The following is a 54317-nucleotide window of genomic DNA, read 5'->3' as shown; positions in this document are numbered from 1 at the left end:
GAAGGATACGGAGCCTCATCGCGAAGCGATTAGGCGGAGTTGGATGAGGGTGAAGGCGCGTCCATTCGCCCCCTGTTTCAGGACGCGAGAGCACCCCCACCGCTGCGACTAGCCAGCAAGCTGGCAAGTCTCGCTGCCTCCCCCATCAAGGGGGAGGATTTGTTAGGTGTGACGCGCCTCACTTGGCGGGCCGCTTTTGCGCGCCTATAGTCCCTTCAAACAGAAAAGAAATCGGGCCGCATTGTCCGCCGGGTCTTCCCCGGCAACAGGGAGGATATTCATGCGTTCGAGTCTGCGTTTCGTTTCCGTCGCCGCCATTGCCGCGATGCTCGCCGCCGTGCCGGGTTCGGCGCAAAAGACCACCGGCCCCGTCGAGCGCTATGAAATGGACGTCGCAACCGCGTCGGGCTTTGCCGCGATGGCGGCGGGCGGACGCGGGGTCGGCAACATGATGGGGATGATGTTCGGCGGCGGCCCCGACGGCAAGGTCGCGCACACGCTGGAGCTGCGGCTGGGGTCGAACCAGACGCCGACCGCGCCGCCGGTCAAGGCCGATCATTTCTTCCTGCCGCAGGCCAAGCTCGGCAAGTCGGTGCCGCTGCTCGGCCCCGAACCCGGCAAGCCGCGCGAGCGCGAGGATGGCAATGAAATGCCGAAGGATTTTGAGCGTCCCAAGGGCCGCCTGCTGCTGTTCTGGGGCTGCGGCGCCAAAGCCGGGCCGGGGCAGCCGGTGATCATCGATTTCGCCAAGGTCGCCGCAGGGCAGATGCCGCCCAATCTGTTCACCACCACCGTTCCGCGCATCCGCGAGGTGATGGCGTCGAACAGCAAATCCTACGCCAGCTGGCCGAACAGCAAATCGTCGAAACAACCATCGTCGGGATCCTCGCTGCTCGGCGCGCACCGGATCGCGGGCAATGTCGGGCCAGAAATCAACTTCACCTTGGCGCAGGATTATATGCCCGGGCTGAATGCTTCGACGACGATGCAGGGCGACGGATCGGTGATGATCCGGTGGAACCAGCTGGTTCCCGCCACCGGCTATGTCGCCTGGGCGTTCGGCGGCATGGACCGCGGCAGCGCGGGGGGCGACATGGTGTGGTGGACGAGCAGCAACGCGCGTGAATTCGGCGGCGGACTGTGGGATTGGCTGCCGCCCGCGACGGTCGCGGGGCTGGTGGCGAAGAAGGTCGTGATGCCGCCCGCACAGACGAGCTGCGCGATCCCCGCCGAGGTCAAGAAGGCTTCGGGGGAGATGATGATCGGCAACCTCAATGCCTTTGGCCCCGAGGCCAATTTCTCCTATCCGCCCAAGCCCGCGGGCAATGCGGTATGGAACATCGACTGGACCGCGAAAGTGCGCTTTCGGTCGCATACCATGTTGATGATCGGTGCCGATTTCGGCGGCATGGGCGGGTCGGGCAGCAGCAGCACCCCTGCCGAGCCCGCGAAGAAGAAGAAATGCAAAGGTCCGCTCGGCATCCCGTTGCCCGACGGGGCGTGCTGATCCGCGCCGGTCAGCCCCTGTTCACGCGCGTTGGCGTAGGGCGGCGGCGGGTAGGATATGTTGAAGGCAGGAGTCGAACCATGCGTCTGCACATTCCGATGATTTTGGCCGCTGCCGCGCTCGCCGCAATCCCCGCGACAGCCAGCGCGCGCGAGCGGCTCGCGCCCGAAGATCAGCTGGCCAAGCTGCTCGAAGGCCGCGTCGCGGGCGAACCGCGAAATTGCATCCCGCTGTCGATGGCGCGGAGCAGCCAGGTGATCGACAAGACCGCGATCGTCTATCGCGTCGGCGGCACCCTGTGGGTCAACCGGCCCGAAGGCGGGGCGTCGTCACTCGATGACGACGACATGCTGGTCACCAAATTGTCGGGCAGCCAGCTGTGCAGCATCGACGCAGTGCAATTGCACGATCGCAGCAGCCATATGTACAGCGGCTTTGTCTCGCTCGGGAAATTCGTGCCGTATCGGCGCGTGAAGGGCGAGTAGCCGCTCCACCTGTCATCGTCATCCCGGCGCAGGGTGTTGGGAGGCACGTGACTCCCAACACCCTGCGCCGGGATGGCGAATGTCTCTAGCTGAGGATTTGACGGCGCGTGACGCAAAGTAATTCCACCCCGCCCGCCGACTGGCCGCAACAACTCCTCGCCTTCTGGTTCAACGCGCATGGGATGGACGACTGGTACGGCGGCGGCCCCGATTTTGACGCCGAAGTGCGCAACCTGGCCGAGGATTGGCACACGGCGCTCCGTTCGCAGCCCGCCGAAACCTTCCTTGCCGATCCCGACACCGCGCTCGCCGCCGCGATCCTGTTCGACCAGGTGCCGCGCAACATCTATCGTGGCCATGCCGACGCCTTTGCCACCGACAGCTTGGCCCGCGCGATTGCGCGCGGCATCGTCGCCAAGGGGTGGGACCAGGCGTGGCCCGACGAGCGGCGCCAGTTCGCTTATCTGCCCTTCGAGCATAGCGAGGATATCGCCGACCAGCGCGAATCGCTCCGGCTGATGACCCAGCTCGCCGATCCGGTCTTTCACGATTACGCCCAAAAGCATTTCGACATCATCGACCGCTTCGGCCGCTTTCCGCACCGCAACGAAGCGCTCGGCCGTGCGACGCGGCCCGAGGAGGTTGAGGCGATAGAAGAGGGCAAGAATTGGTGATAGGACGGCGCCGACACGGAGACGAGCCATGGCCGAATTCACCGATACGCTGACCGACAAACATATCGCTTTCATCGAAAAACAGCCGGTCTATTTCACCGCGACCGCCGCTGCCGACGCGCGGATCAACCTGTCGCCCAAGGGCTATGCCGACAGCTTCCGCGTCCTGTCCGACAGCCAGGTCGCCTATCTCGACCTTGCCGGATCGGGAAACGAAACCCACGCGCACCTCGCCGCCGATGGCCGCATCACGATCATGTTCTGCGCCTTTGATCGCAGCGCGCTGATCCTGCGCATCTATGGCCGCGGCCGTCCGGTGTTGCCGCAGGACGATGAATGGGACGCGCTTGCGGCACATTTCACCCTGCTGCCCGGCACCCGCCAGATTTTCGTGATCGATGTGGAAAGCGTCCAGACCAGCTGTGGCTGGGGGGTGCCGATGATGGAGCTGCAACAGGAGCGCGACACGCTGCAAAAATACCATCGCCAGGCCGATCGCGCGCTGTGGGTCGAAAAGACGCTCGGCCGCACCAAAAGCATCGACGGCCTGCCGACGCGGCCGACCGACCGCTTCATCGAGGGAGAGACCGCCTGATGCCACTCGTCGAACTGGTCCGCATTCCCAACGGCGCCGAGGCCGAGCTGCTGCGCGGGCGGATCGAAAGCGCCGGGCTGCATGCGGTGTGTTTCGACGCCGGGATGAACATCGCCGAAAGCGTCGGGCTGATGATCCCGGTGCGGATCATGGTGCTCGACGAGGATCTGGACGAAGCGCGAGCCTTGCTGGCGGAATTTGAGAATCCGGGGAACGGCTTGGCGGCTGGAGCGCTAGACCGCTGAGACCATGATCAAAGTTGCCAGTTACAATATGCGCAAGGGCATCGGGCTCGACCGCCGCCGCGATCCCGGGCGGGTGCTGGCGGTGCTCGGCGAGCTCGACGCCGACATCGTCGCGCTGCAGGAGGCCGACCGGCGCTTCGGCACCCGCGCCAGCGCGATCCCGCCGCATATGCTGGACGAGCACAGCGATTATGTCGCGGTCGCGCTCGACAATCGCCCGCACAGCATCGGCTGGCACGGCAATGCGCTGCTCGTCCGCAAGGGCGCCGAGGTCGAGGAAAGCCATGCGCTCCACCTGCCGACCCTCGAACCGCGCGGCGCTGTCGCGGCGACGATCCGCATCGGCGACACGCGGCTCCGCGTCGTTGGCATGCACCTCGACATTTCCGGGCTGCGTCGCCGCCATCAGGCGCGCGCGATCCTGAACCATGTCGCCGAAGGCGAGGACTTGCCGACGATCCTGATGGGCGACTGCAACGAATGGCGGAACCAGGGCGGCTGCCTCCACGATTTCGGCGAGCGCCACCGGCTGATCGACACCGGCCACAGCTTCCACAGCCGCCGCCCGGTCGCAAAACTCGACCGCATTTTCGCCTCGCCCGACTTGGAGGCGGTGGACGCGGGGGTGCATCGCAGCGCGCTCGCCGCGCGCGCATCGGACCATCTGCCGATCTGGGCGCAGTTCCGGGCGGCGGGGTAAAGCCGACAGTCTTGGATTGCTGCTTTGGGGTGGGAGCGGACGGTCAATTTTTTGTCGTCACCCCGGCGAAGGCCGAGGTCTCACCCTCTCGGTTTACCGCACCGGCGAGATCGTGTTTCAGAGTCACGTGCCTCTGAACACCCTTCGCCGGGATGGCGATGCTATGGATCCTCCCTGTGGCGAAGCCATGGGGAGGGGGACCGTCGCCGTAGGCGATGGTGGAGGGGCGGCGACGTTGCGCGAGAGCCCCTCCGTCAGCGCTTCGCGCTGCCACCTCCCCATCGCTGCGCGACAGGGAGGATCGATGTCCGCAACCGGTCGCTACCCGACCCTCGTCATCCCGGACTTGATCCGGGATCCATCGCAGCGCCGAAGTCATGGATCCCGGATCAAGCCTGTCCTGAGCTTGTCGAAGGGCCCGGGATGACGATGTTTGAGGGGCTATCTTCGGTCTGGGGCTGTCATTGCCAAGACGTGAACTATCGTCGCACAATGCCTAAATTTTAGGCAAACCCCTGCCTCACCTGCCCAGTAAACGACCGATTATTCGCCTGATCGCAGAAAACCCGTCACAAAATGTTAACTTTTCCGCGCCGTGCGTAATCTGGCACGGCTGTTGCACCGCAACATGATGCTATTGGGCAAAAGGGGGCATCATGAAGCTGATCCTGGCAATCATTAAACCATTCAAGCTCGACGAGGTGCGCGAAGCGCTCACCGGCTTGGGTATCGCCGGCATGACCGTGACCGAGGTCAAGGGGTTCGGTCGGCAAAAGGGGCAGACCGAAATCTATCGCGGCGCCGAATATGCGACCAACATGGTGCCGAAGGTGAAGATCGAGCTCGTCTGCGATGACGCGCTTGCGCCGCGGGTGGTCGAAACGCTCCAGCAAAGCGCCGGCACCGGGTCGATCGGCGACGGCAAGATTTTCGTTCTCGACGTGGGTCAGGCGGTGCGCATCCGCACCGGCGAGACCGGCGAGGCGGCACTGTGATGACAAAGGGGGAAAGTATGACGTTCGCAAATAAACTTGCGGCGGGCGCCGGGGCCATGGGCCTCTCGCTGTTCGCCGCGCTGCCCGCCTGGGCGCAGGAAGCCGCGCCTGCGGTCGCCGAAGCCGCCGCGCCGACGCCCGACAAGGGCGACACCGCATGGATGATCACCGCGACCGTGCTGGTCATGGCGATGATCGTCCCCGGCCTCGCGCTCTTCTATGGCGGCCTCGTCCGTACCAAGAATATGCTGTCGGTGCTGACCCAGATCATCGCGGTCGCCAGCTTGGCGATGATCATGTGGGTGATGTTCGGCTACAGCCTGGCCTTTGGCGGCGACGCCAACCAGTTCATCTCGTCGGGCAAGCTGTTCCTCGCCGGGGTGACCGCCGATTCGACCGTCGCGACCTTTACCGACGGCGTCGTCATCCCCGAATTCGTCTTCATCGCGTTCCAGATGACCTTTTCGGCGATCACCGTCGCGCTGGTGCTCGGCGGACTCGTCGAACGCATGAAATTTTCGGCGGTGATGGTCTTTGCGATCGTCTGGCTGTCGATCGTCTATTACCCGATCGCGCACATGGTCTGGTATCTGGGCGGCACCGACGAAGCCACCGGCCTGATCTTTGGCTGGGGCGCGCTCGACTTTGCCGGCGGCACCGTCGTCCACATCAACGCGGGCGTCGCGGCGCTGGTCGGATGCCTGATCATCGGCAAGCGCAATGGCTATCAGAAAGACATCATGGCACCGCACTCGCTGACCATGACGCTGATCGGTACCGGCCTGCTGTGGGTGGGCTGGTTCGGCTTCAACGCCGGCTCGGCGCTCGAAGCCAATGGGTCGGCGGGTCTCGCGCTGATCAACACCTTTACCGCCACCGCCGCCGGCGTGCTGTTCTGGATGCTCACCGAACGCGCCCTCGGCCACAAGGGGTCGCTGCTCGGTGCCTGTTCGGGGGCGATCGCCGGTCTGGTCGCGGTTACCCCGGCAGCGGGCAATTCGGGCCCGTTCGGCGCGATCCTGCTCGGCGCCGTCGCGGGTGTCGTCTGCTGCATCGTCGTGATGAAGCTGAAGGCCAAGCTCGGCTTTGACGATTCGCTCGACGTGTTCGGCATCCACGGCGTCGGCGGCCTGATCGGGTCGGTGCTGACCGCGGTCACGATGCTGCCTGCGCTCGGCGGTCCGGCCGGCGACGATTATGTCCTTGGCAGCCAGCTGTGGATCCAGATCAAGTCGGTCGGCGTCGCCGTCCTCTGGTCCGCGGTCGGTTCGGCCATCGCCTTCTACATTGCCAAGGCCGTCACCGGCGGCCGCGTCGCGGCAGAGGTCGAACGCGAAGGCCTCGACCTCGGCGAGCATGGCGAGCGCGCCTATAATTATTGACGAGACAGGATACCCGTCGCCGCACGTCTCTCTCTCCTTTCAAACGGCGGCGGCGGGATCCTTACCAGGTTCCTCCTGCGAACCACTGGCCGGGACACATGTCCCGGCCATTTTTTTGGGCGTGGACGCCCCAAGCTTGCATTCTGCTACTGTGGCCGCCGCGCAACAGCCCTCGGTAATTTTGTTGCGCGGGGGTTCGCGGGCCATTGCGAATTTGCGGCAAGAGGCGCACCTCTTGCCCGCGACGCGGCAACATAGCCGCGCGCGTTACAGAGAGGATATCACCATGCATGCTCGCACTATGCTGCTGGCCGGGCTTTCGACGCTCGCGCTGGTGCCCATTGCCACGCCCGCGCTCGCGCAGGAGGCCGGCGCTGCCGAAGACGACAGCAACATCATCATCGTCACCGCGACCAAGCGCGACGCCAATCTTCAGGACATTCCCTTTTCGATCAACGCCCAGACGGCTGAAGACATCCAGAAATCGGGCGCGGTGACGCTGGAAGACCTGTCGCGCAACGTCGCCGGCCTGTCGGTGCAGAACCTCGGCCCCGGCCAGAGCCAGGTGTCGGTGCGCGGCGTCTCGGCGGGGCAGGTCGTGCGCGACCAGCCGGGGGTCAAGGAACAGGTCGGCGTCTATCTCGACGAAAGCGTGATCTCGCTGTCGCTATTCACCCCCGACATCGACCTGTACGATCTGAACCGCGTCGAGACGCTCCGCGGGCCGCAGGGCACCCTGTTCGGATCGGGTTCGGTCGGCGGCACCATCCGCTACATCACCAATCAACCCAAGATCGGGGTGATGGAGGGCAGCGTCGAGGCGAACCTCAACCTTGTCGACGGCGACGACTTCGGCGGCCATTTGAAGGGCGCGGTCAATGTGCCGATGGGCGACACCGCGGCGCTGCGCGCGGTCGGCTATTACACGCGCTACGGCGGCTTCATCAACGCGATCGGCCCGGCGGGCGGCGATGACGTCAACAGCGGCGAACGCTATGGCGGCCGGCTCGCGCTGACGTTCGAGCCCAGCGACAATTTTTCGATCACCCCGCGCGTGGTGTATCAAAAGGTCACCGCCGACGGCTTCAATCGCCAGGACATCTATAATCTGTACGGCAATCGCTTCACGACGACGCGGCCGCAGGTGACCTTCGACGAGCGCGAGCAATATCTGTTGCTGCGCGAAGGGTTCGAGGACGAGACGCTGATCGCCGACCTCAACCTCAACGTCGGGCTGGGCGGCGCCAAGCTGACCTCGGTCACTAGCTATATCAACCGCGACATATTGGTCAGCCGCGACGCAAGCGCGCTCACCGGGTCGGTGTCGGTCGATCTCGGCTTCCCGGCCGCCGGTGTCCTGCTGCCGTCGAACCTGGTCGACACCACCGACCTTGAAACCTGGTCGCAGGAAGTGCGCATCGCGTCGGACAATGACAGCCCGTTCCAGTGGGTGCTCGGCGCTTTCTATTCAAAGGTCGACCGCGTCTATAGCCAGACGCTGCCCACCCCCGGTTATGATGCGGTGACCGACGCGGTACTCGGTGCCGGAACGTCGGCGGCGGTCGCCAACGGCTTTGCCGCAAACTCGCCGTACAACGCCTTGCTGCCCTATGACATCAAGCAGTTCGCGCTGTTCGGCGAGGTCAGCTTTGACCTCAGCGATGCGTTCACCGCGACCGCGGGCGGGCGCTATTACGACTTCAAGGAAACGCGCAGCTTCAAATCGGGCGGGCTGTTCGCCAATGGCGACAACCGCACCGACAGCACCAAGTCGAGCGGTTTCACCCCTCGCTTCCTCTTGTCCTACGACCTCAGCGACAGCGTGACGGTCAACGCGCAGGCGTCGAAGGGCTTCCGCCTTGGCGGGGTCAATGATCCGCTCAACCTGCCGCTCTGCACCCCCGCCGACGCGGCGCTGTTCGGCGGGTTCCAGGACTATGACGACGAAACGCTGTGGAACTACGAGCTGGGGATCAAGTCGCAGGGTCGCGGCTTCACCTTCAACGCCGCGGGCTTCTACAACGACATCAAGAATCTGCAGGTCACGCTCGATGCCGGCAGCTGTTCGTCGCGCATCGTGTTTAACGTCGACAAGGCGCATTCGATGGGGGTCGAATTCGAACTCGGCCTGTCGCCCGCCGACGGGCTCGATTTCAACCTGTCGGGCAGCCTGATCGAGGCCGAATTCGACACCACCCTGCCCGGCGTCCTCGCCACTGCGACGGGGATTCGCGAAGGCAATCGCCTGCCGTCGGTGCCGAAATTCCAGCTGTCGGCGTCGGGCAGCTATGAATGGCCGATCGGCGATGCCGCGAACATGTATGTTGCGGCATCCTTCCAACATGTTGGCACCCGCTACACCCAGCCCGCCGATCAGGAAAACAAACCGCGGACCTTCGTCCACGGCTTGCCGTTCGGCGGTGCACCGGCGGGGTCGTCGACGACGGTCGACCTGCAATTGCCCGATTATCAACTGGTCAATCTGAGCGCCGGGGTCGACTTCGAGGGCGGCCTGTCGCTGATCGCGTACGTCAACAATCTGTTCGACGAAAACGCGCTGCTGTCGTTCGATCGCGAACGCGGCGGACGGGCCCGGCTAGGCTATACGGTCGGTCAGCCGCGCACATTTGGCATCACTGCGCGCAAGACGTTCTGAGCGCTATCGGACGAAAAAGGGGGCTCGGTTCGGCAACGAACCGAGCCCTTTTTGCTGCACGCTGCGCTGCACAATAATTGGGCAGGCCTGCCGCAAATTTAGGCCTTCCCAACATGACATTAATGTGGCATTCATTGCGTCAACAGTTTCAGGAGGGGAGAGCCTGAAAGGCTGGGCCGGGACGCAAGTCCCGGCCCTCTTTTTTTGCCCGCAGCATTGAATTCGCGAGAAAGTCGCGGTTTTCAGGGGGTTCGCTGAAAGCGAAGCGTCGCGAACACGCGCCAGCTGCCGTCATCTTTTAGAACCGAATCGGTGACAATCATCTGATCGGGTGTTTCCAGCACAAAGGTCGAGCGGCCAATCTCGACGTCGGCGCTGCCCCAATGATTGTGCCATTCGGACCCGGCAACCCGTCCCCCGATCGGCCGCGTCCGACCCATGTTGTCGGTCCAGCTGCCCCGCACCCGGGCCTTGGCATCGACGCGGTAAATCGCTTCCGCCGCATAGTCGATCGGCGGCGTTCCGGGCACCGCCAGTCGATAGGCGAGCGCCGTCGCGTCGCCGTCGGGCGCTCCCTTGATCACCAGCGCCGCGGTCGCCGCTTTTCCGAATGCGGCCCCTTCACCGGACCAGCTGCCATGCCATGCCGCGAGCGACGGGGCGGGCTCCTGCGCCGCTGCCGGGGCGGCGATCGCGAGCAGCGCTGCCATCCCCCAACGCGCCGTCATGCCGCCGCTTCCGAGCGCGAGAACATGAAGGCATTGCCGTCGGGATCATAGAAGGTGATCAACTTCACCAGCCCCGGGATATGCTGGATGTCGCCGTCCTGCCGCACCCTCTCGGCATCGAGATGCGCCTTGGCCGCATCGATGTCGGCGACCTCGAACACATTGGTCGCGCCGCCGCCCTGCACCACGCTCTCGACCTGGCTGAGACCGATATTGACCCCCGCCATCGGCGTCGCGAGTTCGCACCAGCCGATCTCGTCGGCGCGGTAGAGCAGCCTGCAGTGCATTACGCGCTCGTACCAGGCGATCGCCGCGGTCATGTCGGTCACCCCCATCGAACAGGTGAGTTCGGATCCGAATTCGAGTGTCATGTCGTTCCTCCCACAGCCAAGGCGCTTGCGCCTATAGTCTGGTTTGTATAGTTACTGGCAAATGCCGTCAAGCGCGCCCGATCCGCTCCTGCTCCAGCTCGGCAGCCACCGCTGGCTGGTGCCATTGCTCGCCGATCTGGCGGCGCATCGCGGCGCGCGCTTTGTCGAGCTGCTGCACCGGTTGGAACTATCCCGCGACAGCCTGACACGGACGCTCGCCGCCGCCGCCGCGCAGGGCTGGGTCCAGCGCAACCCCGGCCACGGCCACCCGCTGCGACCCGAATATATCCTGACCGAAGCCGGCAAGGCCGCCGCGGCGCGCGCGGCGACGATCGCTGCGGCGCAAGGCGCGATCGGCCTGCCGCCCGGCGCCACGACGCGATGGAGCCTGCCGCTGGTCGCCGGGATCGGTGCGGGTCACGATCGTTTCAACGCGCTGTCGCGCCTGCTCGTCCCTGCCACGCCGCGCGCGCTGTCGCAGGGGCTGGCGGCGCTGGGGGGGCAGGGGTTGGTGCGGCGCGAGGTGATCGATATGCGGCCCCCGACGAGTCTGTACGGGCTCACGGGGAAGGGACGGGTGCTGGCAGAGGCGTGCTTGATTTAAGCTCCCCTCCCTGAAAGGGAGGGGCTGGGGGTGGGTTGCGAGACTGCTCCCTTCAAGCATGAGAGTGCGCCTCGGCGACCCACCCCTAACCCCTCCCTTTCAGGGAGGGGAATCAGCTCAACGCCGCCTTCACAAAATCCGCCGCGCGCTCGCCGATCATGATGCTCGGCGCGTTGGTGTTGCCGCTGACCAGCCTCGGCATGATGCTCGCATCGGCGACCCACAATCCGTCGATGCCGTTGAGTTTCAACGTCGGATCGACCACCGCATCGCCGTCGCTGCCCATCCGGCACGTCCCCACCGGGTGATAGACGGTGTCGGCGCGGCTGCGGATCAGCGCGTCGAGCGCGGCATCGTCGTCGAGGTTCACGGGATGCCGGTCGGTCCCCGCATAGTCGCCGAGCGGCGGCGCCGCGACGATGCGGTGCATCATCCGCACCCCGGCCCTGAGGGTCGCCATGTCGCGCTCGTCGGTCAGGAACCCCGGATCGATCGCGGGCGCCGCCGCGGCATCACCCGACGCCAGCCGCACCGTGCCGCGGCTTTCGGGGCGCAGCACACAGGCGTGGCACGAAAAGCCGTGACCCTTGACCTTGGTCCGCCCATGATCCTCGAGCATCGCAGGAACGAAATGATATTGGATGTCGGGTGCGGGCAGGTCGGGGTGCGATTTCCAGAAGCCCCCCGCCTCGGCAAAACAGGTCGTCATGATGCCGGTACGCCGGGTGCGGTGCTCGAAAACCGCCTTCACCATCCGCCACGTGCCGCCTAGGCTGTTGCCGAGCGGATCGGTCGAGCGGGTTTCCCAGCTCGACACATAATCGATATGGTCCTGCAGATTGTCGCCGACCGCGGCGCGGTCGAGCGTCACTGCGATCCCCTTCTCCGTAAGATGCGCGGCAGGGCCGATCCCCGACAGCATCAAGATCTGCGGGCTGCCGAACGCCCCCGCCGACAGGATTACGCCGCCCCGCGCGCGCAGCGTTTCGCGCTGCGATCCGCGCCGGATCACGACGCCGGTCGCGCGCCCGTCCTCGACCAGAATCTTCTCGACCAGCGCGCCGGTGCGGATGGCGAAATTGGCGCGCCCGCGCAGCGGCTCGACATAGGCGCGCGCCGCCGACCAGCGTTCGCCCGCTTTCTGCGTCACCTGATACAGGCCAAAGCCTTCATTGTTCGGCCCATTGAAATCGCCGGTGCGCGGCAGTTGCAGCGCCGCGGCGCTCTCGATGAAACGGCGGCTCGTCACATTGGGCCAGCGCTGGTCCATCACATTCAGCGGTCCGTCGCCGCCATGATGCTCGTCGCCGCCGCGCTCATTGCCCTCGCTGCGCTTGAAATAGGGCAGCACGTCGGCATAGCTCCACCCCGTCGCGCCGAGCGCTGCCCACTGGTCATAGTCGAATTGGTGGCCGCGGATATAGACCATCGCGTTGATCGCGCTCGACCCCCCCAGCCCGCGCCCGCGCGGCTGGTATCCGGTGCGCCCGTTCAGCCCCTTTTGCGGCAGCGTTTCATAGCGATAGTTCGACTTTTCGGGGATGAAGGGCATGAACCCCGGCGTCTTGACCCGCACATCATCATTGGTCCCGCCCGCCTCGACCAGGCACACGGTGCGCGTCCAATCCTCGGCGAGCCGCCCCGCCGCCGCGCTCCCCGCGCTGCCGCCGCCGATGACGATGATGTCGAACTGATCCATATCCGCCGCTCCCGCCGCCACCGGTTCGGTGGTCAATCGCGACTTACATGAATGTCATTAAGCGGCGTGGCAAGCCCATACGTCGCCCCCGCGAAGGCGGGGGCCGCGATCGGCTTTGGTCGGCGAGGAAGGCGTAAACCTCCAGCGGCCCCCGCCTTCCCGGGGGCGACAACATTACTCTGCAGGTTCCTCAGGCCGCCCCGCCGCCCAGCGTTCCTTGATCATCGCGCTCGTCGCGCGGCTGCCGTCGTGGCTCCAGCCGGGCTCGCGCCACAGATAGCTGAGCTTGTGCTTCCACGGCGCGTGCCAGACGTCCATCGCGATCCCGACCCACTCATGCACCGCGGCCCACAATATGTTGAAGCTGCCGAGCTGCTTGACGATCCCGTATCGCACCGGTTCGTCATCGCGCTCGGCAACGAAACTGCCGAACATCTTGTCCCAGATGATGAACACGCCGGCATAATTGGCGTCGAGATAGCGCGGGTTCACGCCGTGATGGACGCGGTGGTGCGACGGGGTGTTCATCACCGCCTCGAACCATTTGGGCAGCCGCTTGATCGCCTCGGTATGGATCCAGAACTGATAGATCAGGTTGAGCCCCGCGCAGAAGAACACCATCGCCGGCGGAAAGCCGATCAGGAACAAGGGCAGGCGGAAAATGAACGCAATGCTGATGAAACCCGTCCAGGTCTGCCTGAGCGCCGTCGACAGATTATAATGCTGCGAGCTGTGGTGGATGACATGGCTCGCCCAGAACCAGCGCACCCGGTGCGCGCTGCGGTGAAAGACATAATAGGCGAGGTCATCGAGGACGAAGCAGAGGATCCACGCCCACCACCAGCCCTTGAAGTCGATGCCGATGTCGAACAGGCGGAACTGGTGCAGCCACACCGCCAGCGCGACCACGATCCCGCCGACGAGCGCGCTCGCGACCTGGCTCCCCGTGCCCAGCATCAGAGAGTTCAGCGTATCGCGTGCCTCGTACCGGCTTTTGTCGGCGCGGCGCGCTACGATCATTTCGGCAATCAGCAGCAGGATGAAGGCCGGAATCGCATAGGTGACCGGATCGGGCAGCTTATCCACAGCGCAGATCCCGCATCCGCGCCGCCCACATCCCGGCATCCTTGCCGAGGTGCAAAGTCACCGCGCCGAACGTCCGTTCGGGCATCGTCAGGGTCAGGAAATCCTTGTCGAGCCGTCCGATCACCTGTCCGTCGATCGGCCGCGCGGCAAAATGATTGCCATGCGCGCGCACCAGCATCTGCCGCCCCTCGGCATTGCGGACGATCGCGGCAAAACCCGCCCGGTCGCGCGCGACCTCGATCCCGCCAAATCCTGCCTCGGCCTCTTCGGCGAGGCGAATGGCATGCGCATCATCCTCGATCCGCGGATCGGCGCCGAGCCCCATCTTGCCCACCAGCCACACGACAAACAGCACCGCGACCACCGAGCCGCCAAGCTGGATCAGCTCGGCCAGCGTCACCGCTCGCCCGCCAGCGCATCCAGCATCGGGCGCAGCCCCGCCAGGTCGTACCCCGCGCCCGCCGCGACCTCGCAAATCGCATCGACATCCTCGCCCGCCCGCGCGCGCGCCAGCGCCCACAAATGGGTCGATCGCGTCCCCGACCGACAATAGGCAAGCACCGGCCCGGTTGCCCCCGCCAGCACCGCATCGAGTGCATCGAGCTGCGGATGGCTGAACCCCGCATGGCCCACCGGGATCGCCGCATAGGCCAATCCCTCGGCGGCGGCGGCACCGGCAATATCGTCGCCCTGCGGCGCCGCAGGCTCCTCACCATCGGGGCGATTGTTGACGATCATCGCAAAGCCTGCGGCCTTTGCCGCGGCGACATCCTCTATGCTGATCTGCGGGGCGACGCTGAAGTCGGCGGACAGGGGTCGAAAATCGCTCATGGCCGGATGTATAAACCGCGCTCCATTGCTGACAAGCGTGAAGGTGTGGCGGTAGCCGGTGGCGGGCTGCTTTGCGGTGGTTATCTGCCACAAGCTCCTCTCCCCTTGTGGGAGAGGATAGCGCAGCTTGCTCCGTCAGGAGCTAGCGAAGCTTGGTGAGGGGACGGACGCCAGCCCGCGCAAACCCCCTCTCAACTGCGGCTAGGCAGCAAAGCTGCCAAGCCTTCGTATCTCTCCCACGAGGGGAGAGAGGAAATGACGTACCTCCGCAACCGGTGGAATGCCGACCATCAGAATTGCCGGATCACCGCCAGAAACGCATCGCCCCACGCCTCGAGCTTCTTGGCGCCGACCCCGGGAATCGTGCCCATCGCATCCAGCGTCGCGGGCCGCTCGGTCGCCATCGCGCGCAGTACCGCGTCGTGAAAAATCACATAGGGCGGCACATTGGCCTCGGCGGCCAGCTCGCGCCGCATGGCGCGCAGCGCGTCGAACAGCGGATCGCCGATCGGGTTGGCAGCCCCCGCCCCCGCCGCGCCGCGCGCCTCGCGCCGCGTGCGCTTCACCGGCGGCTCGGCGATCAGCACCGGCGCTTCGCCCTTCATCATCGCGCGCGCGGTGGGGCCGAGCATTAGCCCGCCATGCTCAGTCGTCTCGAGCGCCTCGCGCGCCACCAATGTCCGGACGAGCGGCTTGATCAACCGCGCCTCGTCGCCTTCAACGATGCCGAACACCGACAATTTGTCATGGCCACGCTGCGCGATCCGCTCGTCGCTGCGCCCGGTCAGCACCGCCTCGATATGCCCGGCGCCATAGCTTTGCCCGGTGCGATAGACCGCGCTGAGCAGTTTCTGCGCCAGCACCGTCGCATCGACTTGGCGCCCGGGGTCGAGGCAATTGTCGCAATTGCCGCAGCGCGCGGGCGGGCTTTCGCCGAAATGGCGGAGCAGCTGCGCGCGGCGGCACTCGACCGTCTCGACCAGCGCCGCGAGCGCGTTCAGCCGCACCCGCTCGCCCGGCACCCGCGCCTCGGGCAATTCGGACAGCCGCATTCTGGCCTTGGCGAAATCGTCGGCACCCCACAGCATCATCGCCTCGGCGGGGTCGCCGTCGCGGCCGGCGCGGCCGGTTTCCTGATAATAGCTTTCGATCGATTTGGGCAGCGCGGCATGCGCGACAAAGCGCACGTCGGGCTTGTCGATGCCCATGCCGAACGCGACCGTCGCGGTGACGATGCCGTCTTCCGACGCGACAAAATCATGCTGGACGCGTGCGCGCAGCTCGGCATCGAGCCCCGCATGATAGGCGGCGACCGGCCGCCCGGTCGCCTTCGCCAATTGCTCCGCCAGCCGCTCGGTGCCGCTGCGCGTCGGGCAATAGACGATCCCCGGCCCGGGGTTGGCGGCAATGAATTCGACCAGCTGGCGCGCCGGGGTGACGCGCGGGCGGATCGCATAACGAATATTCGGCCGGTCGAAGCCCGCGAGGATCAGCCCGTCGTCGGGAATCCCGAGCTGAACCAATATATCCTCGCGCGTATGCCTGTCGGCGGTCGCGGTCAGCGCCAGCCGCGGCACCGCCGGAAACGCATCGAGCAACGGGCGCAGCAGGCGGTAATCGGGGCGGAAGTCATGCCCCCATTCCGAAACGCAATGCGCCTCGTCGATCGCGAACAGTGCCGGCGTGCGTGCCTCAAGCAGCGAGCGAAACCCCTCGCCCGTCGCGCGTTCGGGCGCCACGTAAAGCAGGTCGAGTTCGCCGTTGCGGTATCGCTGCCGCGTCTCGGCACCATCGGCATCGACGCTGGTCAGGCTGGCGGCGCGAATCCCCGCCGCGCGCGCGCCGCGCAGCTGGTCGTGCATCAGCGCGATCAGCGGTGACACGACGACGACGCAGCCATCGAGCGCGACCGCGGGCAGCTGGTATGTCAGCGACTTGCCCGCTCCGGTCGGCATCACCGCCAGCGTCCGCTCGCCCGCCATCACGCGGGTGACGACGTCGGCCTGCCGGCCGCGAAAGGCGTCAAAACCGAAGGTGGATTTCAGGAGGGGGAGAAGCGCGTCGGCGGACATTGGGACGGGCGATAGGAAGTTTGACGCGGTGGGGGAAGCCCCGACCTCAACCATTCCAATCCTTTTCCCGTTCGCATCGAGCGAAGTCGAGATGCCGTTCGCCCTCGCGCGCCGCTGAGGGGTGTCTCGACTTCGCTCGACACGAACGGAATGAAGGTTGGGTTATACCAAAGTCAGCATCGCCCGTTCCGCCATCCGCGCCGCCGTCTCGCGTTCGGCCATCACGACATGGTCGGCGCCGCGGCGCACCAGATCGTCGACCTCCTCGTCCGAATGCGCGCGCGCGACGATCACCAGCTTCGGGTTGATCGCGCGCGCGCGCCGCACGATCGCCCCCGCCTCGACCCCCTCGGGGATCGCGATCAGCAGCGTCGAGGCCTCGTCGAGCCCCGCTTGCCGCAACACGCTTTCCTTGGTCGCGTCGCCGACGATCACCGTCGCCCCCGCGGCGCGCGCCGCCGCCGCCATGTCCTTCTGGTCCTCGATCACCGTCAGCCCTTCGCCGCGCCCGCAGATCAGCCCGCCGATATGGCTGCCGACGCGGCCATAGCCGATCAGCACCACCCCGGCGTTGCACGGCGCGGGCGCTTCGGCGTCGCCCGCCGCGACCGGTTCGGGCGCCGCATCGGTACGGAGCCGCTTGACCGCCAGCGTGAACAGGATCGGGTTGACCAGGATCGACAATAACGCGCCCGCCAGGATCAGATCGCGCCCGGTTTCGGGCAATACCTCCAGCCCGACCCCCAGCCCCGCCAGGATGAACGAAAATTCACCGATCTGCGCCAGGCTGACCGAAACGGTGAGCGCCGTCTGGTTCGTGTGACCGAAGGCGCGGACGAGGGCAAAGGCCGCGAGCGATTTGCCGACGACGATGATCGCGACGGTCGCCAGCACCGGCCCTGGCTGTTCGACCAGCACATTGGGATCGAACAACATGCCGACCGACACGAAGAACAGCACCGCAAAGGCATCGCGCAGCGGCAGCGTTTCCTCGGCCGCGCGGCGGCTCAATTGCGTTTCGCCGAGGATCATCCCGGCAAAGAACGCACCGAGCGCGAACGACACGTCGAAAATCACCGCCGCGCCGAACGCCACCCCCAGCGCGATTGCGAGCACCGCCAACCGAAACAGCTCGCGCGATCCGGTGTGCGCGACCCAGTGCAACACCCAGGGCAGGATGCGCCGCGCGACGACAAACATGAAGGCGACGAAGCCGACGACCTTGAGCAGCACGATCGCCGCCGATTGCAGCAGCCCAGCACCGCTGCCCTCATCTCCCCGGTCGCCGAACATCGCGGGGAGCAGCACCAGCGCGAGCACCATCACCAGATCCTCGACGATCAGCCAGCCGACCGCGATCCGTCCCTTTTCGGTCTCGACCATGTCGCGCGCTTGGAGCGCGCGCAGCAGCACGACGGTCGATGCCACCGACAGCGCCAGCCCGAACACCGCGCTGCCCGCGACCGACCAGCCGAGCCAGAGCCCGAGCATGATGCCCAATGCCCAGGCAACCGCGATCTGCGCGATTGCCCCCGGCACCGCAATCTTGCGGACCGACAGCAGGTCCTTTAGCGAAAAATGCAGGCCGACCCCGAACATCAGCAGGATGACGCCGATCTCGGCCAGCTGCATCGCCAGCCCGGTGTCGGCGACGAACCCGGGCGTGAACGGGCCGACGAGGATGCCCGCGAGCAGATAGCCCGCAATCGGCGAAATCCGCAGTCGCTGTGCCAGCGCCGCCATCAGGAATGCAACGCCAAGCCCCGCAACGATGGTTCCGATCAGGGTCGTGTCGTGCGGCATGGTTTCTGCCTAGGGGGCGGGAGCGCTTGGGGTCAACCCGCGCGCCTGTTTACGACGCCGCTAAATGCCGGTGGCCGCCTTGTTGTCCCGCTCCGCGAACAGCCAGCGCCCGCATAGCCAGGCCGCGACCGCGCCACCAAGCTGCGCTGCGACGAAGGCCGGTACGTCGGCGGGCGCAATCCCCGCGAAACTGTCCGAAAGGCTCCGTGCGACGGCGATCGCCGGATTGGCGAAACTCGTCGACGAGGTGAACCAATAGGCCGCGGTGATATAGAGCGCGACGCTCGGTGCCACCCAGTCGGGGCGATGCCGCACGGTGCCGAGGATGGTCAAGATCAGGCCAAAGGTCGCGACAAACTCGCCCGCCCATTGCCCGCCGCCGGTGCGCGCCTTCGCCGAAAATTGCAGCAGCGGCAGGTCGAACATCAGATGCGCCGCCCACACGCCGAGGATGCCGCCCGCCAGCTGTGCGGCAACATAAAGGACCGTGGTGCGCGGCGCGATGCGGCGGCCAAGCGCCATCACCAGCGTCACCGCCGGGTTGAAATGCGCGCCCGATACCGGTCCCAGCATCGCGATCAGCACGAACAATATCGCCCCGGTCGCGAGCGCGTTGGCGAGCAGCGCGACCCCGACATTGCCGCCCGACAGCGTCTCGGCCATGATCCCCGATCCGACGACGGTGGCGAACAGGAAAAAGCTGCCGATCGCCTCGGCGGCAAGCGCGCGCGTCACGCCGCGCCCTCCATCGCGCCGATGCTGTTCAGTGCCGCGCGCCGCTCGGCCGCGGACATGGTTTCGAGCGGCAGCGCCAGCATCGCGCGCAACCGCATGTCGAGCAGGCGATAGGTCTCAGCAAAGGCGGCATCGACCGCCGCCGCATCGCCCGCGACATCGGCGGGATCGGGCAAACCCCAATGCGCGCGCACGGGCGCGCCGATGAAAAGGGGGCAGGTCTCACCCGCCGCATTGCCGCACACGGTGATCGCGATGTCGATGCGCGGCGCGCCCGGAACGGCAAATTCGTCCCAGCTTTTCGAGCGGAAGGCCGCCACGTCATAGCCTTCGCGCGCCAGCAGGCGCAGCGCGCCAGGGTGCGGCACGCCCTTCGGCTGGCTGCCCGCGCTATACGCGCACACCCGGCCCGCGCCCTTGCGCGCGATCAGCGCCTCGCCCAAAATGCTGCGTGCCGAATTGCCGGTGCACAGCACCAATATGTTCAGCGCCCCGGTCGCACTCATGTCAGCAGCAGCCGACCTTGACCGGCGCCGCCTGCGGCATCGTCGGAACGCAGCACGCGCCCTCGGCGGCATTGTCCGACGCCAGCGGCGCGAAATCGGGGCTGTCGCCGTACACCGTCGATTCGCCGTTGGTCAGGAACGCTTCCCACACCACGCCGTCGGGATCGGCGATCCAGCTTTTTTCGGACTTGGCATAGCAACAGGTCGTTGCGCCTTCCTCCAGCACCGGCGCCCCGGCATCTTTCAGGCGGCCATAGACCGCCGCGAGTTCGGCTTCATCCTCGACCTGCAACCCGACATGCTCGATCCCGCGATGCGCGCCGTCGCGCACCGAGATCGCAAAATTGATCCGCGGATCGTCGAGCATCCATTTGGCATAATCGGGCTTGGTCGCCGTCGGTGCGGTACCAAACAACCCCGAGTAAAAGGCGATCGACTTGTCGAGGTCGGCAACCCCGACGTGCATATGAAAGCGGCTCATGCAGCAGTCCTTTCGGTCTTGTCCTTGGTGTCACAGGGTACAGCGGGCGCGCAGACTGCGCCGCTGCAGCAATTTTCCATCAGGAAGCCGAGCAGCGCGGTCATCGCGCCATAATCGGCAGAATAGATCAGCGACCGCCCGTCGCGGCGCTGCGCGATCAGCCCGGCGTTGGTCAGCTGCGCGAGATGAAAGCTCAGCGACGATGCCGGAACCCCGAGCGCCTCGGCGATCGCCCCGGCCGCCAGCCCCTCGGGCCCGGCCTGCACCAGCAGCCGGAACAGCGCGAGCCGATGCTCCTGCGCCAGCGCGCCCAGCGCGCGAACAACGGTTTCCGACTCCATCGCAGCCTCCATGATTCGATAATCATCGAAATATGGAAATCAGCGCCGGGCGTCAACAGATATTTCGACAAACATCGAAATGATTTTGCGCCTCGTCATTGTGAACGAAGCGAAGCAATGACGAACAATTGGGCGGGACACTAAACCGTCCCCTCTTCCTTCTCCGCCTGCTGCCGCGCCCACATATCGGCATAGAGCCCGCGCATCGCCAGCAGCTGGTCGTGCGTTCCCGTCTCGGCGACGCGGCCCTTGTCGAGTACGATGATCCGGTCGGCGCCGGTTACCGTCGACAGGCGATGCGCGATCACCAATGTCGTGCGCCGCTGCGCAATCCGTTCCAGCATGTCCTGAATTGCCGCCTCGGTGCGGCTGTCGAGCGCGCTCGTCGCTTCATCCAGGATCAGCACCGGCGGGTTTTTCAGCAACGTCCGCGCGATCGCGACCCGTTGCTTTTCGCCGCCCGACAACTTCAACCCGCGCTCGCCGACCTCGGTGTCATAGCCCTGCGGCAGGATCGCGATGAAGCCGTCGATCGCCGCGCCTTCGGCCGCCGCCGCAACCTCGGCAGCGCTGGCGCCTTCGCGGCCATAGGCGATATTGTAACCGATGCTGTCGTTGAACAGTACCGTGTCCTGCGGCACGATACCGATGCTCGCGCGCAGGCTGGCCTGCGTCACCGCGGCAATATCCTGCCCGTCGATTGTGATGCGTCCGCCCTGCGGATCATAGAATCGGAACAGCAGCCGCGCGATCGTCGACTTGCCCGCCCCCGACGGCCCGACGATCGCCAGCGTCTCGCCGGCGCCGACGGCAAAGCTCACGCCGTTCAGGATCGTGCGATCGGGTTCGTAGCCAAAGACGACATTCTCGAACGCCACCGCGCCGCCGTTGACCGCCAGCGGCGCCGCGCCCGGCGCGTCCGAAATCTCCGGCGGCGTATCGATCAGGCGGAACATCGCCTCCATGTCGATCAGCCCCTGGCGGATGACGCGGTACACCATCCCCAGCATGTCGAGCGGGCGGAACAGCTGCGCGAGCAGGGTGTTCACCAGCACCACATCGCCGACCTTATATTCGCCGACCGACCAGCCCCACACGGTGTAGGCCATCGCCCCCGCCAATGCCGCGTTGGTGATCAGGCTCTGCCCGATGTTCAGCCACGCCAGGCTGTTCTCGCTCTTGACCGCGGCACGCGCGTAGCGATCGGCAACGTCGCGGTAGCGCGCTTCCTCGCGGGCTTCGGCACCGAAATATTTGACCGTTTCGTAATTGAGCAGGCTGTCGACGCTGCGCCCGATCGTCAGCGTGTCGAGGTCGTTCATCTGGGTGCGTAGCGCGTTGCGCCAGTCGGTCACCTTGCGCGTGAAGATGATATAAACGATCACCATCAGCGCGGTCGCGCTCGCCAGCCCGAAGCTGAACTTGGTCCAGAAGATGATCAGCACCGCAGCCAGCTCGATGATCGTCGGCGCGATGTTGAACAGCAGGAAATAGAGCATCGTGTCGATACTCTTGGTCCCGCGCTCGATCACCTTGGTCACCTCGCCGGTCCGCCGCGCGAGGTGAAAGCGCAGGCTCAGCGCGTGCAAATGGCTGAAGGTCGCGATCGCCAGCTCACGCGTCGCATCCTGCCCGACGCGCTCGAACACGACGTTGCGGAGATTATCGAACAACACCCCGGCAAAGCGCGCCCCGGCATAGGCGAGCACCAGCCCGATCGCCAGCGCGACGCCCTCTTCCATCCCCGGCGCCATCCGGTCGATCGCCGCGCCATAGAGAAAGCCCATCGACAGCTGGACGCCTTTCGACGCCAGCACGATCAGCCCGGCCCCGATGATACGAACCTTGTGCCCGCGGTGCCCCGCTGGCCACAGATAGGGCAGGAAACGCTTCAGCGTATCGAGAACGGGGGGTTCCTTGGCCGCATCGGCGGAAGTGAGCGTATCGGGCGGCATGTGCGCCCCATGTAGGGGGGCGGGGGCGGAACGCCAAGCAAACTGAATGACAAAGGGAAGCAATCCCTAATATTCGTCATTCCGGTGAAGGCCGGGATGAGGACTGTGGGAGCCGCCTTGCCAGGGTATGTCCTGCTGAGGTTGAATCAAGTCACCCTAGCCCTGAGCCTGTCGAAGGGCGCTTCTCGCCGATAAACGCCCTTCGACAGGCTCAAGGCTACGGATCAATTTGAAAAGAACAGACTCTAGAGTTTCTCGCGCGGCCCCAGATGCCGCATGATCCGTTCGATCAGGCGCCGTTCCTCGCTCGTCGGGGTCGGGATGACTGCCGCGGGCGGCTCGGCGCGGCGGCCGAATGATGGACGGCGCGGGGGAACAAGCGGGGAGAAGCGCATCGGGGGCTCGCCTTCAATGTGCGGCGTCGCCCCCCGGCACCGCGATGGTTCTGGTCCCGCCGCCCATGGTGAAGGCACATGGTTGCAGAACCGTATAAGGCGCTGGTTACTGCTTTCTTTCCGGTACCGTGAAGGTGCCGGTGACGCGCCCGCCGGTGACGCCCGCGATCGGATTGCCGTCGGGACCGCGCGCCGCGCCGCGCCCGTCGACCGTCGCGCGGCCACTGTTGAGATCAATCACCAGCCGCCCGCCGCGCAGATTGTTGCCGCGCTGGCGCAGCTCGACATTGCCGACCATCGTGATCAGGCGGCGGTCGAGGTCATAGATTGCGACATTGCCCGACGCGCGCTCGTCGCCCTTGGTCACCACCACCCCGCCGGTGGCGTCGATGCGGTTGACGTCGGTACCGCCACTACGGGTGTAAGCCGCCGTCAGCCGGGCTGCCGTCAGCGTCAATCCCGCCTGATCCACCCGCACGTTGCCCGAAAAAATGGCGCGATCGGCGCGATCCTGGACCTCGAAGCGATCAGCTCCGAACGTCACCGGCGCGTTGCTGTTGTGATTGGCAAGCGCCTGCGCCTGCGCGACATCCCCGCCGCTGCCCGTCGACAACAGGGCCAGGCTGGTGAGCGAAAAGCCTGCCCCAACCAAGGCCACGCTTTTCATCAACGATAGCCGGTTCATTTGATCACTCCCTGATTGATCCGCAGCCGCGCATTGCCTTCCAGCCGCACGATCCGCTGGTCGAGGTCAGCCGAAAGGCGGTTGGCGGAAAACGTGCCGATGTTCAACGCCCCTTGGACTCCGCCCTGTCCGGTCAAGGTTCGTGTCTTGAGGTCGATCGAAACATTGCTGGCATCGATGCGATATCCGTTGGCACCCCTGACCTGCACCATGCCCGGCACCGCGACCTTTTCGGTTTCCATATTATAGGCGCTGTCGCGCGCGACGATCGTCGCCGGGCCGTCGTCGAGCCGGATCGCACCCGACAGGTCGGTCATCCGCACCACCGGTTCGGCCGAACTTTTCTGCACCGCGCTGCCCGCGAGCAGGGCAAAGGGCTGGCCCTTGGCATCCTGGCCGCGATATTCGGCGCGCGTCACCTTCATCCGCTCGCTCGCCATGTCGACCTTGTCCTTGGCGAGCAGGAAGCTGATCTCTGCACGCTGGGTAAAGGGCGAAAAGACCAGCACCGCCGCGACGACGCCGATCACCAGCGGCAGCCCGTAGCGCAGGATGCGCACCACGCGGTCATGGCTCGATCCGCTGCGCGCCCACATCTGGCGCATCGTGCGGTCAAGGTCGGCGCGTTCGGACATCGAATCGGTTTCCGTCAGCTATGCGCGAAAATGTCGGTTTCGGGCCAGCCGGCAAGGTCGAGCGCGGCGCGCGTCGGCAGGAAATCGAAACAGGCCTGCGCCAATTCGGTGCGCCCCTCGCGCGCCAGCCGCATATCCAGGACCTCTTTCATCGCGTGCAGGAAACGCACGTCGCTCGCGGCATAATCGCGCTGCGCGTCGCTGAGTTCGGCGGCGCCCCAGTCGCTCGACTGCTGCTGTTTCGACACTTCCTGACCCAGAAGTTCGCGCACCAGCTCCTTCAGCCCGTGGCGGTCGGTGTAGGTGCGGACCAGCTTCGATGCGATCTTGGTGCAATAAACGGGCGCGGTAACGACGCCGAGCGCCTGTTGCAGCGCCGCAATGTCGAAACGCGCAAAATGGAACAGTTTCAACCGGTTGGGATCGGTCAAAATAGCCTTCAGCACTGGCGCGTCATAACGGCTGCCGGGAGCGAAGCGCACCAGATGCTCGTCGCCCGACCCGTCACTGATCTGGACCAGGCACAGCCGGTCGCGCAGCGGGTTCAGCCCCATGGTTTCGGTGTCGATCGCAACGGCGCCCGGACCCAATGCGCCGGCGGGCAAATCTTCTTCGTGGAAATATACGCTCATTCGCCCGCCTTAGGCCAAGCCGCCTTGCCGCTCAATGACTGGTTTTCCCGGCGCTGGCCGATCCGCCGCCAGCCCGCGGCAAAGCGCGGTTCGTCCGGCATCGGCGGCTTGAATTTTCCGTTCGCAGATGCAGAATGTTTAAGCTATATATTGCGTCGTTAGCGGCATGGGGCGAGTCTGTGCCCGTGGTGAAGTGCGTCCCCGTCCGACGCAAGGCGCCGATCATATGGGGTATGGACGAACCGAAAGCGACTATTAGACAATGAGTTTCAACAAGGATCGCCGCGGCCAGCGGGGGCGCGGCAAGCGCGATGATTTCGGCAATTTCGACAGCTTCGAACCTGCACCTTATGGCGGCGACAGCTACGGCGGCGGTAACCGCGGTGGCGGTTATGGCGATCGTGGCGGCTTCGGCGGCGGCGATCGCGGCGGTTTTGGCGGTGGCGACCGCGGCGGCTTCGGCGGCGGCGATCGTGGCGGCTTCGGCGGCGGACGTGGCGGCGGCATGCCGGCACAGGTCGTTGGCGAAGGCCAGGGTACGGTCAAATTTTTCAACGCTTCCAAAGGTTTTGGTTTCGTTGCCCGTGACGATGGCGGGGAAGACGTGTTCGTGCACATCAGCGCGGTCGAACAGGCCGGGCTGCAAGGTCTGGCCTCGGGCCAGCCGCTCGGCTTCACGCTGGTCGAACGCAACGGCAAGGTGTCGGCCATCGATCTGAAGATCGAAGGCGAACCGATGCCGGTCGAAGAATTCGCGCCGCGCCAGCGTGACGATCGCGGCGCGCCGGGTGGCGCCCGCGGGCGTCGCCAGCTGACCGGTGAACGCACCTCGGGCACGGTCAAATTCTTCAACACGACGAAGGGCTTCGGCTTTATCGCGCGCGACGACGGACAGGCCGACGCCTTTGTCCACATCAGCGCGGTGCAGCGCGCCGGCATGGCGGGCCTCGACGAAGGCGACCGCGTCGCTTTCGACATCGAAGTCGACGATCGCGGCAAGTTCGCCGCGGTGAACATCCAGCCGCATCAGGACTGATCGGCCGATAACCGGATATGAAAAGGGCGGCTTGCGGGCCGCCCTTTTTTGTTTGGCTGCGGTTGGGTTTCCGGCCGAAACTAGCCGTCGCCCCCGCGCAGGCGGGGGCCGCTGTCGGTTTACGCCGCTATGCAGAAATAGGCCGCTAGAGTTCTGTCCAGTTCAAATTGATCCGTAGCCCTGAGCCTGTCGAAGGGCGCTTCTCGCCGATAATCGCCCTTCGACAGGCTCAGGGCTACGGTGACTTGATTCAACCTGAGCGGGTCAGACGCTAGCGGCCCCCGCCTTCGCGGGGGCGACGGTTTAGGTGCGTCCGCTCCCCACCCCCAAATCCGGCGGGTCTCAATAGCCCAGCGTCGCCTCCAGGAACCAGATCCGCTGCTGCGTCTCGTCGGCCCAGGTGTCGACCAGCCCGCTCGTCGCGATGTCGCCGTCGGCCTCCGCCGCGGCCTTGACCTCTTTCAGCTGGCCCAGCAAAATCTTGTTGTCGTCGGCCAGCGTCCGGATCATCGCCTCGGCATCGGCGCCCGCCGTATCATCGTCGCGAATCGACGCACGGCGGCCGATGTCGCCGATCGACTGGAGGGTCCGCGCGCCATTCTTGCGCACCCGTTCGGCGATCAGGTCGGTGGTCGCGAAAATCTGTGCCGCCTGTTCGTCGAACAGCAGATGCAGTTCGCGAAAGCGCGGCCCCTGCACGTGCCAGTGATAATTTTTGGTCTTGAGATAGAGAGCAAAGCTGTCGGCGAGCAGCGCGTTGAGCGCGTCGGCTACCGCCGGTTGGTTGTTCTGGGACATGGGAATATCCTTTCTGCTGCCCCTATATAGGGACTGCCGCGCCGTTTGCCATGAAAGCTGTCGGTTGCACTCATCGGCAAAAGCGATGAAGCATGGACTGCAAAACGCGTCAGCCGATCAAACCAAATGCGCCCATCGCGGTGCGCAGCCCCCAGATCGTCAGGATCACGGCGCTCGCCCAGCGCACGACATGCGCCGCACGCCGATCGGCCAGCGTCGGGCCAAAAGCAAGGAATGGCAGCATCGCCAGCGTCCAGCCGACCAGCGCGCCCGCCGCCGCCCATTGCCCCGCGCCGCTGGTCGCCGCCAGCGCGCCGATCAGGAAATGGCTGCGGTCGCCGAACTGCGCAATCAGCAGCCGCCCCGCCAGCATCGTCGGGGTCGCGGTCAAAGCCTTGTCGTCAAACAACAACCCCCGCCCGCGCCACAGCAGCGCCGCGGCGGCCGAAAGCATGGCGAAGGCCACCAGCAGCGCCGCGACGCCCTGTCCGATCATCCGGTTGGCGATCGCCCCCGCGGTTGCCGCGATGATGGCATTGAGCAGGAAGGCGCCAAAAGCGATGCCGAAGACGACACGCCGGTCCGGGCGCGCGCTGAGCAGCCGCGACAGCAAAATCCCGCTGCGCCCGTCGGCATTGGCCAGCAGCACCGCCACCAGCGCGAGCATGATTGCATCCATGAAAACCCGTCTGAATTGTCAGGTGGGAACCGTCAATGACCGAGCCGCATCGCGACCGATGCCAGCCACGCCTCTTGTGCGGCAGCAGGCAGAGGGCCGCGCGGCACCGTCGCGGCGTCGCTCATCGCGTCAAGATAGGTCAGGATCGCGGCGCGATAGCCACCACCGGCGACCGCCGATTCGAGCCGGCTCGCCAGCGTTTCGACCGCAGCAAAGCCGTTGTCGCGCGCCAGGCAGCGGATGTCATCGATGCCCTGGACGATCTGGGCCAGCGCGCAATGCGGCAGCGCTTCGGCCAGCGCGCCGATCTGCCCGGTAATCCGGTCCTGAATGTCATGATATGGGTCGGCTTGGGTACGCATCACTCACCCCCCTTTTCGGACAATGAATGTCCTGACGGGACGATGCGCTCATTTGGTTAATGGCGGGTTAGCGGTGACCGGGGGCCGAACCCTGCCCCTGCTTGTTGCGATACATATCACGGTCGGCGGCAGCCAAAATGTCCGATTCGGTCATCCCCGACTGGAGCATCGCGATCCCGAAACAGGCCGACAGCGCGATTTCATGCCCGTCATACGCCGCGGGCGCCGCCGTCAGCACATCGCCCAGCCGGGCGATCTGGGCGCGCGCGCCCTCTTCGCTCGACTGGTCGAGGATCAGCCCGAATTCGTCGCCGCCGATGCGCGCCGCGACATCGGTGGCGCGGATCGATTCGGCGAGCCGCTTGGCAATCTCCATCAGGGCGAAGTCGCCCGCGGCATGGCCAAAGCTGTCATTGATATATTTCAGCTGGTTGACGTCGACAAACACCACTGCGGCGCGCTCGGCATGGCGCTCGAATCGCGCGATGCGGTGATGGATCGCGGTCAGGAAATAGCGGCGGTTGAACAAGGGGGTCAGCGTGTCCCGTTCCGACACCCGTTCCAGTTCGGCCACGGCGATCTTCAGCACCCGGTTTTCGCGGCGCAGCGCGTCGCGTTCCCGGCGGATCTCCCGCAGCTGATCTTCGATGGAGTCGACGGCGACGGAGCCGAACTGGTCGACCGCGATCCGTGCCCCCCCTACGCTATCCATTCAACGTCCCCGCAAACCAACCCTTATTCATCGGCCCGATGCCGACGGATATTGCGCGGCAACCCTAGCTGCGACTTGATACCAATCGGTAAACGCGCGAGTCAGTATTGCATGTTCGGTGCCGTTGCCCGCGCGCGGCGCAGTCGCTAGGGGGGTGCGGCGGCGATTCATCGCGCGAATAACGGCCGCTGTGTGGAGGGTTGGGTGATGGGCGACGAAGCGCCGCAAGTCGGTGTTATCATGGGCAGCCAGTCGGACTGGCCGACGATGGCCCATGCGGTCCAGATCCTCGAACAATTCGGCATCGCGCACGACGTCCAGATCGTGTCGGCGCACCGCACCCCCGATCGCCTCGTCGACTATGCCAAAGGCGCCGCGGCGCGCGGCCTGCGAGCGATCATCGCCGGCGCGGGCGGCGCCGCGCATCTGCCCGGCATGGTCGCGGCGATGACGCGGGTGCCCGTGCTCGGCGTCCCCGTCCAGTCGGCGGCCCTGAACGGGGTCGACAGCCTCTATTCGATCGTCCAGATGCCCGGCGGTGTGCCCGTCGCGACCTTTGCAATCGGCAAGGCGGGGGCGACCAATGCCGGCCTGTTCGCCGCCGCGCTGCTCGCCAATAATGACTCCGATCTGGCGCAAAAACTCGATGCCTGGCGCGCCGAACAGACCAACAGCGTCGCCCCCCACCCAGTACGCGAGGGCTGATCGCTTGCTCGCACCCGGTTCGACGATCGGCATCCTCGGCGGCGGCCAGCTCGGCCGGATGCTCAGCGTTGCGGCGGCGCAGCTTGGCTATCAGGTGCATATCTACGCCCCCGACCATGAAAGCGTCGCAGCCGAGGTCGCGGCGCACCACACGCAGGCGGCATGGGACGACGAACCGCGCCTCGCCGCCTTTGCCGCGGGTTGCGACGCGGTGACGATCGAGTTCGAAAATGTCCCCGTCGATACGGTCCGCTTCCTGTCGGGGCATGTGGCGGTGCGCCCCGGCGCGCAGGCGCTCGAGATCGCGCAGGACCGGCTGACCGAAAAGAATTTCGTGACCGGGCTCGGCGGGCGCCCCGCCCCCTTTGCCGCCGTCCCCGACCGCGCTGCGCTGGGCGCCGCGCTCGCCGAAATCGGCGCGCCCGCGATCCTCAAGACGCTGCGCATGGGCTATGACGGCAAGGGGCAGGCGCGGCTCGCGACCCCCGCCGACGCCGACGCCGCGTGGGACGGCATCGACCGCCATGCCGCGATCCTCGAAGGCTTTGTCACCTTCGCGCATGAATTTTCGGTCATTCTGGTGCGCGGCATCGATGGCGAGACGCGCTTCTGGGACAGCAGCGTCAACGTCCACGAAGGCGGCATCCTCGCCACCTCCAGCCTGCCGCCGCCGCAAATCGTCCGCGACCAACAGGACGAAGCGCGCGCGCTGATGGCGCGCATCGCCGACGATCTCGACTATGTCGGGGTGCTGACCGGCGAGTTCTTTGCCACCGCCGATGGCCCGATCTTCAACGAGATGGCGCCGCGCGTCCACAACAGCGGCCACTGGACGATCGAAGGCGCGGTCACCAGCCAGTTCGAAAACCATATCCGCGCGGTCGCCGGGCTACCGCTCGGCAGCACCGCGACCACCGCGCTTCCCGTCACGATGCGCAACCTGATCGGCGCCGACATCGGCGCCGTCCCCGCGCTGCTCGCCGACGGCGCGTGCCACGTTCATCATTATGGCAAGACCGAGGTGCGCGCCGGCCGCAAGCTCGGCCACGCAACCTGGGTCGGAACCACGCCGGCATGAATCACCCCAAAATCACCCTGATCCTCGCGCGCGCCGCCAATGGCGTGATCGGCGCGGGCGGCAAGATGCCCTGGCACCTGCCCGCCGACCTCCGCCGCTTCAAACAGCTCACCATGGGCCGACCGATGATCATGGGGCGCAAGACCTTCGACAGCCTGCCCGCAATTCTGGAAGGGCGCCGCCACATCGTCCTCACCCGCGATCCCGACTGGCAGGACGAGGGCGCCGAGCCCGTCGCGACGATCGAGGAAGCCCTGAAGCTCGCCAACGCCCCGCACGTCATGGTGATCGGCGGCGCCGAAATCTATCGCCTGTTCCTGCCCCAGGCCGACCGCATCGAGCTGACCGAAGTCGGGCTCGAACCGAAAGGCGACGCGGTCATCGCCTATCCCGACCCCGCCGAATGGCGCGAAGTCGCGCGCGACGATCATCCCGCCGACGACGCCGGGCGCCCCGCATACAGTTTCGTCACATTGACAAGGATCTAGACCGATGCGCCGCTGGCTGACCGGAATCCTGCTCGTCATCGCTCTCGCCGCACTCGCCTTTTTCGCGCTCGCGCCGGGGATCATCGAGCGCGGCACCAACCAGATCGACGGCAAGCCGCTGCCGCAAGTCAGCGAGCGCGCCAAGGCGCTGCACAAAACGCTGACCATCGTCGACCTGCACAGCGACACCCTGCTGTGGAAACGCGACATCCTCGACCGCGCGACCCGCGGCCATATGGACCTGCCGCGGCTCGAGGACGGCAATGTCGCGCTGCAAATCCTCGCCAGCACGACCAAATCGCCCAAGGGGCAGAATTACGACGCCAACAGCGGCGACACCGACAATATCACCAGCCTGGTGATCGCGCAGCTCCAGCCGGTGCGGACGTGGAACTCGCTGCTCGAACGCTCGCTGTGGCACGCCGAAAAGCTGCACCGCGCGGTGGCGGCGTCGGACGGCAAGCTGCGCGCTGTCGCCACCGCCGCCGATCTCGACGCGCTGCTTGCGGCGCGCAGGGGCAAGCCGCTGACCACCGGCGCGCTGCTCAGTATCGAAGGGTTGCACCCGCTCGAGGGCAAGCTCGCCAATTTGGGCAAGCTCTACGCTGCGAGCTTCCGCATGGCGGGGCTCACCCATTTCTTCGACAATGATCTCGCCGGATCGATGCACGGGCTCAAGAAAGGCGGCCTCACCCCGTTCGGGCGCCAGGTCGTCACCGCGATGGAGGCGAAGGGCATGATCGTCGATATCGCGCATTGCTCGAACGCCTGCGTCGCCGACATCCTCAAAATGGCGCGCCGCCCCGTCGTCTCGAGCCACGGCGGGGTGCAGGCGACGTGCAAGGTCAATCGCAACCTCTCCGACGAACAAATCCGGGGCGTCGCCGCAACGGGTGGCCTTGTCGGCATCGGCTATTGGGACGCCGCGATCTGCGACACCTCGCCCGCCAGCATCGCCAAGGCGATGAAGCATGTCCGCGACCTCGTCGGCATCGACCATGTCGCGCTCGGCAGCGACTATGACGGCGCCACCACGGTGCGTTTCGACACGTCGAAGCTGGTGCAGGTGACGCAGGCGCTGATCGACGCCGGGTTCAGCGACGCCGAAATCCGCGCCGCGATGGGCGGCAATGCGGTGCGCGTGCTCAAGGCGGGGCTGGTTCCACTGACGCCGCCTGCGCCATGACCGTGCGGCGTATCGGTGCAGCGCTGATCAAGCCCCTCCCCTTCAGGGGAGGGGTTGGGGTGGGGGCCAGCGGTCTTGCGCAGCGTTCGCGGCCCACCCCGCTGCGACTAGCGAACAAGTTCGCAAGTCTCGCTGCCCCTCCCCTGAAGGGGAGGGGTTGGCGATGATCTGCCTCGACGGCCACGCCCGCATCGATGCTCCGCTGCGCGGCGGCGTCCTTGCGCTCGGCAACTTCGACGGCTTCCACGCCGGGCACCAAGCGGTCGTCGGCCGCGCCGTCCGCCACGCAAAGGACGAAGGCCGCCCCGCGATCGTCGCGACCTTCGACCCGCATCCGGTGCGCTTCTTCAAACCCGACGTCCCGCCCTTCCGCCTCACCACGCTCGACCAAAGGCAGGAACTTTTCGCCGCGGCGGGCGCCGACGCGATGCTTGTCCTGCCCTTCGACGCCGCGCTCGCAGGGACGACGGCGGAGGATTTCATCACCGGCCTGCTGCTCGACCGCTATGGCGCCGCGGGGGTCGTCACCGGCGCCGACTTCGTGTTCGGCAAGGGCCGCGGCGGCGATGTCGTGACGCTGGCCGACCACGCCCGCCGCCTCGGCTTCTTCACCGAGATGGTGGCGCCGGTCGAGGACGACGCGGTGATCTCGTCGAGCCGCATCCGCGAAGCGCTGCAGGCAGGTGACTGCCCGACCGCCGCGCGCCTGCTCACCCGCCCCTTCACCGTGCGCGGCCGCGTCGAGCATGGAGACAAGAACGGGCGCCTGCTCGGCTTTCCCACCGCCAATATCGACATGGGCAATTATCTGCGCCCGAAATACGGCATCTATGCCGTAACCGGGAAACTGCCGGACGGGCGGATCCTGAAAGGCGCCGCGAACCTCGGCATCCGCCCGAGCTTCGTGCCGCCGAAGGAACTGCTCGAACCGCATTTCTTCGACTTCGCCGAGGATCTGTACGGCCAGGAAATCGACGTCGCTTTTCGCGCTTTCATCCGGCCCGAGGCGAAATATGACAGCATGGACGCGCTGATGGCGCAGATCGCCAAGGATTGCGATGCGGCGAGGGATTTGTTGGCGGACCTATAATTCTTCGTCACCCCGGACTTGATCCGGGGTCCATGCGGCGCGGCGGGAATGGACCCCGGATCAAGTCCGGGGTGACGATTGGGGGGACGAAATGACGCACGACGACTGGGCCACCGCCCTCGAAGGCCCGCAGAAAAAGCCGCTGCGTCGCGGCACCAAAATCGCGCTGTGGCTTTTCGCCGCGCTCGTCGCCTGGCTCACCCTCAGCAACGCGAGCTGGCTTGCACCCGCCCCCGCCGGCAAGCCCAAACTCATCGCCCACCGCGGCGTCTATCACCTCTATGACAAGCGCGCCGCGGTCGGCCGCGACACCTGCACCGCCATCCACGCCTATCCGCCCGACCATGAGGTGTTCGAAAACACACCCGAATCGATGCGCTGGGCGGTCGGGCTCGGCGCCAACATGGTCGAGGTCGATGTCGCGCCGACGAAGGACGGGCGCATGGTGCTGTTCCACGACTGGACCGTCGATTGCCGCACCGACGGCAAGGGGGACACCCGCGACCTGACGCTGGCCGAGCTCAAGGCGCTCGACATCGGCCATGGCTATACCGCCGACGGCGGCAAGACCTTCCCGCTGCGCGGCAAGGGGGTCGGCAAGATGCCGACGGTCGAGGAGGGGCTGGCAGCGCTCCCCGTCCATCCGATCCTGTTCAACTTCAAGTCGAAAAATCCCGCCGAGGCCGACCAGCTGTTCGCGATCCTCCGGGTCTCGGGCCGCGACAGCGCCAGGCTCGGCGACGCCTTTTACGGCCACGAAGCCCCGGTCAAGCGGATGCGCGAGCTGCTCCCCGCCAACTGGTCGTTCGACCTCAAGCGCGAGGGCATGGCCTGCACCAAAGACTATGTGATGTACGGCTGGACCGGCATCGTCCCCGAAAGCTGCCGGAACGGCATTCTGGGTATCCCGATCAATTATCAATGGGCCTTCTGGGGCTGGCCCGACCGGCTGATCGCCCGCATGGACAGCGTCGGCGCCCGCGTCATCGTCTTTGGCCCCTATGAACGCGGCAAATCGAACGAAGGCCTCTCCACCCCGCAGCAACTTGCCAAAATCCCCGCCAGCTTCAACGGCTATATCTGGGTCGAAGACATCCGCGCGGTCGGCCCGGCGCTGCGCCCGCGACAGAAATGAATTCGCGCAGAGAGCGCAGAGGACGCAGAGGAATTGTGTTCACGCGGAGACGCGGAGCCGCGGAGAAGAAGGATTAGCGGCTTTGCCGCCCTTTCTCTTTTTCTGCGATCTCTACGATCTCTGCGCGAATCCCTTCACTTCTTTCCCTCCGCGTCTCCGCGTCTCCGCGTGAACCTCTGGCCAGCACCGCCCCCCCGCGCCCATAAGCTTTGCGCCCGCGCAAATCTGCGCTAAGCGCCGCGCACCATGACCGACAGCACGCCCACCGCCGAACAGCGCGACTATCGCGACACCGTCTTCCTGCCCAAGACCGACTTCCCGATGAAGGCCGGCCTGCCGCAGAAGGAGCCGCTGATTCTGGCGAAGTGGCTCGAGGGCAACCTCGAAGGGCAGATTCGCGAAAACCGCAAGGGCCGCGACCAGTTCATCCTCCACGACGGCCCGCCCTATGCCAATGGCGACATGCACATCGGCCATGCGCTCAACCATATCCTGAAGGACATGGTCGTCCGCACCCAGACGCTGAAGGGCAAGGACGCGCCTTATGTGCCCGGCTGGGATTGCCACGGCCTCCCGATCGAGTGGAAGGTCGAGGAGCAGTATCGCAAGAAGAAACTCAACAAGGACGAGGTGCCAGTCGAGGAATTCCGCGCCGAATGCCGTGCCTATGCGCAGCATTGGGTCGACACCCAGCGCGAGCAGCTGAAGCGCCTCGGCATCGGCGGCGACTGGGACCATCCGTACCTCACGATGGATTATGAGGCCGAAGCCACCATCGTGCGCGAATTGCTCAAATTCGCCGCCAACGACATGCTCTATCGCGGCGCCAAGCCGGTGATGTGGTCCCCGGTCGAAAAGACCGCCCTCGCCGAGGCCGAGATCGAATATGAGGATATCACGTCAACACAGATCGATGTGGCGTTCGAGATTGTCGAAAGCCCGATCGCGGAACTGGTCGGCGCACATGCCGTCATCTGGACGACGACGCCGTGGACGATCCCGGTCAACCAGGCTTTGGCCTATGGGCCCGAGATTGACTATGCTCTTTACTCTTGCGCCAGTTCTGACGGCGAAAACTTCGGGCGATTTTTGGTCGCCACCGAGCTTGTCGATTCATGGCAGGAACGAGCCGAGGTAAATCTCAGGGCTGGCTTACCACAGGGTGCGACACTTTTGTGGAAGCATGAAAGCTTTCACTTGGGTGAGCAGTTGGCCGGCACCATCGCCCGCCACCCGATGCACGCACTCGGCGGCTTCTTCGCGCGCCCGCGCCCCTTCCTTGCGGGCGATTTCGTCACCACCGACAGCGGCACCGGGCTCGTCCATATGTCGCCCGACCATGGCGAGGACGATTTCGACCTCTGCAAGGCGAACGGGCTCGACCCCGTCTTCGCGGTCGAGGGCGATGGCAAATATCGCGAGGACTGGGGCTGGTTCGGCGGCCAAGGCTCGGTGATCAACCCCAAGTTCAACGCCCCCGACGGCCCGATCTGCACCGACCTGCGCGAAGCCGGCGGGCTGCTGGCGGCGTCGGCCGACTATAAGCACAGCTATCCGCACAGCTGGCGCTCGAAGGCGAAGGTCATCTATCGCTGCACCCCGCAATGGTTCGTGCCGATGGACAAGGTGATGACGCATATCGAGCCCAAGGCGCCGCGCGAACAGCGCTGGGAAAGCGAAGGCGGCGCGATCAACCCGGCCGAGGAGGATCTGTGCGCCGCGCCAACGCTGCGGCAGGCCGCGATGCACGCGATCGACCGCACCCGCTTCGTCCCAGAAAAGGGGCGCAACCGCATCGGGTCGATGGTCAAGGACCGCCCCGACTGGGTGCTCAGCCGCCAGCGCGCGTGGGGCGTCCCGATCACGCTCTTCGTCGACCGCAAGACCGGCCACTATCTCAATGACCCGGTGGTCAACGACCGCATCGTCGCGGCGGTCCGCGAGGGCGGCGTCGATGCGTGGAACGACGCGCGCGCGCAGGAATATCTGGGCGACGCCTACAGCGCCGCCGATTACGAGCGCATCACCGACATTCTCGACGTCTGGTTCGATTCGGGCTGCACCCACGCCTTCGTCCTCGAAAGCGGCAAATGGCCCGCGCTCGTCCGCCACGACGGCGGCACCCACAGCGCCGACCTCTATCTGGAGGGCAGCGACCAGCATCGCGGCTGGTTCCAGTCGTCGCTGCTGGAGTCCTGCGGCACGCGCGGCCAGGCGCCGTACAAGGCGGTGCTGACCCACGGCTTCACGATGGATTCCAAGGGCTTCAAAATGTCGAAGTCGCTCGGCAACACGATCAGCCCCATCGACCTGATGCGCGACTATGGCGCCGACATCTTGCGGCTGTGGGCGCTGAGCGTCGACTTCACCGACGACCACCGCATCGGCAAGGAAATCCTCGCCGGCGTCGCCGACCAGTATCGCAAGCTCAGGAACACCTTCCGCTATCTATTGGGGGCGCTGGAAGGCTTCACCGAGGAGGAGCGCATCACCGACATAGCGGCGATGCCCGAACTCGAACGCTATATGCTCTCGCTGCTCGCCGATCTCGACGCCAAGCTGGCGCAAGCGGTCGATGATTTCGACTTCAACAGCTACACCCGCCTGCTGTCGGACTTCTGCAACGAAGACCTGTCGGCCTTCTATTTCGACATCCGCAAGGACAGCCTCTACTGCGACATCGGCCCCGCCGCGCCGCTCGGCACCGACAAGCGCCGCGCGTACCGCACGGTGCTCGACACTTTGTTCCACGCGCTGGTGCGCTACGCGGCGCCGGTGCTGGTGTTCACCAGCGAAGAGGTGTGGGGGACGCGCTATCCGGATGCGGGTTCGGTCCACCTCCTCGAATGGCCCACCCTCCCCACTCTCAATCGTCATCCCGGCGAAGGCCGGGATCTCGACGGTGGGGATCCCGGCCTTCGCCGGGATGACGAACTGGTGAGACGTTGGAAACTGATCCGCTCTGCGCGCGAGCAGGCCTTCAATGTCCTAGAGCCAATGCGCCGGTCAAAAGAGATCGGGTCAAGCCTGATCGCCGACCTGCGTATTGAACCGGCAAAAGAAGCAAATTTCGAAACGCTGAACTCGGTCGACCTCGCTGAGATTTTGATCTGCGCGTCTGTCGTTGTCAGCCGCCCCACCGGCGGATACTCGGTCATCAGCACCAATCCTGACGATCCAGATTCGCAGTATAGCTATGGCGGAGCGGAGATCGCAGGCTTTGTGTCGCCAAATCACAAATGCGGCCGCTGCTGGCGCCACCTTCCCGAAGTTACCGAGGACGGCAACTTGTGCAATCGCTGCGAAACAGTATTGAACCCGGCATGACAAATTCCCGTTCGCCGCACCTGCGCTTTGGCCTGTTGGTTGCCGCCTTCGCCTTCATCCTCGATCAGGTGACCAAATGGGTGATCATCACCCCGCTGTCGCTCGAAGCGAAGCGCGAGATCGAGCTGATGGAAATCTTCAACCTGACCTGGGCCGAAAATTGCGGCATTTCGCTGTCGATGTTCGCCAATTGCACCGACACGACGCGCTGGACGCTGGTCGCGGTCACCGCGCTGGTCGCGGGCGCCGTCGCGATCTGGATGACGCGCGAACAGGCGAAGGGCGACGTGATCGCGCTCGCGATGATCCTCGGCGGCGCGCTTGGCAATATCGTCGACCGCGTGCGCTATGGCTATGTCGTCGATTTCGCCGACCTGCATTTCGGCGATTTCCGCCCTTTCATGATCTTCAACGTCGCCGATGCCTGCATCTCGATCGGGGTGCTTTTGCTGGTTGCGCGCGCGCTGCTCTTCGGCGAAAAGGCCTCCGATGCGGACGCCAAACCGTCCGCGAAGTAAACGGGGCGCATAGGAGTTATTTGCAGTGAACCGGACCAAAGTCATCCTGGCCGCCTCGATCCTGGCCACCACCCTGTCGGCCTGCGGGTCGAACAATTTGTTCAGCCGCGACCGGCCCGATGAATTTGCCGTGTCGCGTCAGGCGCCGCTCGTCGTGCCGCCCGATTTCGCGCTGACCCCGCCCGCCCCCGGCACCGCGCGTCCCGGCGGCGAAACCACCGCGGAACAGACGCTGCGCGCGCTGTTCGGCGGCCCCTCGGCGCGCAGCCCCAACGAAGCCGCGGTGATCAGCAGCGCCGACGGCGCCCGCGCCGACCCCGGCATCCGCAGCCAGGTCGGCAGCCCCGACACGCAGGTCGTCGACAAGGGCCTGGTCGTCCGCGATATCCTCGCCGCCCCCGAAGGCGACGGCCGCGACGCGCAGGCGGCGATTCCGGGCGCATAAGCCCGTCTTGCGAGGTCAGTAGATTCCCGGCCCGGCATCGCCCGGGCCGTTTTCTTTTGGCGCGCGCGGCAGCCATGTATCGCCCCACGTCTTGATCGCGTCATAGGTCGGGCGCAGCGCCTCTCCCGCAGCGGTCAGGCGATAGGCGGCGCGCTTGCCGTCGGGCGGCACCCGCTCCATCACCCCCGCCTCGACCAGCCAGCCGAGCCGCGAGGTCAGCGCGGCGCGCGAGATGTCCAGCCGGCCCACAAAATCCTCGAAACGGTCGAAGCCCAGAAACGCTTCGCGCAGGATCAGCAGCACCCAGCGGTCGCCGAGCAGCCGCGAGGCGCGGCCGACGGCGCAGGGCGAACGCGAGGGCACATATTCCTTCATAAGTCTGGATTTAAGACTTGACGCCGCCGCGCGCAAGCGGCGATAAGGTCTGCAATCCAGACAAAAAGGCTCTCCCCATGCGCGGACACCGTTTTGCCAGCAACGACGAAGCCGTCGCCTATATGAAAAGCGTCGCGGTCGACGCATCGGGCTTTACCGCATTTCTCGGCGTCGAGCCGATCCGCTGTTTCGACGGCGAGGCCGAACTGCTGCTCGCGCTGCGCCCCGACATGACCCAGCATCACGGCTTTGCGCATGGCGCGATCGTCGGGCTGATGGCCGACAATGCGTGCGCCTGGGCGGCGTCGAGTGTGATCGGCGACGTCGTTACCGGCAGCTACACGATCAACTTCCTCGCCCCCGCAAAGGGCAGTCATCTGCGCTCGCGCGGTACGGTGATCAAGGCCGGCAAACGGCAGGCGATCGTCCGCGCCGACGTCTGGGCCGAAGGGGGCGGCGAAGAACCGCGCCGCTGCGCGATCGCGCAGGCGACGATCGTCCCGGTCGGCTAGCGGAAAAGCTGCGACACGATTGTAAACAGCAGCAGCGCCTCGACCATCGCGCGCGAGGCATGGCCCGCAGCGCGCCAATAGCCGCTGCCCAAATGATGCGCGAACCAGAAAATCTGCAAGGTGCCGAACCACAGCAGCGCAAAGACGAGCAGCGCGAATCCCGCCACTGCCCAGACGCCATCCATTCGCATCAGAATCGACGCGCCGCTGACCATCATCGCGAACGGCGCGGTGACATAGCATTGGCTGTAAAAGGGCGCCTTGAGCGGTCCGCGGTCCAGCTTCACATGCCGCGCCCGCACCAGCCGCGCCGCCATGATCAGCGGGAAAATGCTGAAAAAGGCGACGCGCACCAATATCAGGCTGCTGTCGTCGCTGACAAAGGCGCTCAGCCCGGTCTTGCCAGTGACCAGCTCGTCCTGCCCGACCAGCGACAGTTCGGCGGCGTGGGTCAGCGCGATCGTCAGCAGCAGGAACAGCGGCGGCGACAGCGTATCGGTATATTGCCGCGCCGCCGGATCGCCGAGTTCGGATTCCGAATAGGTCATCATCGTCAGCGGCTTGGTCAGCGTCCGCCACAGCGTGACCGGATAAAAGATCAGCCACGACATGATCTCATAGAGCAGCTCGTCGAGCGACTGGATGAGTTTCAGGAAATCCATTGGCGCCTGCCCCCTTGTCTTACTATTGGTCGCCCACCGGAAAATGTCCATTCCGGTTCGGTCGATCTGCGGCCAATCTTGCGGACGGGGGCACTTTGCTATACATGTATAGCAAAGGAGCTGGATCATGCTTGCCATTCGCCTCGACAAGGAATTGGAAGATCGGCTTGCAAAGGCCGCGAAGCTGTCTGGCCGTACAAAAACCGCGCTCGCTCGCAAGGCGATCGAGGAATATATCGACGAGCTTGAGGATATCGCGCTGCTTGAGGCTGCGCTGGCCGATTACGATCCCAGCAAAAATATCTCGATCGAGCAGATGAGGCGTGAACTTGGTCTGGACGCTTGAGGTCTCGGACCAAGCTCGGAAGCAGCTTCGCAAGATCGACGTCAAACAGGCTGACCGAATTACGCTGACGATGATCGAAATCTCGCAGCTGGATAATCCCCGCCAGCGAGGTCAAGCCCTGACAGGCGATTATGCCGGTCATTGGCGCTATCGCATCGGCAATTATCGCGTTGTCGCAAAAATCGAAGACGGTCGAATGGTGATCGTCGTCATCGCCGTCGGCCATCGCCGCGAGATTTATCGCTAAGCCCGCGCCCCCGCTTCCTCGACCCCCGCGCTGTTATGCCGCAGCGCTTTCAGCACGCAATCGACGATCTGCGGCGCGTTGAGCCCCGCGGCATCATATTGCAGCTCGGGCTTGTCCTGATCCTGAAACACATCGGGAAGGCGCAGCGTGCGCAGCTTGAGTCCCGCGTCGATCAGCCCCTCGTCGCTCGCCAGCGTCAGCACATGCGCGCCCAGCCCGCCGACGCTGTTTTCCTCGACGGTCACGCACACTTCATGGGCGGCGAGCGTCTTGCGGATCAATTCCTCGTCGAGCGGCTTCGCGAAGCGCAGGTCGATCACGCTCGTCGACAGCCCGCGCGCCTCCAACGTGTCGGCGGCCTTGAGCGCTTCGCCGAGCCGCGTGCCGAGCGAGAAGATCGCGACCGTCTTGCCGCTCCGCACGACGCGCCCCTTGCCGATCTCCAGCTTCTCGGGAACTGCGGGCAGCGCCACCCCGGTGCCATTGCCGCGCGGATAACGGAAGGCGATCGGGCCATCATCATATTCCGCGGCGGTGTAGGTCATATGGACCAGCTCGGCCTCGTCCGCCGCCGCCATCACCACCATATTGGGCAGCGTCGCGAGATAGGTAACGTCGAACGACCCCGCGTGGGTCGATCCGTCGGCACCGACCAGCCCGGCGCGGTCGATCGCGAAACGCACCGGCAGATTCTGGATCGCTACGTCGTGGACGACCTGATCATAGGCGCGCTGGAGGAAGGTCGAATAGATCGCGCAGAATGGGCGCATCCCCTGCGCCGCCAATCCCGCGGCAAAGGTCACCGCATGCTGTTCGGCGATGCCGACGTCGAAGCTGCGCGCCGGATGCGCCTTTGCAAATTTGTCGACCCCGGTCCCCGACGGCATCGCCGCGGTGATCGCGACGATGCGCGGATCGCTGTCGGCCAGCTTCGCCAGCGTTTCGCCGAACACATTCTGGTAAGCGGGCGGTCCCGGCGGCGCCTTCACCTGTTCGCCGGTGATCACGTCGAATTTCTGGACGCCATGATATTTGTCCGCCGCGGCCTCGGCGGGGGCATAGCCCTTGCCCTTCATCGTCACCGCATGGATCAGCACCGGGCCATGGTCACTGTCGCGCACATTTTCCAGGATCGGGATCAGATGGTCGAGGTTATGCCCGTCGATCGGCCCGACATAATAAAAGCCGAGTTCCTCGAACAAAGTGCCGCCCATCGCCATGCCGCGGGCATATTCGTCGGTCTTTTTCGCCGCCTTGTGCAGCGGTTCGGGCAATTTGCGGGCAAAGCGCCGCGCGATCTCGCGCAGCTCGATGAACGGCCGCGACGACACCAGCTTGGCGAGATAGGCCGAGAGTCCGCCAACGGGCGGCGCAATCGACATGTCATTGTCGTTCAGGACGACGATCAGCCGGTTGCCCGCCTGCTGCGCATTGTTCATCGCCTCATAGGCCATGCCCGCCGACATCGACCCGTCGCCGATCACCGCGATTGCGCGGCCCGGCTGGTCCTTCAGCTTGTTGGCGATCGCAAAGCCCAGTGCGGCGCTGATCGAGGTCGACGAATGCGCCGCGCCGAACGGGTCATATTCGCTCTCGCTGCGCTTGGTGAACCCCGACAGCCCGCCACCCTGGCGCAAGGTACGGATGCGGTCGCGGCGTCCGGTGATGATCTTGTGCGGATAGCATTGGTGCCCCACGTCCCACACGATCTTGTCGCGCGGGGTGTCGAACACATAATGGAGCGCGGTCGTCAGTTCGACGACGCCGAGCCCGCTGCCCAGATGCCCGCCGGTCGTCCCCACGGCAGAAATCATCTCGGCGCGCAGCTCGTCGGCGAACTGGCGGAGGTCTTCGGGCTTCAGCTTGCGGAGGTCGGCGGGGACATCCACCGTGTCGAGCAGCGGCGTATGCGGACGATCAGTCATCGGGCGGTCATACTGGTAACCGCCGATACTGTCGAACGAAAAGGATTTACTCGTCCCGGCCCTCGTCGCGTTTCGCCGCATCGACCTGCGCGTAAAGGCCGCGCACCATCAGGTCGGTGAACACGAGCATCACACCGATCATCCCGACCAGCAGCGCGACCGCGGCAACCGGGAATGGCCCCAAACTGTCGATCGCGCCGCGCCGCAACGCGACCGCCAGCCCCGCCGCCAGCACCATCAGCGCATAACCGATCAGCCTCGGCGTGCGGTTCATGCGCGTGCCACCGCGGGCGCGCCATATTCGCAGAGGTCGATCGCCCCAATATCCGCGAAAATGTCGCGTTTTGCGATATAGCGCGTCGCCTGCGTCAAATCATGGGCAAGGTGCGGTTTGAGATAGGGCGCTGCCGCCATCGGGTCGCGGCCTGCGAGCGTCTCGCTGATCGCGAGCGCGGTCATCAGCGCCCGCTCGCACAAATAGCCCTGCGAACCCGCGACGAACCACCCGCCGTATTGAGTGCCGAGTTCGCCCTGCGTGTGATGGCTAAAACGTGCGGCGTTGCCGAGAAAGATGCCGAAACCGAAGAACACAGCCGCCAAGTCGGTCAGCAGCTCGTGACAATCCTCGCCGCCCGGGACCGGCCGTTCGGTGCTGGAGAGCAGATAATGCACGACCTCGTGCGCCAGTGTCGCAACCAGCGCGGCCTCGTTGCCGATTTGCTGGCGACTCGCCACAATCTCGGCAAGCCAGCCGCCCGCGCCATCTTCGACCATCTGGAATGTCCCCATCGCCCAGCCGGTTTCGGGGGTCAGCGCATGCATTTGCGACACCGCGCGCAATTCGGGTTCGCCATCGTCCAGTACCAGCCGCACCGGCCAGTCGGCGATGTCCGCTATCGTCATGATCTGGGCGAGCAATTCTGCCGCGCGCGCGTCGCCGGTCTGTTTGCTGTCGGGGAAACAGGCGCCATCAGGCGTTGCGAGTATGCCCGCGCGATGCTTGTCGAGTCCCTCGAACTCCTCGAGCAGCCAGCGAAAGCCTGCCAGCTGCCATTCCCATTCTTCTACCGCCAAGGGCCGCTTCGGACCGAACAGGTTCATGCGCGCGACAGCATGGCTTGAGCAGGATCGATCGCCACGCGCGGGGAACCAATGGCGACGCGGCGCGATAGGCAAGCGGAAGGACCGTAGTGATGCATGAAAAGCACGATGCGGCCAAAAGCTTGTTTGGGCAAGACGAAGCCTTTGCAATATCTGGACCTTCACCTACACCCCGCTGCACGAGGGGCAAGAATATAGGATGAATATGCCCGTTTTGACTTCGCGCTCCCGCCCGCTTCGCATCGCTCCCCTGCTTCGGCTGTTTGCTGCACTGGCGCTCGGCGGCGGCGCTGGGGCACCGGCGATGGCGGAAGAGGCGCCAGTCCCCGCGGCACCCGTAGAAACGCCGGCCGACGGACTGCTCCCGGACGCCGACGAGCCGGCACGCTATCTGCAGGACGTCAGCGACATCGACGACGAAATCCTGCTCCCCGCGGCGCGCGACGACGATGACGACGGCGAACGCAAATGGTCGCGCAACTATATTTCGGTGGCCGGGGGCATATTGAGCTCGCCCGACTATAACGGCTCGGACGAGCGCCGCCTGCTCCCCGCCTTTTACGTTCGCGGTCGTTATGACGGCTATTCCTTCTCGACCCGCGGCACGAATCTTCAGGTCGACCTGATCCGCCATCGCCGCGGACAAAAGACCGACTTCAAATTCGGCCCGATCATCAGCCTGCGCGCCGACCGCACCGGCAGCATCAAGGATCCGCAGGTCGAGGCGCTCGGCAAGCGCAAGCTGGCGGTCGAGGCGGGCTTTTTCACCGGCGTCACCCACACCGGGGTGATCACCAGCGACTATGACCAGATCGGCCTGCGCATCGTCGCATTGAAGGATATTTCGGGCCGCCACGGCAGCTGGGCGGCATCGCCGACGATCGATTATGGCACCCCGCTGTCGAAACGCGCCTTTGTCGGCGTGTCGGCGTCGGTCAATTTCTACGGCAAGGGCTTTGGCCGCTATTATTACGATATCGACGCGCTGGGCAGCGCGGCGAGCGGCCTGCCCGTCTATACCGGCGCCAGCGCCAAGGCGGGCGCGGGCAAATATACGATCGGGATGGCGGGCGCCTATGCGCTGTCGGGCGACCTGCGCAAAGGATTCGTGCTGATCGGCGGCGCCCAATATGGCCGCCTGCTCTCGCGCCTCGCCGATTCGCCGATCGTCAAGGACGTCGGCAGCGCCGATCAATGGCTGTTCGGCGGCGGGCTGGCGTATCAGTTCTGACGAATGGCGGACGTTAATCCTCCCTGTGGCGTAGCCATGGGGAGGTGGCAGCGCGAAGCGCTGACGGAGGGGCTATTGCGCTGACGTCGGCGCCCCTCCACCATCCCCGCTTTCGGGGGAAGGTCCCCCTCCCCATGGCTTCGCCACAGGGAGGATCAGGATAGATGCCTCACCCCAAACCCGCGGCCCGCATCCGCCCCTTCATCGCCTCGACGAACGACCGCACCGCGGGCAAAGCCGCGCGCGACGGTTCGAACAACAGGTGCACGGGCAGCGCCGGCGGCTGTTCGTCGGTGAGCAGCGCGATCAGCCGCCCCGCCGCCAGCGCATCGGCCAGCTGGTAGCTCAACAGATTGGCGATCCCCAATCCCGCCTCGGCCGCCGCCAGCGCGCCATCGACGGTGTTGAGCACCAGTCGTGGGCGCGGGTCGAGCCGCCATTTGCCGCGCGCCAGCTGCCATTCGCCCGCCGCGCGCGGCCCCATCGTCCCGATCAGGTCATGCTGCGCCAACTCACTCATCGCCTGCGGCGCCCCACGCCGCGCCAGATAGGCAGGGCTCGCCACCAGCATCTGGCGCACCCACCCGATCCGCACCGCTTTCAGCCCCGAATCGGCGAGCGCGCCGATCCGCACCGCAACGTCGATCCCCTCCTCGACGATCCGCACATTGCGGTCGATCAGCATCATCCGCACCATCAGCTCGCGGTGCTCGGCCATCAGCTTGCCGACGACGGGCAGGACGTGTAGCCGCCCGAACATCACCGGCGCGGTCACATACAGCTGGCCGCGCGGCTGCGCTGCCGCCCCGCGCAGCTCGCGTTCGGCCCCGGCAAGGTCAGCGAGGATGCGCCGTGCCTGTTCCAGAAACGCCGTGCCTTCGTCGGTCAGCGCGACGGCGCGCGTCGAACGGTGGAACAAGAGCGTCCCCAACCGCGCCTCGAGCGCCGCGATCCCCCGCGTCACCGCGGGCGGCGAACTGTTCAGCTTGCGCGCGGCGGCGGTGAACCCGCCCTCGCTCGCGACCGCGACGAACATTTCCAGCGTCAGCAAGCGGTCCATTGATTATTCCACTTTTCGGAACAGAGTCGTTCAATATTTGCCCGTTATCGCATCCATTGCAACGATCTAAATTGGGTGTGGCGAACGAAGCTGTCCCCTCTCGGGCTTCGTTCGCCCCCTTTTGCGAAGGATCGGTCGATGGCCCGCAATTACCGGCACACCCTGTTCAGCGACGCGGTCAAGGCGCTCCAGGAACGCCATGGCTCGCGCGCCTCCTATCTGAAGATGGACGCAGGCGCCGACGGCACCCCCGACGCGCTGACCGCGAAGGAGCTGGATTACATCGCGCTGCGCGACAGTTTCTACATGGCCAGCGTCACCGCGCATGGCTGGCCCTATATGCAGCATCGCGGCGGCCCCGCGGGGTTCCTGCGCCACATTGCGGGCAACCGCATCGGCTTCGCCGATTATCGCGGCAACAAGCAATATATCAGCACCGCGAACCTCGCGGGCGACGACCGCGTTTCGCTGTTCCTGATGGATTATCCGAACAGGGACCGGCTGAAACTGGTCGGCCATGCGCACAGCGTCGAGCTCGCCGACGATCCCGCGCTGGTGACGTCGCTGATGCCCGCGGGCTATCGCGCCACCCCCGAACGCGCCTTTCTGATCGATGTCATCGGCTGGGAATGGAATTGTTCGCAGCACATCACCCCGCGCTTTACCGAGGCCGAAATTTCCGCCGCGATCCAGCCGATGGCCGCCGAACTGGGTCAACTGCGCGCCGAAAACGCCGCGCTCCACGCCCGCCTGTCCGGAGACCGCCGATGATCATGCTCTACGCCACCCCCCGCTCGGGCAACGCCCACAAGGTCCGGTTGGCGCTCGCCTTCCTCGGCCTGTCATGGGAGGAGCAGCCGACCGACGCCGCGGCGCGCCAGTCCGCCGCCTTCGCCGCGATCAATCCGATGCGCCAGATTCCCGTCTATGTCGAAGGTGATCGCACGCTGCGCGACAGCCAGGCGATCCTGTCGTATCTCGCGGCGCGCCACCGCCCCGGCGACTGGGACGGCCGCACCCCCGACGAACGCGGCGAAATCGCGTTGTGGTTGTCGCATGCCGCCAACGAAATCGCCAATGGCCCCGCGACGCTCCGGCTCGCGCGCCAGTTCGGTACGCCGATCGCCGAGGAGCAGGCACAGGCGGTCACCGCGCGCTTCCTCCCCGTCATCGAGGCACATCTGGCGGCGCACCGCTGGCTGGTCGGCGACCGGCTGACCATCGCCGACCTCTCCGCCAGCCCCTATTTGGCGCTGATGGCCGAAGCCGGTATCAACCTTGCCGACTGGCCGGCAATCGGCGAATGGACCGATCGGATCGCCGCACTGCCCGGCTTTCCCGCAATGCCGGGCTGGCCCGCGCAAATCGCCAGCTGAGGAGCCCACCGATGCCCTATGTGAACATCAAGATTACCCGCGAGGGCGCGACGCCCGAACAAAAGGCCGAACTGATCGGCGGCGTCACCGAATTGCTCCAGCGCATCCTCGGCAAGAACCCCGCGACCACCGTCGTCACCATCGACGAGGTCGACCTCGAAAATTGGGGCATCGGCGGGCTGCCGGTGGCCGAATTTCGCGCCGCGCAGGCGGCCAAGGCGCCCCCGCAATGACCAGCAGCAACGCCCCCACCTTTGCGATCGTCATGCTGCTCACCGGCATCGGCATCCCGATCCTCGCCGCCTTGAACGGCGGGCTTGGCGCGCGGCTCGGCAGCCCGCTGGCGGCATCGACGATCCTGTTCGGCCTCGCCTTCCTGATCGCCGCGACCGGCGCGCTGGCGACCGGGACGCTCGGCCAGATCCGCTTTTCGTCGGACATCCCGTTTCATTTCTATTTCGGCGGGCTGTTCGTCGCCTTCTATGTGATTTCGGTGACCTTCATCGCCCCCAAATTCGGGGTCGGCAACGCGATCTTCTTCGTCCTCGTCGGCCAGCTCGCCAGCGCCGCGGTGATCGACCATTTCGCTCTGTTCGGTTCGATGCGTTTTCCGGTCGATGCGAAGCGCCTCGCCGGCATCGCGCTGATGGTCGCGGGGGTCTGGCTGGCGCGCCGGACGGGTTGAGGACCTAGCGGGATGAAACGTCGCCCCCGCGAAGGCGGGGGCCGCAATCGGCCTTGCACGACATCGCCAGCGGCTCCCGCCTTCGCGGGGCGACGATCGCAAAAGCCCCGCTCACATATGCCCCGCCACCTCCGGCGGGTTCCACCAATTATTGCCCGCGCCGTCCATATATTGCACCGGCAGCGCCGCCATCGCGGCATGGTCCAGATCGTCGAGGCACGCGATCGCGACCGACACATAGGCGCCGCCGATCTCCTCGACATATCCCTGGCCATAGGGCGATACCCCGCACGTCTTGCAGAACAGGTGATGCACGCTCGCCGATCCGAATTGATAGTCGGACAGCGCCGCGGGATCGGTCAGCAGGCGAAACGCCTCGGGCTTGATCTGCGCGCTCCAGCCGCGCTTCTTGGTGCAGATCGAACAGTTGCACTTGCCCGTCCCGGCGTCGAGGTCGATGTCGGCTTCGAATTTGACCGCGCCGCAGTGGCACGAACCATGATGGGTCTTGAGCATATTCTATCCTCCGGTCTGGCGGCGCGGTGCGCCCTCACCGGCGAATAGCCCAACCCCCTGACAGAAATTGTCAGGAGGCCGCCTCCAGCCCATTCTGGCGCCACCAATCGGCCATCAGCACCGCGCGCCGCCTACCGAAACCTTCGCTGCCGATCCGCGCCGACGCCACCCGGTCAATGCGAAAACTGCGGAAATCCTCGCGCAGCAGGCACCAGGCAGCGATCACCTGCTTGTCCTCGAAATAGGCAAGCGCCGCCGGCCAGATCGCGCGTTCGGTCACCGCGCCGCGCTCGTCGGCATAGGCGATGTGCAGCGTCTTTTCGGCGCGCATCGCCTCGCGCACCGTCGCCAGCAACGGTGCGTCGGTCTCGCGCCAGCGGCTGCTCACCGGCCACAGCCCCGCCTCGTCGATGCGCTGCTTCAGCGCATCGGGGCTCGCCGCCGCGATCTTCGCCAGCGCCAGCCCCGCGGCGCGCGACAGGCTGCCGTCCTGCCGCCCCTCGACCCAGCGCGCGCCCAGCACGAGCGCCTCCAGCTCGTCGGCGGTGAACATCAGCGGCGGCAGGAAAAATCCCGGGCGCAGCACATAGCCCACCCCAGCCTCGCCCTCGATCGGGGCGCCGAGTGCGATCAGCGCCTGGATGTCGCGGTACAGCGTGCGCACCGACACGCCCTGCTCGTCGGCCAGTATCTCGGCGGTCACCGGCCGCCGGCGGCGGCGCAGGCTGTCGATGATCGCAAAAAGCCGCCCCGTTTTGTCCGCCATGATGCCCGTCGCCCGTCAGCGCCGCCGATAGGTCCAGCGTCGCGGTTTCGACCCGTCGATCGCTGAAATCGTCGCGGTCAGCGTGTCGCCGTCGCGGGCATAATGAATACGCTGCGGATAATCATGTACCGCATTTTCAAAGGTCGCGCTCGCCGCATCGTGCCGCACCAGCGCGAACGCGACCGGCGCCCCGCCCTGCGGCTGCGCCACATAGGCCGGCGTGCCGTCGGCGCCGGGCGCGATGCGCAGAAATTCGAATTCGCGCAAGGCATCGCCGCGCCCCGATCTACTGTGCCCCAGCATCACTCCGCCGCGTGGGTCGGTCCAGCTTTCCTCGGTCCAGCGACCGCCCGTCTCGCTGATCCATTGCCCGGCCAGCCAGCCGAGATCGTCGACCCGCAGCGCCGGGCTTGCGGCGATCAGAAACAGCGCCAGACCCGCTGCCAACCCCGATTTCACCGCCATCGCTTTCCTCCGCCGCGCCCGCCATCACCATGTCGACCCAGCCCATTCTGATCGAAATGCGCCGCCGACGATAGCCCCATCGCGCGCGCCCGGCGCAGCACTGGTACACCGGCGCATTGTAACCTGGCCGCCACCGCTGATATGATGGCGCGATGATCCTGCGCCTTGCTCTCGGCCTGTTTGCCGCCCTCGCCCTTGCGCTGTTCGTGCAACCGCAAGCGGCGCGCGCCGCCTATCCCTGCCCCGGCGGCCCGGGTCCGGGCGAAGTCCAGGTCGGGGTGTCGGGCGGCAGCCACGGCGTCGCCGCGGTTCCGGTCTGCGATCGCGCCCAGGGCGGCGGGGGAGGCGGGGGCGGCGAGGTTTATTACCGCTACGGCTCGATCGCCTGGCACCCCGACGCCGACGATGTGTGGATGGAGGGCAGCTACGACGGCCCCAATACCGCCGAACGCACCGCGCTCGCCGCATGCAATCAGGCGATGGGTGGCGGCTGCACCTCGATCGGCGAATGGCATAATTCGTCGATGCGGATCTTCCGCGACCGCAGCGGCGCGCTGTGGTCGGGATGGCATGGCGATGGCGGCGTTCACAGCAAAAAGACGCTCGCCGATTGCAGCGCCAAACAGCTGCTGCCGTGCGAGGTGCTCGGCACCTATTCGTCGAGCAAGAACCGCCATCTGCCCAAACCCACGGCGCGCAAACTCTATGCGGTCGGCGCCTGGGTCGAGGGGACCGAAGGCTTCGACAGCCGCCTCTATATCGCCAGCGGCCAGCGCGACGCCGCGACCGCCGAACGTCTGGCGCTCGATGCCTGTACCAAGGCGACCCGGCAACGCTGCGCAATCCTGACCTTTGTCGGCAACGGCGTGATCCAGACCTACCGCCTCGGCACCGGCGACCAGAGCGCCACCGTCGAATCCAATGCCAAGCGCGCCGCGCAGGCGGCGCAGGCGAATTGCAAGAAGCGCGGTCAGGCCTGCACCCTCCAGCGGGTTTACGACAGCCGCACCCCGGGCGAATTCGTCCACGACTTCATGGCGCCCGCGGCCAAATAGCCGCCGCGCGCTGGGGCAACGCCCAGCGCTGCACCCCGAACCCTTAACACTCGCAGCGCCGGACTCGCGCGCCTGCGCGTCTGCGCGCCAATTGCCGACACCAATATAATGACCCGGGTCTTTGGCCCGGTTTTCATCGTCCAAGGGGCGCGGATATAGAAATCATCCTCCGGGGCATAATAATAATAACAAAGTGCATAAAATATAATTTCCCCCAAAATCACTCAGGAGGTCGTGTGACTGTTTGCATCAAGGATCTTATCGAAGAATCACTGAGCCATCGCGCTGTAAATCACCCCTATCTTGCGGCACTTGATGTCGGCGATTTTCCCGATACCGATTGGGCGTTGCGCGACTTTGCCGAACATTATTACGGATATTCGCTGCACTTTCCGCGCTATCTGACCACCGTAATCTCCAAACTCGAAATCCCGGCGCATCGCCATAGCCTGCTTCAGAATCTGACCGAAGAATCGGGCATTTACGATGACGAGGAATATGCCGAACTCGCCGCGGTCGGCGTCGAACGCGAATGGATCGAGGGCATCCCGCACCCGCAATTGTTCCGCCGCTTCCGCGAGGCCAGCGGCGTCACCGCCCCCTATGTGCCCGAAGACGACGCGATCGAACTGGTGTGCTGGCGCGAATCCTTCCTGACCACGCTGACCCATGGTTCGGCCGCCGAAGCGCTCGGCGCGCTGGGACTCGGCACCGAAAATATCGTCAGCACCATCTATATCCCCTTCGTCAACGCGATCGCGCGCACCGATCTTCACCCGCGCGACACGGTCTTCTTTCCGCTGCACACCGCGGTCGACGATCATCATCAGGAAGCGCTGGAGGACATCTCGCTGGCGTTCGCCGCTACCCCGGCGGGCAAGGGCGACCTGCGTCGCGGGATGATCAAGGCGTTGTCGCTGCGCTCGTCCTTTTGGGACTGGCTCTACGAACGCGCGATGGCGCGCGCCGAACGCCCCGCCCTGGCGATGGCCGTCTGACCGATCCGACGCGAGGCCGCGCGGCGATGGCATCGCCCGCGGCCCCGCGCTTCAACAGGACAATATCCGCATGAACCCCGACCTTCTCGCCCTCATCACGAATATCGAGGCGCGCCAGCCGCTCGCCACCGACGCGCCGCTCGCCGCCTTTCACGCCGACCCGGGCAAAAGCCACCGGCAGATTTATCGCAACTGTAACGCCAAGCTGGGGATCGATTTTTCCGTCGACGTGCTCGATTTTCCCGGCACCCAGGCGTTCGATGCCCGCGTCGTGCGGATCGCCGCGGGGTGCAACAACGAACTGCACAAGCACGCGCATGAATCGCTCTTCTATGTGATCAGCGGCACCGCCGAGGTGCGCATCGGTGACGCCACGCTGACGCTGAACCCCGGCGGGCTCGCCTTTGTCCCGCGCTGGGTGTTCCACCAGTCGAAAAACCTGTCACCCACCGACGAGCTGGTGATCCTGGCGATCACCGATTTCGGACTGACCAAGGCGGTGCTGGGCGATTACGACAAGCGCACCCGGCTCGCCGCAAACGGCGCCGATGTGCTCGATCATGCCTGACCGGTAACGCGGCCCGATCAGCGCTGCGGCGCCGGGTTGCGCACATCCTCGACCAGCTCCCAGCATGTCTCGGTCGGGAAAAACAGCAACGTCCCGCCGCCGCCCGTCGCGCGCACCAGCTCGCCCAGCCCTTCCTCCAGCTCGGGCGGCGGCGGGGTCTGGTGCTTCTGGAAAATCCCCGGCAGCCAGTCGACCCGGCGGCGGTTGTCGTTCGCGGTGTTGAACTCCAGCTGGACATAGGACAGGTCGCGCCACGATGCATCGGGCTTGCCCTCGAACGCCGCCGCCGACGCGGCGGTGACATAATCATAATCCATCGGCGCAATCGGGAAATCGTCCAGGGCCAGATAGTCGCGATGCGGCAAGGATCGGCTTTGGCCGGCCATCCCGTGCGAGACGGTCGCCGCGGTATATTTCGCGCGCACCGCCCACGATCCGGTGAATGCCTTGAAAAAGGACGAAAAATCGACGGCGTTGCAGGCGCCGTCGGCCATGTCGAGGAACAGGCGGTCGCTTTCGGTCATCGCCTGCTCCGCGGCGCCGCTGGCGGCGGCAGCGGCAACCACAGTACCGGCACCGGTCTGCGACGCTGCGCTCGGTGCCACGCTGTCCGCCGCATCGGCGGTCCCCGCCGCTTCGCCGCCGCACGCCGCCACCGCGAACAGCGCCAGCGTGGCCAGCGACAGCTGTCGTCGCTTGAAACGGGGTTCGATCATCGGCGCTGGCTCCATGTGCGTTGGTTGTTGGTTCGGGGCGCTGCCGCAGCCCGATTGCGTCCCGGGATAAGGGCTCTAGCCTAACACAGCAATCGCCCGTCCGTCGCACCGCCCGATTGTACCAGTACCCCGTGGCATCGCGCCATCCGGCGCGGCAAACCCTATAGTATCGGCGCATGAGACCCTCGACCGCCGCTCGCGCTGCTCGCTGGCCCCTTCTTCTGGCGCGCATCGCCGCGGCGGTCCTTTTCCTGCTCGCGCTCGCCCAGCCTGCCCGCGCCGCCTATCCCTGCCCGAACGGCCCCGGCCCCGGCGAGGTGCAGGTCGGCATGGCTGACGGCGGCCATGGCATTGCCACCCTGCCGCTGTGCAACCGCGTCGGCAGTACGGGCGATGCGCCGGGCGACCTCGGCGCGCCGGGCGGCCCCGTGATGATACCGCGCGGCGCCACTTACACCTATGGCTCGATCGCGTGGCACGCCGACGCCGCCGACGTGTGGATGGTCGGCAACAGCGGCGCCCCGAGTATCGTCGAAGGCGAAGCGCTGGCGGCGTGCAACCGCGCCATGGGCGGCGGCTGCACCTCGATCGGCACATGGCATAATTCGGCGATGACAATCTTGCGCGACCGGCACGGCGGGCTGATCTCGGCGTGGGATGGCGAGCAAGGCGTCCACAGCGCCGCGACGCTCGCCGCATGCAGCGCCAAGCAGCTGTTGCCATGCGAAATACTCGGCACCTTCCCGGCAAGTCGACGGCGGCACGCGCCCACCCCGGCCGCGGCCAGAAAATCCTACGCCGCGGGCGCGTGGGTCGATGGCACCGACGGGTTCGACGGCCGCCTCTACATCGCCAGCGGCCAGGCCGATGCGGCGACCGCCGAAAGCCGCGCGCTCGCCGCCTGCGCTGCGGCGACCAAGCGGCCGTGCGCCATCCTCGCGCAGGTCGGCAATGGCGTCATCCAGCCCTATCGCCTCGGCGACGACAATGAACAGAGCGCCACCGTCGAAACCAGCGCCAGACGCGCCGCGCAGGCGGCGCAGGTGAATTGCGAACGGCAACGCCAATGCTGCGAATTGCAGCGCAGCTACGACAGCCGCGTCGCGGGCGATTTTGTACATGAATTCAACCCCGCGCCCCGTTGAAGTTCGATCGATGATGCGCTCCCTCCTGTGTCTTGGCCTGTTTTTCGCAGCGCTGTTCGCCGCGATGCCGCAGCCTGCCCGCGCCGCCTATCCCTGCCCCGGCGGCCCCGGCCCCGGCGAGGTGCAGGTCGGCGTGTCCGGCGGCAGCCACGGCATCGCCGCGGTGCCGGTGTGCGAACGCACCGGCGGCGGAGGTGGCGGCGGCGGGGGC

The 54317-nt window shown here is 65.7% G+C and carries 64 protein-coding genes; 33 read left to right on the top strand and 31 right to left on the bottom strand.

Annotated features, from left to right (window positions below):
- Positions 1–280: 280 nt before the first annotated feature.
- From FFS18_RS10195 to FFS18_RS10155, 9 genes are all read left to right on the top strand, one after another.
- Complete coding sequence (locus tag FFS18_RS10195; protein WP_137870721.1) at positions 281–1507, top strand: hypothetical protein; 1227 nt, start codon at positions 281–283, stop codon at positions 1505–1507.
- Positions 1508–1587: 80 nt separating this feature from the next.
- Complete coding sequence (locus FFS18_RS10190) at positions 1588–1992, top strand: hypothetical protein (RefSeq protein WP_137870720.1); 405 nt, start codon at positions 1588–1590, stop codon at positions 1990–1992.
- Positions 1993–2099: 107 nt separating this feature from the next.
- Positions 2100–2666: a DUF924 family protein gene (locus tag FFS18_RS10185; protein ID WP_249340363.1), complete on the top strand. Its 567-nt coding sequence runs from the start codon at positions 2100–2102 to the stop codon at positions 2664–2666.
- A gap of 28 nt (positions 2667–2694) precedes the next feature.
- On the top strand, positions 2695–3261 hold the full coding sequence (locus FFS18_RS10180) for a pyridoxamine 5'-phosphate oxidase family protein (protein ID WP_137870719.1): 567 nt from the start codon (positions 2695–2697) through the stop codon (positions 3259–3261).
- On the top strand, positions 3261–3506 hold the full coding sequence (locus tag FFS18_RS10175) for a putative signal transducing protein (protein ID WP_137870718.1): 246 nt from the start codon (positions 3261–3263) through the stop codon (positions 3504–3506). Before FFS18_RS10180 ends, FFS18_RS10175 begins: the two co-directional genes overlap by 1 nt.
- Positions 3507–3510: 4 nt before the next feature.
- A complete protein-coding gene (locus tag FFS18_RS10170) occupies positions 3511–4206 on the top strand; it encodes an endonuclease/exonuclease/phosphatase family protein (RefSeq protein WP_137870717.1) in 696 nt (231 codons plus the stop codon).
- 656 nt (positions 4207–4862) lie between these two features.
- The gene (locus FFS18_RS10165; protein WP_003043080.1) at positions 4863–5201 is read left to right on the top strand and encodes a P-II family nitrogen regulator; all 339 of its coding nucleotides are present in this window, start codon (positions 4863–4865) and stop codon (positions 5199–5201) included.
- Between the two features lie 17 nt (positions 5202–5218).
- Positions 5219–6583, top strand: coding sequence for an ammonium transporter (locus FFS18_RS10160; protein WP_137870716.1), 1365 nt, complete (start codon positions 5219–5221; stop codon positions 6581–6583).
- A 286-nt stretch (positions 6584–6869) separates the two neighbouring features.
- Complete coding sequence (locus tag FFS18_RS10155) at positions 6870–9239, top strand: TonB-dependent receptor (protein WP_137870715.1); 2370 nt, start codon at positions 6870–6872, stop codon at positions 9237–9239.
- 242 nt (positions 9240–9481) lie between these two features.
- On the opposite strand, the gene FFS18_RS10150 is transcribed toward FFS18_RS10155, so the two are convergent.
- Entirely contained in the window at positions 9482–9967 is a 486-nt protein-coding gene (locus tag FFS18_RS10150; RefSeq protein WP_137870714.1) for a hypothetical protein, read from the bottom strand.
- Positions 9964–10338, bottom strand: a complete 375-nt coding sequence (locus FFS18_RS10145; RefSeq protein ID WP_137870713.1) for a VOC family protein — start codon at positions 10336–10338, stop codon at positions 9964–9966. The genes FFS18_RS10150 and FFS18_RS10145 overlap by 4 nt, the downstream gene beginning before the upstream one ends.
- 61 nt (positions 10339–10399) lie before the next feature.
- Here FFS18_RS10145 and FFS18_RS10140 point away from each other — a divergent pair, with 61 nt between their 5' ends.
- Complete coding sequence (locus FFS18_RS10140; protein ID WP_137870712.1) at positions 10400–10942, top strand: winged helix-turn-helix transcriptional regulator; 543 nt, start codon at positions 10400–10402, stop codon at positions 10940–10942.
- A 112-nt stretch (positions 10943–11054) separates the two neighbouring features.
- Here FFS18_RS10140 and FFS18_RS10135 read toward each other — a convergent pair whose 3' ends face one another.
- The 15 genes from FFS18_RS10135 to FFS18_RS10070 form a co-directional block, all read right to left on the bottom strand.
- Complete coding sequence (locus FFS18_RS10135; protein ID WP_137870751.1) at positions 11055–12641, bottom strand: GMC family oxidoreductase; 1587 nt, start codon at positions 12639–12641, stop codon at positions 11055–11057.
- Between the two features lie 174 nt (positions 12642–12815).
- The gene (locus tag FFS18_RS10130; RefSeq protein WP_137870711.1) at positions 12816–13727 is read right to left on the bottom strand and encodes a sterol desaturase family protein; all 912 of its coding nucleotides are present in this window, start codon (positions 13725–13727) and stop codon (positions 12816–12818) included.
- Complete coding sequence (locus tag FFS18_RS10125; RefSeq protein WP_137870710.1) at positions 13720–14127, bottom strand: hypothetical protein; 408 nt, start codon at positions 14125–14127, stop codon at positions 13720–13722. Before FFS18_RS10125 ends, FFS18_RS10130 begins: the two co-directional genes overlap by 8 nt.
- Complete coding sequence (locus tag FFS18_RS10120) at positions 14124–14558, bottom strand: TIGR01244 family sulfur transferase (RefSeq protein ID WP_137870709.1); 435 nt, start codon at positions 14556–14558, stop codon at positions 14124–14126. Before FFS18_RS10120 ends, FFS18_RS10125 begins: the two co-directional genes overlap by 4 nt.
- A 290-nt stretch (positions 14559–14848) precedes the next feature.
- Complete coding sequence (recQ, locus tag FFS18_RS10115) at positions 14849–16630, bottom strand: DNA helicase RecQ (protein ID WP_137870708.1); 1782 nt, start codon at positions 16628–16630, stop codon at positions 14849–14851.
- Positions 16631–16792: 162 nt separating this feature from the next.
- Complete coding sequence (locus FFS18_RS10110; RefSeq protein ID WP_137870707.1) at positions 16793–18433, bottom strand: cation:proton antiporter domain-containing protein; 1641 nt, start codon at positions 18431–18433, stop codon at positions 16793–16795.
- A 60-nt stretch (positions 18434–18493) separates the two neighbouring features.
- Positions 18494–19168 carry an aquaporin gene (locus FFS18_RS10105; RefSeq protein ID WP_137870706.1) on the bottom strand — a complete coding sequence of 225 codons (675 nt, stop codon included), beginning with the start codon at positions 19166–19168 and terminating at the stop codon, positions 18494–18496.
- Positions 19165–19674: an arsenate reductase ArsC gene (locus FFS18_RS10100; protein ID WP_137870705.1), complete on the bottom strand. Its 510-nt coding sequence runs from the start codon at positions 19672–19674 to the stop codon at positions 19165–19167. The genes FFS18_RS10105 and FFS18_RS10100 overlap by 4 nt, the downstream gene beginning before the upstream one ends.
- Position 19675: 1 nt before the next feature.
- The gene (locus FFS18_RS10095; RefSeq protein WP_137870704.1) at positions 19676–20155 is read right to left on the bottom strand and encodes an ArsI/CadI family heavy metal resistance metalloenzyme; all 480 of its coding nucleotides are present in this window, start codon (positions 20153–20155) and stop codon (positions 19676–19678) included.
- Complete coding sequence (locus tag FFS18_RS10090; RefSeq protein ID WP_171005275.1) at positions 20152–20496, bottom strand: ArsR/SmtB family transcription factor; 345 nt, start codon at positions 20494–20496, stop codon at positions 20152–20154. The genes FFS18_RS10095 and FFS18_RS10090 overlap by 4 nt, the downstream gene beginning before the upstream one ends.
- A 140-nt stretch (positions 20497–20636) precedes the next feature.
- Positions 20637–22451 carry an ABCB family ABC transporter ATP-binding protein/permease gene (locus FFS18_RS10085; protein ID WP_137870702.1) on the bottom strand — a complete coding sequence of 605 codons (1815 nt, stop codon included), beginning with the start codon at positions 22449–22451 and terminating at the stop codon, positions 20637–20639.
- 245 nt (positions 22452–22696) lie between these two features.
- The gene (locus tag FFS18_RS17445; protein WP_168454191.1) at positions 22697–22846 is read right to left on the bottom strand and encodes a hypothetical protein; all 150 of its coding nucleotides are present in this window, start codon (positions 22844–22846) and stop codon (positions 22697–22699) included.
- 106 nt (positions 22847–22952) lie between these two features.
- Complete coding sequence (locus tag FFS18_RS10080) at positions 22953–23531, bottom strand: LptA/OstA family protein (RefSeq protein WP_137870701.1); 579 nt, start codon at positions 23529–23531, stop codon at positions 22953–22955.
- The gene (gene lptC / locus FFS18_RS10075) at positions 23528–24166 is read right to left on the bottom strand and encodes an LPS export ABC transporter periplasmic protein LptC (protein ID WP_120217431.1); all 639 of its coding nucleotides are present in this window, start codon (positions 24164–24166) and stop codon (positions 23528–23530) included. Before lptC ends, FFS18_RS10080 begins: the two co-directional genes overlap by 4 nt.
- A 14-nt stretch (positions 24167–24180) precedes the next feature.
- Positions 24181–24798, bottom strand: coding sequence for a ribonuclease D (locus tag FFS18_RS10070; RefSeq protein ID WP_120217432.1), 618 nt, complete (start codon positions 24796–24798; stop codon positions 24181–24183).
- A 262-nt stretch (positions 24799–25060) separates the two neighbouring features.
- Between FFS18_RS10070 and FFS18_RS17840 the strand changes: the two genes are divergently transcribed.
- A complete protein-coding gene (locus FFS18_RS17840) occupies positions 25061–25834 on the top strand; it encodes a cold-shock protein (RefSeq protein ID WP_120217433.1) in 774 nt (257 codons plus the stop codon).
- A 342-nt stretch (positions 25835–26176) separates the two neighbouring features.
- On the opposite strand, the gene FFS18_RS10060 is transcribed toward FFS18_RS17840, so the two are convergent.
- The 4 genes from FFS18_RS10060 to FFS18_RS10045 form a co-directional block, all read right to left on the bottom strand.
- Entirely contained in the window at positions 26177–26632 is a 456-nt protein-coding gene (locus FFS18_RS10060) for a Dps family protein (protein WP_120217434.1), read from the bottom strand.
- 109 nt (positions 26633–26741) lie between these two features.
- On the bottom strand, positions 26742–27311 hold the full coding sequence (locus FFS18_RS10055; RefSeq protein WP_137870700.1) for a TMEM165/GDT1 family protein: 570 nt from the start codon (positions 27309–27311) through the stop codon (positions 26742–26744).
- Positions 27312–27343: 32 nt separating this feature from the next.
- A complete protein-coding gene (locus FFS18_RS10050) occupies positions 27344–27673 on the bottom strand; it encodes a hypothetical protein (protein ID WP_120217436.1) in 330 nt (109 codons plus the stop codon).
- A gap of 67 nt (positions 27674–27740) precedes the next feature.
- Positions 27741–28385: a GGDEF domain-containing protein gene (locus tag FFS18_RS10045; RefSeq protein ID WP_137870699.1), complete on the bottom strand. Its 645-nt coding sequence runs from the start codon at positions 28383–28385 to the stop codon at positions 27741–27743.
- A 207-nt stretch (positions 28386–28592) separates the two neighbouring features.
- On the opposite strand from FFS18_RS10045, the gene purE reads away from it, so the two are divergent.
- The 9 genes from purE (at position 28593) to FFS18_RS10000 (ending at position 38357) form a co-directional block, all read left to right on the top strand.
- Positions 28593–29090, top strand: a complete 498-nt coding sequence (gene purE / locus FFS18_RS10040) for a 5-(carboxyamino)imidazole ribonucleotide mutase (protein WP_120217438.1) — start codon at positions 28593–28595, stop codon at positions 29088–29090.
- A gap of 4 nt (positions 29091–29094) precedes the next feature.
- On the top strand, positions 29095–30168 hold the full coding sequence (locus FFS18_RS10035) for a 5-(carboxyamino)imidazole ribonucleotide synthase (RefSeq protein WP_283214407.1): 1074 nt from the start codon (positions 29095–29097) through the stop codon (positions 30166–30168).
- Positions 30165–30656, top strand: a complete 492-nt coding sequence (locus tag FFS18_RS10030; RefSeq protein WP_137870697.1) for a dihydrofolate reductase — start codon at positions 30165–30167, stop codon at positions 30654–30656. Before FFS18_RS10035 ends, FFS18_RS10030 begins: the two co-directional genes overlap by 4 nt.
- 4 nt (positions 30657–30660) lie before the next feature.
- Positions 30661–31842, top strand: a complete 1182-nt coding sequence (locus FFS18_RS10025) for a dipeptidase (protein ID WP_137870696.1) — start codon at positions 30661–30663, stop codon at positions 31840–31842.
- 163 nt (positions 31843–32005) lie between these two features.
- Positions 32006–32932: a bifunctional riboflavin kinase/FAD synthetase gene (locus tag FFS18_RS10020; RefSeq protein ID WP_137870695.1), complete on the top strand. Its 927-nt coding sequence runs from the start codon at positions 32006–32008 to the stop codon at positions 32930–32932.
- Positions 32933–33023: 91 nt separating this feature from the next.
- Positions 33024–34067, top strand: coding sequence for a glycerophosphodiester phosphodiesterase family protein (locus tag FFS18_RS10015; RefSeq protein WP_137870694.1), 1044 nt, complete (start codon positions 33024–33026; stop codon positions 34065–34067).
- Between the two features lie 246 nt (positions 34068–34313).
- Positions 34314–37394, top strand: coding sequence for an isoleucine--tRNA ligase (ileS, locus tag FFS18_RS10010; RefSeq protein ID WP_137870693.1), 3081 nt, complete (start codon positions 34314–34316; stop codon positions 37392–37394).
- Positions 37391–37912 (top strand): signal peptidase II, encoded by a 522-nt coding sequence (gene lspA / locus FFS18_RS10005; protein WP_137870692.1) that lies wholly within the window; start codon positions 37391–37393, stop codon positions 37910–37912. The genes ileS and lspA overlap by 4 nt, the downstream gene beginning before the upstream one ends.
- 25 nt (positions 37913–37937) lie before the next feature.
- The gene (locus FFS18_RS10000) at positions 37938–38357 is read left to right on the top strand and encodes a DUF3035 domain-containing protein (protein WP_120217446.1); all 420 of its coding nucleotides are present in this window, start codon (positions 37938–37940) and stop codon (positions 38355–38357) included.
- Positions 38358–38372: 15 nt separating this feature from the next.
- On the opposite strand, the gene FFS18_RS09995 is transcribed toward FFS18_RS10000, so the two are convergent.
- The gene (locus tag FFS18_RS09995; protein ID WP_137870691.1) at positions 38373–38732 is read right to left on the bottom strand and encodes a winged helix-turn-helix transcriptional regulator; all 360 of its coding nucleotides are present in this window, start codon (positions 38730–38732) and stop codon (positions 38373–38375) included.
- Between the two features lie 77 nt (positions 38733–38809).
- Between FFS18_RS09995 and FFS18_RS09990 the strand changes: the two genes are divergently transcribed.
- Complete coding sequence (locus FFS18_RS09990; protein WP_137870690.1) at positions 38810–39244, top strand: PaaI family thioesterase; 435 nt, start codon at positions 38810–38812, stop codon at positions 39242–39244.
- Here FFS18_RS09990 and FFS18_RS09985 read toward each other — a convergent pair.
- A complete protein-coding gene (locus tag FFS18_RS09985) occupies positions 39241–39906 on the bottom strand; it encodes a hypothetical protein (RefSeq protein WP_137870689.1) in 666 nt (221 codons plus the stop codon). The two genes, FFS18_RS09990 and FFS18_RS09985, sit on opposite strands and share 4 nt — an antisense overlap.
- Positions 39907–40033: 127 nt before the next feature.
- Here FFS18_RS09985 and relB point away from each other — a divergent pair, with 127 nt between their 5' ends.
- Together relB and FFS18_RS09975 are read left to right on the top strand one after the other, a co-directional pair.
- Complete coding sequence (gene relB, locus FFS18_RS09980) at positions 40034–40252, top strand: type II toxin-antitoxin system RelB family antitoxin (RefSeq protein WP_137870688.1); 219 nt, start codon at positions 40034–40036, stop codon at positions 40250–40252.
- Positions 40230–40499 carry a type II toxin-antitoxin system RelE family toxin gene (locus FFS18_RS09975; protein WP_249340362.1) on the top strand — a complete coding sequence of 90 codons (270 nt, stop codon included), beginning with the start codon at positions 40230–40232 and terminating at the stop codon, positions 40497–40499. Before relB ends, FFS18_RS09975 begins: the two co-directional genes overlap by 23 nt.
- On the opposite strand, the gene dxs is transcribed toward FFS18_RS09975, so the two are convergent.
- Genes dxs through FFS18_RS09960 form a run of 3 tightly spaced genes read right to left on the bottom strand, consistent with a single transcriptional unit; the run spans position 40496 to position 43525 of the window.
- Positions 40496–42424: a 1-deoxy-D-xylulose-5-phosphate synthase gene (gene dxs / locus FFS18_RS09970; protein WP_137870686.1), complete on the bottom strand. Its 1929-nt coding sequence runs from the start codon at positions 42422–42424 to the stop codon at positions 40496–40498. The genes FFS18_RS09975 and dxs overlap by 4 nt on opposite strands.
- Before the next feature lie 46 nt (positions 42425–42470).
- Positions 42471–42698: a hypothetical protein gene (locus FFS18_RS09965; protein WP_137870685.1), complete on the bottom strand. Its 228-nt coding sequence runs from the start codon at positions 42696–42698 to the stop codon at positions 42471–42473.
- Positions 42695–43525 (bottom strand): hypothetical protein, encoded by an 831-nt coding sequence (locus FFS18_RS09960; protein WP_137870684.1) that lies wholly within the window; start codon positions 43523–43525, stop codon positions 42695–42697. Before FFS18_RS09960 ends, FFS18_RS09965 begins: the two co-directional genes overlap by 4 nt.
- A 205-nt stretch (positions 43526–43730) precedes the next feature.
- Here FFS18_RS09960 and FFS18_RS09955 point away from each other — a divergent pair, with 205 nt between their 5' ends.
- On the top strand, positions 43731–44756 hold the full coding sequence (locus FFS18_RS09955; RefSeq protein WP_171005274.1) for a MipA/OmpV family protein: 1026 nt from the start codon (positions 43731–43733) through the stop codon (positions 44754–44756).
- Between the two features lie 169 nt (positions 44757–44925).
- On the opposite strand, the gene FFS18_RS09950 is transcribed toward FFS18_RS09955, so the two are convergent.
- Positions 44926–45816, bottom strand: coding sequence for a LysR family transcriptional regulator (locus tag FFS18_RS09950; RefSeq protein ID WP_137870682.1), 891 nt, complete (start codon positions 45814–45816; stop codon positions 44926–44928).
- A gap of 138 nt (positions 45817–45954) precedes the next feature.
- On the opposite strand from FFS18_RS09950, the gene FFS18_RS09945 reads away from it, so the two are divergent.
- Genes FFS18_RS09945 through FFS18_RS09930 form a run of 4 tightly spaced genes read left to right on the top strand, consistent with a single transcriptional unit; the run spans position 45955 to position 47877 of the window.
- Positions 45955–46587, top strand: a complete 633-nt coding sequence (locus FFS18_RS09945; protein WP_120217454.1) for a pyridoxamine 5'-phosphate oxidase family protein — start codon at positions 45955–45957, stop codon at positions 46585–46587.
- Positions 46584–47192, top strand: a complete 609-nt coding sequence (locus tag FFS18_RS09940) for a glutathione S-transferase family protein (RefSeq protein ID WP_171005273.1) — start codon at positions 46584–46586, stop codon at positions 47190–47192. Before FFS18_RS09945 ends, FFS18_RS09940 begins: the two co-directional genes overlap by 4 nt.
- Positions 47193–47203: 11 nt before the next feature.
- Positions 47204–47425, top strand: a complete 222-nt coding sequence (locus FFS18_RS09935; RefSeq protein ID WP_137870680.1) for a tautomerase family protein — start codon at positions 47204–47206, stop codon at positions 47423–47425.
- Positions 47422–47877: a DMT family transporter gene (locus FFS18_RS09930; protein WP_120217457.1), complete on the top strand. Its 456-nt coding sequence runs from the start codon at positions 47422–47424 to the stop codon at positions 47875–47877. The genes FFS18_RS09935 and FFS18_RS09930 overlap by 4 nt, the downstream gene beginning before the upstream one ends.
- Positions 47878–47988: 111 nt before the next feature.
- On the opposite strand, the gene FFS18_RS09925 is transcribed toward FFS18_RS09930, so the two are convergent.
- The 3 genes from FFS18_RS09925 to FFS18_RS09915 form a co-directional block, all read right to left on the bottom strand.
- Positions 47989–48393 carry a GFA family protein gene (locus FFS18_RS09925; RefSeq protein ID WP_137870679.1) on the bottom strand — a complete coding sequence of 135 codons (405 nt, stop codon included), beginning with the start codon at positions 48391–48393 and terminating at the stop codon, positions 47989–47991.
- Positions 48394–48463: 70 nt separating this feature from the next.
- Positions 48464–49159: a helix-turn-helix transcriptional regulator gene (locus tag FFS18_RS09920; RefSeq protein ID WP_137870678.1), complete on the bottom strand. Its 696-nt coding sequence runs from the start codon at positions 49157–49159 to the stop codon at positions 48464–48466.
- A 15-nt stretch (positions 49160–49174) separates the two neighbouring features.
- Positions 49175–49624, bottom strand: a complete 450-nt coding sequence (locus FFS18_RS09915; RefSeq protein WP_137870677.1) for a DUF6265 family protein — start codon at positions 49622–49624, stop codon at positions 49175–49177.
- Positions 49625–49776: 152 nt separating this feature from the next.
- Between FFS18_RS09915 and FFS18_RS09910 the strand changes: the two genes are divergently transcribed.
- The 3 genes from FFS18_RS09910 to FFS18_RS09900 all read left to right on the top strand — a co-directional run bounded on the left by FFS18_RS09910 (position 49777) and on the right by FFS18_RS09900 (position 52245).
- The gene (locus FFS18_RS09910; protein WP_137870676.1) at positions 49777–50679 is read left to right on the top strand and encodes a DUF4189 domain-containing protein; all 903 of its coding nucleotides are present in this window, start codon (positions 49777–49779) and stop codon (positions 50677–50679) included.
- A 236-nt stretch (positions 50680–50915) separates the two neighbouring features.
- Complete coding sequence (locus FFS18_RS09905; protein ID WP_171005272.1) at positions 50916–51677, top strand: iron-containing redox enzyme family protein; 762 nt, start codon at positions 50916–50918, stop codon at positions 51675–51677.
- Between the two features lie 70 nt (positions 51678–51747).
- Positions 51748–52245: a cupin domain-containing protein gene (locus FFS18_RS09900; protein WP_137870674.1), complete on the top strand. Its 498-nt coding sequence runs from the start codon at positions 51748–51750 to the stop codon at positions 52243–52245.
- A gap of 17 nt (positions 52246–52262) precedes the next feature.
- Here FFS18_RS09900 and FFS18_RS09895 read toward each other — a convergent pair whose 3' ends face one another.
- Entirely contained in the window at positions 52263–52961 is a 699-nt protein-coding gene (locus FFS18_RS09895; RefSeq protein ID WP_137870673.1) for a hypothetical protein, read from the bottom strand.
- A 176-nt stretch (positions 52962–53137) separates the two neighbouring features.
- On the opposite strand from FFS18_RS09895, the gene FFS18_RS09890 reads away from it, so the two are divergent.
- Together FFS18_RS09890 and FFS18_RS09885 are read left to right on the top strand one after the other, a co-directional pair.
- On the top strand, positions 53138–54106 hold the full coding sequence (locus tag FFS18_RS09890) for a DUF4189 domain-containing protein (protein ID WP_137870672.1): 969 nt from the start codon (positions 53138–53140) through the stop codon (positions 54104–54106).
- A 10-nt stretch (positions 54107–54116) separates the two neighbouring features.
- A partial coding sequence (locus tag FFS18_RS09885) for a hypothetical protein (RefSeq protein WP_212743037.1) occupies positions 54117–54317 on the top strand: 201 nt, incomplete at its 3' end.

The organism is Sphingopyxis sp. 2PD (assembly GCF_005503695.1).
Taxonomy (GTDB): domain Bacteria; phylum Pseudomonadota; class Alphaproteobacteria; order Sphingomonadales; family Sphingomonadaceae; genus Sphingopyxis.
This window is presented reverse-complemented; position numbering and strand designations above follow the sequence as displayed.

Coding starts and splice junctions, on each gene's coding strand:
- FFS18_RS09900 (WP_137870674.1), top strand. CDS start 51,748: ATGAACCCCGACCTTCTCGCCCTCATCACGAATATCGAGGCGCGCCAG.
- FFS18_RS10100 (WP_137870705.1), bottom strand. CDS start 19,674: ATGAGTGCGACCGGGGCGCTGAACATATTGGTGCTGTGCACCGGCAAT.
- FFS18_RS10145 (WP_137870713.1), bottom strand. CDS start 10,338: ATGACACTCGAATTCGGATCCGAACTCACCTGTTCGATGGGGGTGACC.
- FFS18_RS10085 (WP_137870702.1), bottom strand. CDS start 22,451: ATGCCGCCCGATACGCTCACTTCCGCCGATGCGGCCAAGGAACCCCCC.
- FFS18_RS09930 (WP_120217457.1), top strand. CDS start 47,422: ATGACCAGCAGCAACGCCCCCACCTTTGCGATCGTCATGCTGCTCACC.
- FFS18_RS09990 (WP_137870690.1), top strand. CDS start 38,810: ATGCGCGGACACCGTTTTGCCAGCAACGACGAAGCCGTCGCCTATATG.
- FFS18_RS10165 (WP_003043080.1), top strand. CDS start 4,863: ATGAAGCTGATCCTGGCAATCATTAAACCATTCAAGCTCGACGAGGTG.
- dxs (WP_137870686.1), bottom strand. CDS start 42,424: ATGACTGATCGTCCGCATACGCCGCTGCTCGACACGGTGGATGTCCCC.
- FFS18_RS09925 (WP_137870679.1), bottom strand. CDS start 48,393: ATGCTCAAGACCCATCATGGTTCGTGCCACTGCGGCGCGGTCAAATTC.
- FFS18_RS09935 (WP_137870680.1), top strand. CDS start 47,204: ATGCCCTATGTGAACATCAAGATTACCCGCGAGGGCGCGACGCCCGAA.
- FFS18_RS09955 (WP_171005274.1), top strand. CDS start 43,731: ATGCCCGTTTTGACTTCGCGCTCCCGCCCGCTTCGCATCGCTCCCCTG.
- FFS18_RS09965 (WP_137870685.1), bottom strand. CDS start 42,698: ATGAACCGCACGCCGAGGCTGATCGGTTATGCGCTGATGGTGCTGGCG.
- FFS18_RS10155 (WP_137870715.1), top strand. CDS start 6,870: ATGCATGCTCGCACTATGCTGCTGGCCGGGCTTTCGACGCTCGCGCTG.
- FFS18_RS10175 (WP_137870718.1), top strand. CDS start 3,261: ATGCCACTCGTCGAACTGGTCCGCATTCCCAACGGCGCCGAGGCCGAG.
- FFS18_RS10150 (WP_137870714.1), bottom strand. CDS start 9,967: ATGACGGCGCGTTGGGGGATGGCAGCGCTGCTCGCGATCGCCGCCCCG.
- FFS18_RS10055 (WP_137870700.1), bottom strand. CDS start 27,311: ATGGATGCAATCATGCTCGCGCTGGTGGCGGTGCTGCTGGCCAATGCC.
- FFS18_RS09910 (WP_137870676.1), top strand. CDS start 49,777: ATGATCCTGCGCCTTGCTCTCGGCCTGTTTGCCGCCCTCGCCCTTGCG.
- FFS18_RS10095 (WP_137870704.1), bottom strand. CDS start 20,155: ATGAGCCGCTTTCATATGCACGTCGGGGTTGCCGACCTCGACAAGTCG.
- FFS18_RS09915 (WP_137870677.1), bottom strand. CDS start 49,624: ATGGCGGTGAAATCGGGGTTGGCAGCGGGTCTGGCGCTGTTTCTGATC.
- FFS18_RS10045 (WP_137870699.1), bottom strand. CDS start 28,385: ATGGATAGCGTAGGGGGGGCACGGATCGCGGTCGACCAGTTCGGCTCC.
- FFS18_RS09960 (WP_137870684.1), bottom strand. CDS start 43,525: ATGAACCTGTTCGGTCCGAAGCGGCCCTTGGCGGTAGAAGAATGGGAA.
- FFS18_RS09890 (WP_137870672.1), top strand. CDS start 53,138: ATGAGACCCTCGACCGCCGCTCGCGCTGCTCGCTGGCCCCTTCTTCTG.
- FFS18_RS10160 (WP_137870716.1), top strand. CDS start 5,219: ATGACGTTCGCAAATAAACTTGCGGCGGGCGCCGGGGCCATGGGCCTC.
- lspA (WP_137870692.1), top strand. CDS start 37,391: ATGACAAATTCCCGTTCGCCGCACCTGCGCTTTGGCCTGTTGGTTGCC.
- FFS18_RS17840 (WP_120217433.1), top strand. CDS start 25,061: ATGAGTTTCAACAAGGATCGCCGCGGCCAGCGGGGGCGCGGCAAGCGC.
- FFS18_RS09945 (WP_120217454.1), top strand. CDS start 45,955: ATGGCCCGCAATTACCGGCACACCCTGTTCAGCGACGCGGTCAAGGCG.
- purE (WP_120217438.1), top strand. CDS start 28,593: ATGGGCGACGAAGCGCCGCAAGTCGGTGTTATCATGGGCAGCCAGTCG.
- FFS18_RS10110 (WP_137870707.1), bottom strand. CDS start 18,433: ATGCCGCACGACACGACCCTGATCGGAACCATCGTTGCGGGGCTTGGC.
- FFS18_RS10070 (WP_120217432.1), bottom strand. CDS start 24,798: ATGAGCGTATATTTCCACGAAGAAGATTTGCCCGCCGGCGCATTGGGT.
- FFS18_RS10025 (WP_137870696.1), top strand. CDS start 30,661: ATGCGCCGCTGGCTGACCGGAATCCTGCTCGTCATCGCTCTCGCCGCA.
- FFS18_RS09920 (WP_137870678.1), bottom strand. CDS start 49,159: ATGGCGGACAAAACGGGGCGGCTTTTTGCGATCATCGACAGCCTGCGC.
- FFS18_RS10020 (WP_137870695.1), top strand. CDS start 32,006: ATGATCTGCCTCGACGGCCACGCCCGCATCGATGCTCCGCTGCGCGGC.
- FFS18_RS09985 (WP_137870689.1), bottom strand. CDS start 39,906: ATGGATTTCCTGAAACTCATCCAGTCGCTCGACGAGCTGCTCTATGAG.
- FFS18_RS10135 (WP_137870751.1), bottom strand. CDS start 12,641: ATGGATCAGTTCGACATCATCGTCATCGGCGGCGGCAGCGCGGGGAGC.
- ileS (WP_137870693.1), top strand. CDS start 34,314: ATGACCGACAGCACGCCCACCGCCGAACAGCGCGACTATCGCGACACC.
- FFS18_RS09995 (WP_137870691.1), bottom strand. CDS start 38,732: ATGAAGGAATATGTGCCCTCGCGTTCGCCCTGCGCCGTCGGCCGCGCC.
- FFS18_RS10190 (WP_137870720.1), top strand. CDS start 1,588: ATGCGTCTGCACATTCCGATGATTTTGGCCGCTGCCGCGCTCGCCGCA.
- FFS18_RS10180 (WP_137870719.1), top strand. CDS start 2,695: ATGGCCGAATTCACCGATACGCTGACCGACAAACATATCGCTTTCATC.
- FFS18_RS10030 (WP_137870697.1), top strand. CDS start 30,165: ATGAATCACCCCAAAATCACCCTGATCCTCGCGCGCGCCGCCAATGGC.
- FFS18_RS10060 (WP_120217434.1), bottom strand. CDS start 26,632: ATGTCCCAGAACAACCAACCGGCGGTAGCCGACGCGCTCAACGCGCTG.
- relB (WP_137870688.1), top strand. CDS start 40,034: ATGCTTGCCATTCGCCTCGACAAGGAATTGGAAGATCGGCTTGCAAAG.
- FFS18_RS10120 (WP_137870709.1), bottom strand. CDS start 14,558: ATGAGCGATTTTCGACCCCTGTCCGCCGACTTCAGCGTCGCCCCGCAG.
- FFS18_RS10050 (WP_120217436.1), bottom strand. CDS start 27,673: ATGCGTACCCAAGCCGACCCATATCATGACATTCAGGACCGGATTACC.
- lptC (WP_120217431.1), bottom strand. CDS start 24,166: ATGTCCGAACGCGCCGACCTTGACCGCACGATGCGCCAGATGTGGGCG.
- FFS18_RS10090 (WP_171005275.1), bottom strand. CDS start 20,496: ATGGAGTCGGAAACCGTTGTTCGCGCGCTGGGCGCGCTGGCGCAGGAG.
- FFS18_RS09950 (WP_137870682.1), bottom strand. CDS start 45,816: ATGGACCGCTTGCTGACGCTGGAAATGTTCGTCGCGGTCGCGAGCGAG.
- recQ (WP_137870708.1), bottom strand. CDS start 16,630: ATGTCCGCCGACGCGCTTCTCCCCCTCCTGAAATCCACCTTCGGTTTT.
- FFS18_RS10080 (WP_137870701.1), bottom strand. CDS start 23,531: ATGAACCGGCTATCGTTGATGAAAAGCGTGGCCTTGGTTGGGGCAGGC.
- FFS18_RS17445 (WP_168454191.1), bottom strand. CDS start 22,846: ATGCGCTTCTCCCCGCTTGTTCCCCCGCGCCGTCCATCATTCGGCCGC.
- FFS18_RS10140 (WP_137870712.1), top strand. CDS start 10,400: ATGCCGTCAAGCGCGCCCGATCCGCTCCTGCTCCAGCTCGGCAGCCAC.
- FFS18_RS10170 (WP_137870717.1), top strand. CDS start 3,511: ATGATCAAAGTTGCCAGTTACAATATGCGCAAGGGCATCGGGCTCGAC.
- FFS18_RS09895 (WP_137870673.1), bottom strand. CDS start 52,961: ATGATCGAACCCCGTTTCAAGCGACGACAGCTGTCGCTGGCCACGCTG.
- FFS18_RS10015 (WP_137870694.1), top strand. CDS start 33,024: ATGACGCACGACGACTGGGCCACCGCCCTCGAAGGCCCGCAGAAAAAG.
- FFS18_RS10195 (WP_137870721.1), top strand. CDS start 281: ATGCGTTCGAGTCTGCGTTTCGTTTCCGTCGCCGCCATTGCCGCGATG.
- FFS18_RS09940 (WP_171005273.1), top strand. CDS start 46,584: ATGATCATGCTCTACGCCACCCCCCGCTCGGGCAACGCCCACAAGGTC.